Below are 57,174 nucleotides of genomic sequence, written 5' to 3' on the forward strand. Positions count from 1 at the left end.
CGCTTCCGCAGAATCGCCTTGCGATGCGAGAAAACGCTCCCCGCCTTTATGGGCTTCGTCCACCTCGCATGCGCCATGATCTGGCTGCGGTGAATGCAGACAGCGCCTAGGGCGGCCAGCCTGTGCGTGCGGGCGGTGCATCTTGGCGGTTCCACCAGCCGCCGCCGAGTGACTGGAACAGGCCGGCCGTGTCGGACAGGCGCGCCGCGCGGGCCTGGGCCAGGGTGAGGCGGGCCTGAAGTGTGGTCTGGGTGGCCATCAGCATCTCCACCCGCGAGGCATCGCCATAGCTCACGCGCGCCCGGGCGATGTCGAGGCCGCGCGTGGCCGCGCGTTCGGCATTGCTGTCGGCGACCAGTGCGGTGGCATCGGCGCTGACGGCGTTCAGGCTGTCCGTGACGTCCTGGACGGCGGCGACGACGGCGGCGCGATATTCGGCGGCGGCCTGCTCATATTGCGCGCGGGCCGCGCGTTCCTGATGCATCAGCTGGCCGCCCTGGAAGAGGGGCTGGGAGACCATGCCGGCGATCATCCACTGGCCGTAGCCGGGGACGAACATCTGGCCGATCGAAGCCGCCGCCAGGCCCGGCGTGGCGCTGAGTTGCAGGTTGGGCAGCCGGTTGGCGATCGCGACGCCGACCTGCGCGCAGGCGGCGTGCCAGCCGGCTTCGGCGACCTTGAGGTCCGGCCGCTGGTCGATCAGCCGGGCGGGGATGCTGACGGGCAGGTCCTGGGGCAGGGTGAAGCCGTCGAGCGTGAAATCCGGTGTCGGGTCGTCGGGCATGTCGCCGGCCAGGGCCGCGATCTGGTCGTGCTGCTGCGACAATTGCTGGCGCAGCGGGACCAGCATCGCCTCGTCCTGCGCAAGCTGGGCACGCTGCACCGCCAGGTCGGCTTCGGCCATCTGTCCCAGGGCCATCTGGCGGGTTGCGGAATCCAGGATCTGATGCTGGCTGGCGATCAGCTCCTGCACCGTATCGACCTGCGCGCGTAGCGCGGCATAGGCGATGGCCGCCTGGACCAGCTCGCCGGTCAGGGACAGGTAGGCGGCCTCGAGCTGGTAGCGTTCGGCGTCCCGCTGGGCGCCTGAGGCCTCGATCCCGCGCCGCAGACCGCCCCAGATGTCGGCCTGGTAGGAGATGTTCAACTGCGCCGTGTGGACGGTGTAGAGCCAGCTATTGCTGTTGGGCACCGGCGAATAGGTGCGCGATGTCTTGAAGCGTGCCGGGTTGAAGCTGGCCGAGATGCTGGGATAGAGCACGCCCGCCTGGGCGGCGCGATTTTCCTGCGCCACGCGCAGCGCGTGGCGCGCGGCGTCCAGGTTCGGGCTGTGGGCCAGGGCGTGCCGGACCAGCCGATCCAGCGCCGGGGAGTGGAACAGCGTCCACCATTCGGCCGGGATGTCGGCGCCAGGGTGGAAAGTCTGGGCCTGCCCGTCGGCGCCCGCCACGCTGTCGGTGCGGGTGGGGCGCCCGGCCTGCGCGAAATCCGTGGCCGGCGCCGACGGGTGGTGGAAGTTGGGCCCGACCGCGCATCCGCCCAGATCCGCCAGCATGGCGAGCAGGCCCGCACCGCACAGCAGATGCCGCCAGGGGCGGCAGGATGCGGCGGTCATGTCGGGTCTCCTTTCCGGCGTGGCGCGCGGCGGGCGTACCAGGCCTCCATCTCGCAATAATAGGTGGGCAGGATGAACAGCGTCAGCAGGGTGGCGATGCCCAGCCCACCGACGACGACCGTCGCCAGTCCGCGCTGGACATCGGTGCCGATGCCCGTCGCCAGGGCCGCGGGCAGCATGCCCATGCTGGCGACGGTCGCCGTCATCAGCACGGGGCGGAAGCGTTCGCCCGCGCCCTCCAGCACCGCGTCGCGCAGGGGCATGCCTTCGTCGCGCAGTCGATTGATGGCCGAGATCATGATGATGCCGTTCTGGATCGCGACGCCGAACAGGGCGATGAAGCCGACGGCGGTGGCGATGTTCAGCGTTTCGCCGCGCAGGTTCAGGGCCACCAGGCCGCCCAGCGTGGCCATGGGCACCACTGCCAGTACCAGCACCGCCTGGCGCAGGCATCCGAACTGGCCGAACAGCAATATCAGCATCACCGCGAACATGATGGCCAGCGCGATGCTCAGCCGGGCCTGGGCGCGTTCTTCCTGCTGGAAGGTGCCGGCCCATTCCAGCCGGTATCGGGCGGCGTCGAAATGTACCTGGCCGGCGATGCGGACCTGGGCGTCGGCGAGATACTGCGACAGCGGGCGCTGGCCGTTATCGACGCGGATGGTGATCTGCCGGTGGTTCATCTCGTGCGCGATATTGGCCTCGCCGGTCTGGAGCGAGACGCGGGCGACCAGTCCAAGCGGGATGCGTGCGCCATTCAGGCCCGTCAGCGGAATCTGGCGGATGGCGGACAGATTGTTGTTCAGCCGCCGTTTCATGTGCGCCGTCATGGCGTAGATGCGGTCACCCACATAGACCTGCCCGACCGGGGCGTCGCCGACCATGTTCTGGACCACGTTCATGATGTCGGTGCCGCTGACGCCATAGCGTGCCGCTGCCGCGCGGTCGACCGTCACGTCCAGCTGCGGGATTTCGGGCTCCTGGAAGATCGAGGCGTCGGCCGTGCCGGGCACCTGATGCAGGATGTCCACGATATGGGTGCCGATCCGGCGCAGTTCCTTCAGGTCGTCGCCATAGACGCGCAGCACCAGCGGGCTGTGCGCGCCGCCGACCAGATCGTTCATGTTGTCGGCGATCGGCTGGCTGATGCCGAAGCTGATGCCGGGGATCTGCGCCAGCCGGTCATGCAGGCGGCTGATGAATTTTACGCGGGTCTCGCCGTGCGGCCAGGTCGCATAGGGGGTGAGGCCCACAGGGGCCTCGATATGCGACGGGCTCCACGGGTCGGTGCCCGAATCGTTGCGGCCGATCTGCGTCGCCACATAGCTGGTCTCGGGGAAGGCACGGATCGCGTCGCGGATCTCGTCGGCCATCGCGCTGGCCTTTTCCAGAGACAGGCCCGAGGGAAGCTGGATCTGCAGCCACAGCGACCCTTCGTCGAGGTCCGGCAGGAACTCGCGCCCCGTGCGCGCACCCAGCCACACCACAAGGCAGAACGCGATCGCGCCGGCCAGGTAGGCCGCCCAGGGCCGGTCCACCATATGGCCCAGCCCCTTGCGGTAGGCATGGTGCAGCTTTTCCAGCGGCACGTTGTGATACAGGCGGTGCGGATTGCGCATCGCCAGATAGGCCAGTGCGGGCGTCAGGGTCGTTGCGCAGAGCAGCGCGCCGAGCAGGGCGAAGCTGACGGTAAAGGCCATCGGCCGGAACAGCCGGCCCTCGGCGCCTTCGAAGGCGAAGAGCGGGCCATAGGCGATGACGATGATCAGGGTGGCGAAGACGATCGCGCGGCCGACATGCCGGGTCACGGCGAGGATATCGCCCTCGTCCATCTTGTGGTCGGGATGTTCCTCGCGAATGCGCAGGATGGCCTCGGTCACCACGATGGCGCCGTCCACGATCACGCCGAAATCGATGGCGCCGAGCGAGAACAGGTTGGCCGGCATGTGCAGCAGGTGCATGAGCACGAAGACCGTGGCCAGGGCCAGCGGAATGGTGACGGCGGCGACGATGGCGCTGCGCGGGCTGCCCAGGAACAGGACCAGGATCAGGAACACCAGGCCCACGCCCTCGATCACCGTGTGCGTGACCTTGTCGGTCGTGGTCCGCACCAGGCTGTCGCGGTCGATGATGGGCACGATCCTGACGCCGGACGAGGCAAGCTGGGCCTGAAGCCGCGCGACCGTGTCGTGCAGATCGTGCAGCACCAGCGACGGGTTCTGCCCGCTGAGCATCGTGACGATGCCCTCGATCGTGTCCGGATTGCCGTTCAGGCCCAGGATGCCCTCGCGCACCTGGTGGCCGAGCTGCAAGTCGCCCAGATCGCGGATCAGGACCGGCACGCCGTTGCGCTGGGTCACCGCGATGGCGCCCATATCGGCGAGCGTATGGACCATGCCGACGCCGCGCACGATGTAGGACTGGTCGCCCCTTGTGACGCGGCCGCCGCCGGCATTGGCGTTGTTGGCCTGCAGGGCCGTGATCACGTCGTTGACGCCGACGCCGTAGCGGAACAGGGCCTGCGGATCGAGAACGATCTGGTACTCGATGGTGAAGCCGCCGAAATTATTGACCGCCGCGACGCCGGGGACCTGCATCAGCGCCGGAATGACGATCCATTTCTGGATATCGGACAGTTCCATCAGATTCCGGCCGTCGGATTCCAGCGTATAGCGATAGATTTCGCCCGACGGGCCGGTGATCGGTCCCAGCGAGGGGACGACGCCCGTGGGCAGTGTCGCCTGCGCAAGCTGTTCCGAAACATGCTGGCGCGCCGCATAGACATCGGTGCCGTCACTGAAGATCAGGGTGATCAGCGACAGGCCGAAGGTCGAGCTGGAGCGGCTGTCCACCAGCCCCGGTGTGCTGGCCAGCAGCCGTTCCAGCGGGATCGTGACTTCCTGCTCGATTTCCTCGGCCGCCAGGCCCGGGACCTGGGTCGTGACCTGGACGTTGACCGCGCCCAGGTCGGGATAGGCTTCGACCGGGATCAGGTGCCACGCGATCGCCCCCAGGGCGGTCAGGATCATCATGGCGGCAAAGACGATGCGTCGCTGCCGCAGGCAGGTGGCGATAAAGCGGTTAATCATCGTTCAGCAGCACCGCGCCCTGGGTCACGACGCGATCGCCGGCCGACAGGCCGGACATGACCTCGCACAGATCGCCGTCGTCATAGATGATCTCGATCTCGCGCCGCCTGTAGGCATGGGGTGCGACCTCGACGAATACCGTAACGGTATCGTTGTTCATCAGCAGTGCCGATTGCGGGACCATGATGCGTGGGGGCTGCGGGGTCAGGACCGTCACGGTTGCGAACATGCCGGGCTTCAGCATGCCGTCGTCATTGGCCAGCACCACCCGCGCCTGCAGCGTGCGGGTATCGGCACGCAGCGTGGGCTCGATCGCGGCGATGGTGCCATGCACCGTCCGGCCGGGCAGGGCGGGGACAGTGATGTCGGCCTGCTGCCCCACATGGATCGCATCCGCCAGGTTTTCCGGCACGGCGGCGACGGCCCAGACCTGCTGCGTGCCGGTGAGCGTCATCAGCGGCGCCGTCGGGTCGGTGACGAACGCGCCGGCACCGGTATTGACCGCCGATACCATGCCGTCGATCGGCGCGGTCAGCCTGATCACGCCGCCTTCTCCGGGCTGGGCGCGCAGGGCGGTCAGGCGTGCGGTGGCACGATCATCTTCCGCCTGGGCCTGGAGCCAGGCGTTGCGGGCGGATTCCACATCGCGCGTGGCGGCCCCGCCGGCACTGGCGACGCCCTGCGCGCGGACCAGGGCACGGCGGGCATAGTCCAGCGCGGCGCGGGCCTTCGCGGCGTCGGTCGTGGCCAGGGCCATGTCGCCCGATGCCAGTTCGGCCAGGACCTGGCCGCGGGTCACGTGATCGCCGGCGGACACGGGCAGGCTGACGATGGCGCCAGCGACCGGCGTCATCACGGAAATCGACTGCGACGGCTCGGCCCGGATCTCGCCCGGGACGGGAATCGTGCGGCTGGGCGATACGAGGATCACGGGCGTTACCGACAGGCGCGCGGCCAGAGGGGAATCCGGCGCGACCGTCAACTGGCCATGGTCGTTACGGACCATGGCGGCGCCGGCAGCCATGGCGGAGGAGACGGCCCCGAGAAGCAGGGTACACACCACGGCCCCCGCTGCGACCAGGCGCGCGGCCGGGCGGCGTGTGGGGGCTGAAGTACCGTAAACACGCGCCGGCGCCCCGGTGGAGCGGTTTGGCGGACAGTTTCTTATCAGGGGCGCGGTCTGGTGCATGGGCCTGGGCCTGAGATCTTGGAAGAGAAGGCGGGAGCTGATCCCTCGAAGGGAGAACGGGCCGGGACCGCTTCTGTACAAGAATATGGAATTACGGGGAAAAGAGGGCCGTTTCGGGAGGGGGCGATCCGGCTGTTGCGTCTCCTGACATCCTGGCCGGATACCGGATCGGGGGGCGTTCAGGGATGGAGGGCGTGCACCCTCGTGGCGTATGGCGCGATCCGGGCCCATCGGGCCACGACACCGTGGGCAGCCACTAGCGATGATCCGAATCATTGTCCATGGGGGCGCGGCGGGGGCTGCGACGTCGGTGCGTGAGGTCCGGGCAGGTGTGAAGCGCGGCCGGTGGCGGGCATCGGAGCGGCTTGCTGGCCGGTTTGGATCTGGGAAGGGGGAAGTGAAGAAAAGGAAATAGAAACATCGGTCTGTATCAAGTCAGGCACGGTTTTCGCTTTTGGTCTGGCCGGTTTGGCTGAGGCGCGCGGCCAGGAGGGACGGGCACGACAGGCAGGTATGACGACCGATTAAATATTACAAACTTTTTCAAAAACATAACGGCAAGATGATGGTTATTTAATATTGTTCCGTGAGAGAATGCGGAATTCGCATTTGTCATGAAAATTTCACATCCCTTTCCGTGCTCTTCCGAAGAGGCTTTCGCCCGATGCGGCCGGCTGCGGGAGGCCTGCGTGACGGAGGATGGATTTCATGTCATTGCGGAATGTGATTGCCGGGCAATGCGTCCCGGCGCGGCCTGCGATTTCCCGAAATTTTGAAAGGTTGTCCATTTGCGTCCGCTTTCCAAACGCATTCTCGCCCTTTCCCTGTCCACGGCCCTGGCCACCGTCAGCCTGACGGGGCTCGCGCAGCGCGCGCGGGCGGCCGACAGCCAGCCGCAGCCTCTGGCGCTGCCGGATTCCATTCCGACACCGCGTGACGTGCCGTTCGGCGGCATCATCCGGCTGTCGGTCGATGCCACCGACCTGGCGCGGCATATCATGACCGTGCATGAGACCGTGCCGGTGCCGGCCGCGCTGGCGGCGACCGGCGGGGACATGCCGCTGTTCTACCCGATGTGGCTGCCGGGCAATCATTCGCCGACCGGCTCGCTCGACCAGTTCGGTGGCCTGGTCGTCAAGGCCGGTGGGGCGACGATCGACTGGGTGCGCGACAGCGTGACGGTCAGCGCGTTCCATATTCATGTGCCCAAGGGGGCGCATGCGCTGGATGTGTCGTTCCAGCTTCTGTCACCCGTCTCGCCCGAGGAAGGGCGCATGGTGATGACGCCCGGGATGCTGAACGTGCAGTGGAACCAGGTGGCGCTGTACCCGGCCGGGTATTTCACGCGCCAGATTCCGGTGGAAGCCAGCCTGCGCCTGCCTCGTGGCTGGCAGTACGGGACGGCGCTGCGTGCGCAATCCGCGGCGGGCGATGTCGTGACCTTCAAGCCGGTGCCGTTCAATACGCTGGTCGACTCCCCGCTGTTCGCCGGGCGGTATTTCCGCCGCATCGATCTGGCGCCTGGGGCCGCCGTGCCGGTGACGCTGAACCTGGTGGCGGACAAGCCGGGGGAACTGGAAGCAACCGAAGCGCAGATCGGCGTGCATCGCGCCCTGGTGACGCAGGCGAACCTGCTGTACGGCTCGCACCATTACGACCATTACGATTTCCTGCTGGCGCTGACCGAGGAACTGGGGCGGATCGGGCTGGAGCACCACCAATCCAGCGAAAACAGCGGTCCGCGCGGCTATTTTACGGACTGGGACAAGACGTTCGCGGCGCGCGACCTGCTGGCGCATGAATATACCCATTCGTGGAACGGCAAATATCGCCGGCCGGCCGATTTGTGGGCGCCGAACTTCAACACGCCCCAGCGCGGGTCGGGCCTGTGGGTCTATGAAGGGCAGACCCAGTATTGGGGGTATGTCCTGGCGGCGCGTTCGGGCCTGATGACGGTGCCGCAGGTGACCGAGGCGCTGGCCGAGGTGGCGGCGATGTACGACACAAGGCGCGGACGCACCTGGCGGCCGCTGCTGGATACGACGAACGACCCGGTGATCGCACGGCGCGCGCCGCTGTCGTGGCGGAGCTGGCAGCGGAGCGAGGATTATTATTCGGAAGGCCAGCTTGTCTGGCTGGATGCCGATACGCTGATCCGCCAGCTTTCGGGCGGCAAGCATTCGCTGGATGATGTCGCACGCCATTTCTTCGGCACCAATGACGGCAGCTTCGTGACCAGCACCTATGCATTCGACGACGTGGTGAAGGCGCTGAACGACATCCAGCCTTATGACTGGGCCACGTTCCTGCACCAGCGGCTGGACAAGACGTCGGAGCATGCGCCGCTGGACGGGTTTACGCGCGGGGGCTACCGGCTGGTCTATACCGAGAAGCCGAACGAATATGTCACGTCGGTTGCCTCCATGCGCCATGTGACGGATTTCAGCTTCTCGCTGGGCATCATGATCGGCAAGGGCGGCACGCTGGCCAATGTCGAATGGGGCAGCCCCGCCTGGCAGGCCGGGATGACCCGGGACGCCAAGCTGATCGCGGTGAATGGTGAGGCGTATGACCCCGACGTGCTGCGTGAGGCGGTCGTCGAGGCGAAGGACGCGCATGCCGGGCCGATCGCGCTGCTGCTGCAGGAAGGCGATCGTTACGTGACGGTGTCGGTCTCCTATCATGGCGGGCTGCGCTATCCGCATCTGGAGCGCATCGAGGGCAAGCCCGACATGCTGGCCGATATCCTGGCGGCGCGTCACTGAAGAGCCGGGGGCGGAGCAGGTGGGCGAGGTGCTGATGCGCGTGCGTTCCTGTCTCCCGTCCCGGTCTGGGACGATCGGGCCCTGACATGCGCCCGACCCTGGCTTCGGTCGTTCTGGTTGCCGACCTGACGGGCACGGTGGTGTTTGCCGCCGAGGGGGCGATGGTCGCCTCCGCGCGGCATCTCGACCTGTTCGGCATCATGGTGCTGGCCTGCGTGGTGGCGCTGGGCGGCGGCATGATCCGCGACGTGCTGATCGGCGCCGTGCCGCCCAGCGCGATCCGGGACTGGCGCTATCCGGCGCTGGCCTTCCTGACCGGGCTGGTGGTGTTTGTCCTGCCGCCCGCCCTGCGGCTTGCGCCGGGGGGATCGGTGCTGGCGGGGCTGGATGCCGCCGGCCTGTCGCTGTTTGCCGTCGCGGGGGCAGAGAAGGCCCTGTCGCGCGGGGTCGGGCCGCTGGGGGCGGCCCTGATGGGCATGGTGACCGGCGTGGGCGGCGGCGTGATGCGCGACCTGCTGCTGGCACGCGTGCCGCTGATCCTGGTTTCTGACATCTATGCCACTGCGGCGCTGGCCGGTGCGGCGGTGGTCGTCGCCTGCCGGCGGCTGGCGGTGCCGGTGGCCTGGGGGGCGGTTGCGGGCGGGCTGGTCTGCTTCGGCCTGCGGCTGGCGGCCCTGCGTTATGGCTGGAACCTGCCCGGCGCCGCGCGCTGAAAAGCCGTCTGCCTCTGACAAATCCATGCCGGGTGCTATGGTGTTTCCTGCAAGAATGCCGGGGGGAGAGCATGCGACGTCGGACGATGCTGCTGGGGGCGGCGATGCTTCCCGTTCCGGCATGGGCGGGTGCCGGGCGGACGGTGGACGTGCTGTATGCGGGTTCGCTGCTGAACCTGATGGAGCGTGGGATCGGGCCGGCTTTCGATGCGACCGGCGATGATGTCTTTCGCGGCTATGCCGGCGGGTCGGGGGCTTTGGTCAACCAGATCCGCGGCGGGCTGCGGCGTGGCGATGTTTTCATCAGCGCCGATCCGGCCCTGAACGACCGGCTGGGGGCGGCGCAGGGCGACTGGGTACGCTGGTATATCGTGTTTGCGCGTTCGCCGCTGGTGATCGGCTACAACCCGCATAGTTCCTTCGTCGATGCGTTGCGGACGCGGCCCTGGTACGAGGTCCTGCAACAGCCCGGCATCCGCATCGGCCGGACCGATCCGGTGCTGGACCCGAAAGGGGCATTGACGGTGCGCATGCTCAGGCAAGCCGAGCAATTCTATCATCAGCCCGGCCTTGCGGAGCGGATCATGGGCGTCGACGCGGCCGGGCAGGTGCGGCCGGAGGAAAATCTGGTCGGGCGCCTGCAATCCGGACAGATCGATGTCGGTTTCTTCTACGCGATGGAAACCGCCGACCTGCATATTCCCACCATCGCCTTGCCGCCGGCGCTTTCGCTCGCGGCGCGTTATTCGGTCACGATCCTGCGGAATGCGCCGAACCCGGAGGGAGCGGCACGGTTCGTCGCCTTCCTGCTGGGGGAGGCGGGGGGCGCGATCATGCGGCAGCATGGGCTGGAGAAGGTGGCGCCGGTCTTGGCTGGGGATGACGCGGCGATGCCCGCGCTGCTGCGGCCGCTGATCCATTCCTGACAGACCGGCGATGCGGCGGATGCCGGGTGCCGTCAGGGTTCTGGCCTGTCTCCTCGGCCTGTGGCTGCTGGCGCCGTTTCTCGCGGGCCTGCTGCGGTTGGGCGATGCGGACTGGTCGGGGGTGGATCGCGCGGCCCTGGCCCGTGCCGCCGGTGTGTCCGTGGCCAGTGCCAGCCTGGCGACCCTGCTGATCGGGCTGTTCGGGATTCCGCTGGGCTATGTGCTGGCGCGGGGGCGGGGCTGGTGGACGGCGTGGCTGGGCGGGGTGGTGCAGTTGCCGCTTGCCCTGCCGCCCCTGGCCGGCGGGGTGCTGCTGCTGTTCCTGCTGGGCTATGGCGGGCCGCTGGGTGCGCTGGGGTTGAGCGAGCATTTTGCCGGCATCGTCGCGGCCGAGCTGTTCGTGGCCTCGCCCTTCCTGATCATCGCCGCGCGCTCGGCCTTCGCGGCGATCGATCCGGCACTGGAGGATGTGGCGGCGACGCTGGGGCATCGGCCGGGCGCCATCTTCCGTCGCGTGAGTCTGCCATTGGCATGGCGGCCGATCCTGGCCGGGCTGGTCCTGGCGTGGCTGCGTGCCTTCGGCGAGTTCGGCGCGACGGTCATGCTGGCCTATCATCCTTATTCGCTGCCGGTCTTCACCTATGTCGCGTTCGGCGAGGCCGGGTTGCCGTCCATGCTGCCGGTGCTGGCCCCGACCCTGGTGCTGGCCGCTCTGGTGATGGCGGCGGGGCACTGGCTGACGCGGCCCGTCGCCCGTCGTGCCGTGCCCCGGACAGGCCCGCTGCCGCCTCTGGCTGATCGGGGGGCGGCCGAGGCGCCGCCGCGTCACCTGATGCTGGCGCTCCGCCGTGATCTGCCGGGCTTTACCCTTGATGTGCGCCTGGAGAGCCGGGCGCGGCGCATCGCCATTCTCGGGCCGTCCGGATCGGGAAAATCGATGACCCTGCGTGCGATCGCGGGGCTGGAGGATATGGCGGGGACGCAGGTTCGGCTGGACGGTCGCGATCTGTCGCCGCTGCCGCCGGACCAGCGCGCTGTCGCCTATGTACCGCAGGGCTATGCGCTGCCGGCGCATATGACGGTGGCGCGGCAGGTCGCGTTTGCGGTGGATTGCATGCCCGACCGGGCGGCGGCGTGGATGGCCGCACTGGGACTGGAGGGTCTGGCAGGGCGCTGTCCCGACGAACTTTCGCCTGGCCAGCGTCAGCGTGTGGCGCTGGCCCGTGCGTTCGCGCGGCGCAATGTGGATCTGGTGCTGCTGGACGAGCCGTTTTCCGCACTGGATGCGCCGTTGCGCGCGCGGCTGCGGCGGGAGGTGCTGGCCGTGCTGCGGGGCATGAATGTGCTGACGGTGCTGGTGACGCATGACCCGGCCGAGGCGCTGGCGATGGCCGAGGACATCGTGCTGCTGGATGGCGGGCGCGTTATCCGCGCCGGGCCGGCTGCTGCCGTGTTTGCCCGGCCGGGCAGCGAACTGGCTGCCCGTCTGCTGGGGGCGGAGGCGATCGGCGACGGTGTGGTGCTGCCGGACGGACGGATCGATGTGGGGCGGGGCGTGGCATTGCAGGTTCGGCATCCGGACGGCGAGGGGGCGGACCTGCCGCCGCCGGGGGCGCGCGTGCGCTGGTCGGCGCGGCCGTACCAGATCCGGCCGGCGGAGGAGGGTGCCTATCCGGCGCGCATCCTGTGGCGCGGCCCGATACAGGACGGCCAGCGTCCGATGCGGCTGCTTCTGGGCGATGCCGAACTGGAGATCCTGGCCGATCCGTCCTGCATGGCGGAGGGAGCGTGCCGGGTGGATATCGACCCGTGTTGCCTCCAGCTCTGGCCGGCGTAAGGACCTGCCCTCAGATGATGCCGGCGGCGTCGCCGGTCGTGGGGTCGTGGATGCCGTCGCGTACGATATGGAGCGCCCGCTCCAGGCCCGGGCGGTCGTCCGGGGCGCCCAGGCAGATCCGAAGCCCGGATTCGGCCTCGCGCGATACGGCGCAGGCTTCGGGCGGCGTGAGTTCCACGCCTGCGCGCAGGGCGTGGTTGAGGGTGCGCTGGGCCGCCAGGGGGGAGAGCGGCACCCAGACATGGGGCGAGCGTACAGCGCCCGGCATGTCCATGGCCTGTCCCAGGATCTGGCGGGCCATGGCCAGCCGCGCGGCGGTTTCGGCCTGCACCGCGTCGGCGGCGGCGTCGGCGGTGCCGTCGGCCACCCAGCGGGCGAAGATCATGCCGCCGAGCGCGGGCGGGCAATAGCCCAGCGCGCGGATGCCGCGCATGATCCGGTCGCGCGCCACATTGGGCGGCAGCGTGACGAAGCCCAGGCGGAAGCCCGGGCAGATCCCCTTGGAGATGCTGGCGAGATAGAGCGTGCGTTCGGGGGCGATGGCGGCGATTGGTGGTGGACGGTCGGCCGGATCGGCATAGGTGTAATAGGCATCGTCCTCGAAGATCGTCAGGTCGTGCTGGCGGGCGATCCGCGCGATATCCTGCCGGCGGGACAGGCTCATGGTCCGGGTCGTCGGGTTTTGCAGGGTCGGCACCGTGAACAGCACGCGCGCCCGGGTCTCGGCGGCGGCGCGCTCCAGCGCGGCGGGGATCAGCCCCTGTTCGTCCATCGCCACGCCGCGCAGTGTCAGGCCCAGATGTTCGGCGGCCGTGCGTGCGCCGTAGAAGGTCGCGGCCTCGCACAGCACCGTGTCGCCCGGCCGGCAGAGCGAGGAAAGCACAAGCGCGATCGCGTGCTGCCCGCCATTGCACTGGATCAGGTCGGCCGGATCGCATGCCAGCCCGTGGCGGCGCGCCAGCCACGCCGCCCCGGCTTCGCGCACCGAACGCAGGCCGGTGCCCTGGATGTACTGCACGGCCGGTTCCAACTGTCCGGTGGCCGCTAGCTCCGCCACCGCGCGTTCCAGCGTCCGGGACAATCCGACACGCGGCGGGACGTTGCAGCGCAGGTCGATGGTGGCCGCCTGTGCGACGGGGGCGGACGGCGCGGGATCGAAGCTGGTGGCGATCGCGATGTCGGGACTCGCGCCCCGGATGAAGGAACCGCGGCCGACATGGGCCAGCAGCAGGCCGCGCCGCTCGGCCTCGGCATAGGCCTTGGTCACCGTGCCGACGCTGAGTCCGAGCGCATAGGCAAGGTCGCGCTGGGGCGGCAGGCGGCTGCCGGCGGGTAGAAGCCCCGATGCGATGTCCCGCTCCATCGCGTCGACCAGCCGGTGGTAGAGCGGGCCGGGCGGGGGCGGAATGTCGGGGCGCCATTGAGGGGTCATGCGGCCTGCCATGGGAATGGGGTCTGATTGATATATGACAATATAACGATTGACCGTCGAATGTACTAGAATAAAACTACAGAAACGAAGAGAAAAGCTAGATTGTAATAGTACAATTTCTGGAATTGTCCTGCATATCGGGGGAAGGATGCCTCGGCGCGGACGGACTCTTCGTGCTGAAAAGAGGATGATTGATGATGGTCATCATGGGAAAGGCGACGGGGTCGGCCCGGAAGCGGGCCCGGCCGTTCCGGCTGTCCGGGTCGAGCGGGATCTGGAATCATGTCGAGGGAATCGGGATCGGGCTGGTCATCGCCCTCGGCCTGGTCCTGCTGCTGGCGGTGCATGGGCCGGCAAACGGTCAGGACGTGCCGGCGGACAAGACGGATGCGGTGCGGGTGGCATACGATGCCGCCGACCTGCGCGACGCGGCGCATGCGCGTAGGCTGCTGGCGCGGCTGGATCATGCCGCGCTGGTGGCGTGCGGCGACGATCGGGCCAGCCTGGACGCACTGCGTGCCGCTATCGCGCGGTCGGATTGCCGGCAACAGGCTCTGGCGCAGGCTGTGGCGCGGATCGGAGCACCGGTGCTGAGCGCCGCGTTGCACGAGACGCCACCGGCCTGATGGAGCCGGCGCATGAGCATGAACGAGCGGGATGATGTGGAGAAACGTAAGATGACGACATACCCCTTTCATCAGGTCGATGTCTTCGCGGCCGCGCCGCTGAAGGGCAATCCGCTGGCCGTTGTCGCGGGAGCGGATGGGCTGGATGACGCCCAGATGGCGGCCTTTGCGAACTGGATGAATCTCAGTGAGACGACGTTCCTGCTGAAGCCTACGGTTCCCGGCGCCGACTACCGAGTGCGGATTTTTACGCCGGAGGAGGAACTGCCGTTTGCCGGTCATCCCACCCTGGGATCGTGCCATGTCTGGCTGGCCATGGGTGGCGTGCCGCAGGGGCGGGACGTGGTGCAGGAATGCGGCGCGGGACTGGTGACGGTGCGGCGCGATGGCGATGGATTGGCTTTCGCCGCCCCGCCGCTGCGTCGCGCGGGGTCGGTCGATGCGTCGGACCTGGAAGTCGTCACCCGGATTCTGGGACTATCCACGGATCGGGTGGTGGCTGCGAACTGGGTTGATAACGGTCCCGGCTGGTTGGCGCTGATGCTGCGCGACCGGGCGGAGCTGCTGGCGCTTCGGCCTGATACGCAAGCCCTGGGCGATTGGCGCATTGGGCTGGTCGCGCCGTGGGACACGGTGCGCGATGGGGATGCGGCGCAGTTCGAGGTCCGCGCGTTCACCGGCGGTGGGGCCGTCTTCGAGGACCCTGTGACCGGCAGCCTGAATGCGGGACTGGCGAAGTGGCTGATCGGTGCCGGTCTGGCCCCGCACGCTTATATCGCCAGCCAGGGGACCGTGCTGGGACGGATGGGGCGGGTCCGGGTGACGCAAGACGGGGACGGCATCTGGATCGGTGGCGAGGCCGTGACCCGGATCAGCGGGCAGGTCGCGCTGTAAGGGCGGTCGTCTCTCGAATCGCCACTCGAAAAACCGGAGAGAAGCGGGGGAAACAGTCTCGCTCGGAGCTGGTACGACACCAGCCTGACCGAGGCTTTTCCCACGCGGCTTCGATGAGCGATGTTCGGCCGTGAGGGTGCTATGCCTTCACCAGGCCAGGCTTGCCCCTTTCGGTCACGAAACTGGCATAGGTCGACAGCCTGCCTCCATGCTGCGTGACAGTGTCGAGGATTTTCAGGTCGCCACGCCAGGCGTCTCGCCCGACGTCGCACACTACATAGCCGCGCCGGTCGATCGTCGCTTTGAGATGGGGGTTTTCCGCGCGGACAGACCGGCTGAATCCATCCTGGTCGCCCCAGCCGTCGAAGCCCGAGGTGATCGACGTAGCCAGGAACTCGACGGAGACCGGTTTGGGATGATCCGGATCGTGAACGATATCGCCCGCGAAATGGCGATGCGCGTCGCCGGTCACGTTGACCACGTTGCCGGGGCAATGCGCTTCGATAAACTGTAGAAGTTTCCGCCGGCTGTGCAGATAACCCGACCACTGGTCCATGCTGTAGATCAGTTCGGAACTGGGTGATTTCCGGTGAGCCAGGTTCATCAGCATCACCTGGTGTGCCAGCAGGTTCCACCGCGTCTCGGATTTGGCCAGGCCGGCGAAAAGCCATTCCTCCTGAGGGGCGCCCATCATGGTGCGGTCGGCCGACCAGACATCCGGTCCCTGGGGCGCATCGCGATCGTTATAAACTTGGTCGCTGCGGAACTGGCGCGTATCCAGGAAGAAGGCATTCATCAGGTCGCCAAACCGGGCCGAGCGATAGATCCGCATTTCACTGCCGACGGGCATGGAGGTGCGGCGAAGGGGCATATGTTCGTAATAGGCCTGCATCGCCACAGCCCGTCGCGTCAGGAACACGTCGGACGGTGTACCATCCTGGTCCACGTCGCCCGCCCAGTTGTTGTCGACCTCATGATCGTCGAACACCACGAACCACGGGAACGCCGCGTGCGCCGCCTGCAGATCCGCGTCCGTCTTGTATTGTGCGTAACGCCGCCGATATTCGTCCAGCGAATAGATTTCCGGCCCCGCATGCCGGCGCGGCAGCGGCGCCATGCGCCCGTCGACCTTGTGCAGGCCGTCGCCGCTATCGCCGCTTTCATAGATATAATCGCCATAATGATAGACGAAATCGATCGGTTCCTCCGCAATGGCACGCCAGGCGGTGTAGAAACCGTTTTCGTAATGCTGGCACCCTGCCGCCGCGAAACGGACCCGTGCCACGGCCGCGCCCGGCAGAGGCAACGTCCTGCTGCGTCCGACCACCGTTTCGAATCCTGCGATCCGAAATCGGTACCAATAGGGGCGATCGGGTTGCAGCCCGGCGAGTTCGACATGCACCGAATGCGCCAGTTCGGGATGCGCCAGTGCCTGCCCGGACAGGACAGGTGCGCGCATGTTCTCGTCCTCGCTCACGTCCCAGTCGACCAGAACCGGGCGCGAGGGCATGCCCCCCATTTCATCAAGGGGAGATGGTGCCAGCCGGGTCCAGATCACGAAGCCATCGCTGGACGGATCACCCGACGCGATCCCGAGTGTGAACGGGGTGCTATCGAATTGCGGCTTGCGCAGAATGTTCCGTGGCGCGATCATACCGCCCCATGCATGGAACGGCAGGATCAACCCGCCCGCGCCGACAAGACGGCCGAAATCACGACGCGTGAATGTCATTGTATTTATTTCCTCTGGAATGGATTGGTCAGTTGATGATGACGTGAAAGTAGAAAGACCTGCCGTAATTGTCTTTTTCGGAAATATACTGCAACGAACTGCCAGTCCGCCAGACAGGCTGCTGGTCCGCGAGGTTCATGATCTCGTATTTCAGGGTGATGTGATCATACACCTGATGCCAGAAGCCAAGATTGAGCGAGAAGAGCGAACCAAAGCCATTATTCTGCCACGGCTGGTTGCCAAGACCGGTCAGATATTTCCCCGAATAGGTCGCCGTGGCGCGCAGCGCGCCACGAATGGCGGGGATATGCCAGGTCAGCGCACCGTTCACCAGATAGTCTGGCTGGTAGATCAGATGATTGGTATGCAGCATGGTGGTGCCGTTGGAATAGGTCATGTTGCCCTGCATCCAGGTTGCATTGGCGGATGCGTCAAAGACCTGTCCCCACAATGACATATTCCGGTTCATGACGTTGAACTCGACGCCCTTTATGTTCGATCCGCTGGCGTTCATGGGCTGGCTTACCAGTGCGAGATCGCCCTGGTACATCTGGTAAGTGGTCAGATTGTAGATATCGTTCTTGATCCATTTCGAGAAAAATGCCGCACTGACCATGCCGTTATTGTGATTGAAATATTTTTCGACCGAGACATCGAAATTCTGCGCCCGCCGGGGCTTCAGGTTGGGGTTGCCCTTGGTGATGCTGCATTGGGTTCCGCCGCTTGCGGAGGGATCGCTGCCGGCACCGGTGCATGACATGGTTTCCGCCGCTGCGATGTTCCCCGGTGTCGGGCGTCCGATCGACTGGCTGTAGGAAGCATGCACGATAACACTGTACGGAAAATGATGGACGACATCGAAGGACGGGAGCGGATTGATATAGCCGCCACGGTTGCGCGTCGTCCCCGTCACGGCCGTGCTGTTGAAGTTCGTAACAGGCGTCCAGGCCGTATAGTCGACATTGTCGACACGCACACCGGCAATGAAATGCGTGTTGGCCAGGTTGTAATGCAGGGACAGGTAGCCATCCGTGACGTTCTCACGATAGCGATAATCCCAGATCCGCTGGTCATAGGCCGTCAGCGCCTGGTTGGCCGCGTTCTGCTTCAGGCTGGACCAGGGAAAGTTGAAGGGGACGTTCAGTACCGGTGACGAAATATGGTTGTGCCACGCGACATAGCCCGTATTCAGGAGATAGGACGTCATGTCGCCGCCGGTATCGTAATTCTGCTGGTTCGAATCATCCCAGATCGTCAACTGGCGCCACTCAAATCCGGTGACCAGGCCGAAGCCGCGCGCGTGCGGCCCCACATTGTAGGTATAGTCCGCGCGTGCTGTGGGGATGCCTTCCCAGGCGTGCTGTTGCAGATGCGTGATGCTGCTGGCGGCATATTGCGCGGTGCTGGAAAAGGCATTCGATCCGGCGGTCGCCTCATAGAGGCCGCTGGTCGGGTTGCCGGTATAGCTCGCCCAGATATTTTTGGGATAGGTGCGGGCCTGGATATAGGGCTCGTCGTTATCGTACGTTTCCGTCGTCTCGCCCGCGCGAATCCTGAAATTCGACCGGCCGCGGGTCCAGTCGAGATCGCCCAGGATGCCGTTATGCTGGCGCCGCCACTGGTCCTGCCGGCGCTTCAGATACAGGCTGTTGATCTGGATTTCGTCCAGGCCGTTCGTGTCCTGCCCGATGCCGGTATTGCTCTTCCGGTAATACTGGGCGTCATCCATCGTGGAGTTTTCCCACCGCACATAGGACCACCCCATGACCGAGGCATGAAGCCCGGTGCCGATCGGCTGCCATTCCAGCCGCCCCGATCCGCCGACGGTCGTCAGTTCGTTCTGGAAGTTGCCGGTATGAAATGCAGACGGTCCGACCGATCCTCCCTCCACCGGCGCACTGACATCATGCCCCTTCGGGTCGAAATATTGCAGCGACTGCCAGTCCTTGGTCGAATTGCGCGCGCGGACCTGATAGCGGCTGGACAGAACAAACCCGAATTCCTTGTCCTTGCCGAAGGTATCGGAAATGATGCCTTTCGCGCCTTCACCCCAATGGCGGTCGTAGCCCGCTTGCCCGCTATGCCCGGCGGCACCGCCATAGGTGGAATAGATTCCGTATCCGTCGAAATATTTATAAAGACCCTGGTGGGAAAACGCGCTCATCGGCTGCATGTCGATCACCGCGCCCAGCGCGTCGCCATCCTGTTCGGCCGTGAAGCTCTTGTACACATCGGTCCGGTTGATCATTTCGGCCGGCATATCCTGCAGATTGACCTGGCGCGAACCGCCGCCGCTCTGCCCCACCGATGCCATGGTGATGCCATCGACGGTCGTCTGGTTCAGGTCCGGTGCGATACCGCGCACGCTGACATATCGTGGCTCGTCCGCATCGACGATGCCTGCGACACCGGGGATCAGAACCAGGGACGACGCGATCGACGACGTGCCGCCGAGATTTTCGAACGGATCGTAAGAGATGCTGTCGACGATGACATCCGATGTCCGCTTGTTCGACTGCACGCTGCGATGGCCGGTGACGAACAGGGTTTCGATATCGTTGGCTTCCGCGGTCTTTTTTGGCGGGGTGGCCTTTCTGGCGACGCTCGGCGCCGAAACCACGACCGCGGCCTTGCCGTTGAATTTCTTGACGAGAAGCGGGCTGCCGCGCAGAAGCGCCTGCAACGCCGCCTGATCGGTCATCGTTCCCGACACCGGCGCCAGATGAATGCCTTTGGTATCGGCACCCGTCGCCAGGACGCTGATGCCGCTTTGCCGCTGATAGGTATCGAAGGCTTCCGATGCCGAGCCGGCGGGAATGTTGAAGGAATGCGTTGCGGCCATTGCGACGCCGGATGACAATCCGGTCCCCAGGAACGCAACGACCTTTAACGCATTAGAGCGACCACACATCGAATAACCCCGATAACTTCCAGAACACATTCGGAAGATGCGTGGTGCGCGCAAAGTGCCTCCCCTTGAGGAGAAATATATATGTGAAAGTTTTATTTCATTTTTTTCTCATTTCCATGATGTTCCGGATCTCATCCGTGCTTCCTCCGGTCGCTCCCTGAGAAGGACAGCCGCCCTGATCCTGTCGGGTCGAGGAAGGATATCTATATGGAAAACAATACACTATCCCTCTTTGCCGTCGGCCATGACCGTCTGGGGACCGGGCCAGGACGGGCGCGTACAGGCAACGATGCGGGTTCGTGGTCTGTATCGGCTCTCTTTACGAACGGAAATCATTCTGTCAGGAGGGCGCCTCGGGACGAGGGGACGCCAGCAGACAGTGACCCAGAAAACGTCAGAGAATATGCAGGGCTTTCCTGCCTCATCGGAACCGGCGGGGGTGCTGCGGGAGGAGCGGTTTCGTTGGCTCGCCGCGGAAATCCTGCCGCATGAGGCAGCGGTGAGGCAGTGGCTGTATCGTCACAGACTGGTCAATGCGACGCCCGACGATATTATCCAGGAATGCTATGCCCGCCTGTGTGCCTGGTCGCCGGACCAGGTGGTGAACGGGCGCGCGCTTTTCTTCCATTGTGCCCGTAATCTGATGGTCGAACATGCGCGCAAGGCCCGGGTCGAATATCTCGATCGCGACCTCGATCCGGGAGAAATCGACATTGCCGACACGTCTCCGCCCCCGGATCGCATTCTGGCAGCGCGCGAAGAGTTGAACCGTTTGAAGGGAAAAATGCTCGGCCTTCCGACTTTATGCCGTGACGTATTTGTCATGCGCAAAATATACAATCTGTCCCATGAACAGATCGCGCTGAGACTGGGCATTTCGCGACGTTCGGTCCGGAGGGAGGTGGCTCGTGGTCTCGACCTGCTGGACATAAAAAATGACGGTCAGGACACGATCTGAGTTTTCTCTTATGATTTGGAAAATGTGAAATCTTTGGGGTTCAGGTGGAGCAACGAACAGCGGAGAGGCGCCCCGAAGGAAAAGATGTGAACGAGACCTTCAGCAGCATGTCGGACCATCGGGCGACGCAGGCCAACGCGTGGGTGTCCATTCTCGACGCCGTGAGTGTATCGGACGCCGATCGACGGCGTTTCGACGCGTGGCTCCAGGAGGATGTACGCAATCTGGGCGCTTATCTCAGGGCGCAGGCGATCTTTCGGTCCCTCGATTATATGCCCGGCGCAATCGCTGCGGCGGCGGGCAGGTCCGCCCCGGCGGAGATCGGGACGGGCCGAAGGCAGGTTCTCGCGGGGGCCGCCGCGCTTGCTGCCTGCTTCAGCGGGCTGGTTGCGACGCGTTCCACGTCGGAGCGCATCATCCTGCGCAAGACGGCACGGGAGGCTCCCGGCCGCTTTTTTCTTCCGGGCGGTCTGATCACGATGGATTCGCTATCGATGGCATATTTCCCGAGTCAGGGTCATATGTCCGACATTCAGATGGTATCCGGCCGCATGGGCGTCCAGACATCGTCGCGTCCAGTCCGCATCATGACCGGCGGCCTGGTTCTGCACGCGGCGGACGCCGATTTCGACCTGTCGGCGGACGGGCGCAATATTTCGATCGTGGCCTATCGGGGGACCGTTGCCGTTTCACGGCATGGCGCCAGCCGGACGGTCGCGGGGCCATGCGTCTTTTCGATGGTCTCGGACCCGGCTATCGAGGGCGTCGGGGGCAGGGCACGCGAGCTTGCGAAACGGGACATGGCGGTGAATCGCGCCTGGCGCGATGCCAGGATCGTATTGGACGATGCGCCGTTGCGTGATGCCGTGGCTCAGTTCGCACGCTATTCCGAAACCCGGATGCTGGTCGCAAGTCCGACGATGTCCGCCCAGCGGCTGACCGGTACATTCGATTTATTGCGGCCGCATTATTTTGCGAAAACCGTGCAGATGCTGTTGCGCTGCCAACTGACCGAGCCCGATGCCCGTACCATCATCCTGTCGTGATGGGTTATCCCTGCCTGGGCCCGGACCGGCCGCCTTGCGGGGTTTTCTATTTGGGATTGTGCAGCAGCAGCACGCAGCCGAACAGGATGAACAGGGCGCCGCTGGTCCGCTGCATGCGCCGGCGCCAGGTCGCGCGGGACAGCACGGCCGCCAGCCGGGCGCCGCTGCCGGCATAGACGAGGTACCACAGCACCTCCACCACCGCCGAGGTCGCGATCAGCAGCGCATATTGCGGGGCCTGCGGGGCGGCGGGGTTGACGAATTGCGGCAGGAAGGACGCCGCGAAGACAATGGCCTTGGGATTGCTGGCCCCCACCAGGAACGATGTGCGCAGCGAGGCATGCCATGCCAGCGGCGGCATGACGGCACCTTGCGCCCCAGCCGCGGGCGCGTGCGACAGCCAGCCGCGCACGCCAAGCTGGATCAGGTAGAAGGCGCCTGCGAATTTCAGGATCGTGAACAGAAGTGGCGACGCGGCCAGGACGGCGCTGAGCCCCAGTGCCGAGGCCGCCATCAGCGCGACCAGCGACAGCAGGCAGCCCGCCATGTCGGGAATGATCCGCCGCACCCCGTAGCGGATGCTGGCGGTCATGATATGCGTCATGTTCGGCCCCGGAATGGCCGACAGCAGGAACACGGCGTTCAGGTAGAGAAGCCACGATTGCAGCGTCATGTCGGGGCCGGGTCCTATGCCGCGTCGGCGGTGGCGAGCGTGCGCAGGTCGGCTGCCAGCGCATCGATGCGGGCGATTTCGGAATCCCACGCGAACATGAAGCGGGCGCTGCCGCCGATGAAGGTGTAGAACCGCCAGCCGCGCGCGTGCAGCCCGTCGATCATGGCCGGCGGCAGCTTCAGGAACACGCCGTTGGCTTCGACCGGGAACATGATCTCGACCTCCGGCAGCCCCTCGACCTGCTCCGCGAAATGGCGGGCGCAGGCATTGGCGTGGGCGGCATGGGTGCGCCACGCGCCGGTTTCGAACATCACGGCCCAGGGGGCGGACAGGAAGCGCATCTTGGAGGCCAGTTGTCCGGCCTGCTTGCAGCGATAGTCGAATCCTTCGGCCAGCGCTCGGTCGAAGAAGATCACGGCCTCGCCGATCGCCATGCCGTTCTTGGTGCCGCCGAAGCTCATCACGTCGACGCCGGCCTGCCAGGTCATCTCGGCGGGCGAGCAGCCCAGTGTTTCGATCGCGTTGGCGAAGCGCGCGCCGTCCATGTGCAGCCGCAGCCCCAGTTCGCGGCAGGTGCCGGAAATCGCGCGGATTTCGTCCAGGCTGTAGACCTGTCCGGTCTCGGTCGGCTGGGTGATGGTGACGGCCTTGGGACGCGGGAAATGGATGTCGGTGCGGCCCAGCACGAAGGCGCTGATGGTCTCGGGGGTCAGCTTGCCGTTGGTAGTGCGGCCGACCAGGATCTTGGCGCCGTTCGAGAAGAATTCCGGCGCCCCGCATTCGTCGGTTTCGACGTGGGCGATATCGGCGGCGATGATGCTTTCGTATGACTGGCACAGCGAAGCCAGCGCCAGCGAATTGGCCGCCGTGCCGTTGAAGACGAAGAACAGTTCGCAATCGGTCTCGAATGTCCGGCGGAAGGCGTCGGCGGCGCGCAGCGTCCATGGATCGTCGCCATAGGCGGGGGCGGAGCCGCGATTGGCTTCTTCCATCGCCCGCAGGGCTTCGGGACAGATTCCCGCGTAATTGTCGCTGGCGAATTGCTGTGTGTGGGGCATCGCGATTGCGGCCTTTCCTCGCTTGCTACAGGCACCACGAGGATCGATGACATGAGGTAGCGGTCCGTTTTTTGCCGGATCGGCCACATCTTCCCGGAACGGGAACGCCACCTTGCTCGGATGCAGGTTGGTGCCGGGATGTCCCGGCTCTGGATGCGGCGCGCACCATATCGCAGCGTCCAGACGGCGGCAAGCGAGACCCCCGCGCATGGCGGGGGTGCGTTTTGACAGGATAAGCTGGCCAGCCTCAGGCGCGGTAGCGGCTCAGGGCCAGATCCTCATGCGCGATATCGGGCTTGCGGCCCGAAAGGATGTCGGCCAGCACGCGGCCCGACCCGCACGCCATGGTCCATCCCAGCGTGCCGTGGCCGGTGTTGAGATACAGATTGTCGATTTCGGTGGGGCCGATGATCGGCGTGCCGTCGGGCGTCATGGGGCGCAAGCCGGTCCAGAAGGTGGCGGCGGGCACGTCGCCGGCACCGGCGAACAGGTCGGTCAGGGAATGTTCCAGCGTGGCCCGGCGCGGGGCGCGGAGCGTGGTGCTGAAGCCCGCCAGTTCGGCCGTGCCGCCGACGCGGATGCGGTCGCCCAGCCGGGTGATGCCGATCTTGTAGGTCTCGTCCATCACGGTGGAGACAGGCGCGCGCGCCGCATTGACGATCGGGGCGGTGATCGAATAGCCCTTGACCGGGTAGATCGGCAGGTCGAGCCCCAGGGCGCGCACCATGGCGGGCGAGAAGCTGCCCAGTGCCAGCACATAGGCATCCGCATTCATCCGGCCACGGCTGGTGTCGATGCCGGTGATGCGGCCGCCCTCGCGCTGCAGGCTGCGGATGGTGGTGTCGTACAGGAAGGTCACGCCCTGTTCGGCCGCCATCGCCGCCAGGCGCTGGGTGAAGATGTGGGCGTCGCCGGTTTCGTCACCAGGCAGGCGCAGGCCGCCGACGAGCTTGTCCTTTGCTGCCGCCAGTCCGGGTTCGGCCTGCACGCAGCCTGCGGCGTCCAGCACCTCGTACGGCACCTTGTACTGATCCAGCACGCGCAGATCGTCGCCGATATGGTCCAGTTGCTTCTGCTTGCGGAAGACCTGCAACGTGCCCTGCTGGCGGTCGTTATAGGTGATGCCGGTGCTGGCGCGCAGGTCGCCCATGACGTCGCGGCTATATTCCGCCAGCCGGACCATGCGGCCCTTGTTGCGGTCGTAGGCGGCGGTCGTGCAGTTGGCCAGCATCTGCATCAGCCAGCGCCACTGGTGCGGGTCGGCCATCGGGCGGAAGACGAACGGGCGATAGGCCATCAGCAGCCAGCGCACCGCCTTCAGCGGCACGCCCGGCCCGGCCCAGGGCGAGGAATAGCCGGGCGAGACTTGGCCGGCATTGGCGAAGCTGGTTTCCAGCCCCGCCGCCGGCTGCCGGTCGATGACCGTGACCGCGTGTCCGGCCTGCGCGAGGTACCAGGCCGAGGTCACGCCGACCACGCCGCCGCCGAGAATGATGATCTTCATGATATGTTGTCAGGTCCGCTCAGGAGAGGGCCGCGTCGTCCGCGACATGGAGGCTATTCGAAAAGTGTCGATGCCGAGCAAGAGCGGACCGGCACGGGCCGCGGCCGGCGTGTGTTTTTGAGCATCGCAGCGGAGCGGCCTTGATGGCCGCCCGCCGCGAAGCGCAGAAAACGCACGTTGGATTGCCGGCTGCGGCACTTTTCAAATAGCCTCATAGGCGCGGTGGTAGCGGTGGCCCAGGGAGGTCAGGATTTCGTAGCCGATGGTGCCGGCGGCGCGGGCCACGTCATCGACGCCGTGTTGTGGCCCCAGCAGGTCCAGCATGGCGCCGGGGGCGGTCAGGGACTCTGGCGCGTCGGTGATGTCGACGGCCATGGAATCCATCGAGATGCGGCCGACGATCGGCAGGGCCTGCGTGCCCAGCCAGGCGCGGCCGTCGCGCGCGGCGTGGCGCATGAAGCCGTCGGCATAGCCGGCGGCGATGGTCGCGATCCGGCGCGCGCTGGTCGGGCGGTAGGTGAGGCCGTAGCCCACGCCATCCCTGGGGCCGACGGTGCGGGTCTGGAGGATTCGCGCCTGCAGGCGCACCACCGGGCGCATCGGGTTGGGCGCGCTGTCATTGGGGGCCACGCCATAGAGCGCGGCGCCGGGGCGCACGAGGTCGAAATGGAAGTCGCGCCCCAGGAAGATGCCCGAGGAGGCGGACAGGCTGAGCGGTGCGGCCGGCAGGCGCGCGCGCATCGCCAGCAGGTGGTCGCGCTGCCGGGCGCTGGCCGGGTCGGACGGATCGTCGGCGCAGGCGAGGTGGCTCATGACCAGGCGGCGATCGATGCCGCGCCAGCCGTCGGGGGCGGCATCGATGCCGGCGAGATCCTGTTCCGACAGGCCGAAGCGCGACATGCCGGTATCGAGCTGCACCGCCGCCGGCAGGGTGCGGCCGAGCCCGTGCGCCAGGGTGCGCCAGTCCCGGATCTGCTCGACACTGTTCAGCACCGGGATCAGGTCATGCCGCACGCAATCGGCTTCGGCCCCGGCCAGCGGGCCGTGCAGGATGAAGATCCGGCTGGTGGGCGCGATATGCGGGCGAAGGGCGATGCCCTCGTCCACATGGGCGACGAAGAAGGTCCGCGCGCCGGCCTGTTCCAGCGCGGGGGCGACCTGCGCCGCGCCCAGCCCGTAGGCATCGGCCTTGACCACCGCCGCGCATTCCGCGCCCGCCGCCAGGTCGCGCACGGTGCGGTAATTGGCGCGAATGGCGTCGAGGTCGATCGTCAGGGTCGCGCCCGCCCGGGCACGGGGCCAGCCGGCATCGGACAGGCGGGGGGCGGAGGTGCAGTGGGGCATGGGCGGCGCGGCCTCGACCGATCTGGGCATGGGGTGTGCTGGAGCAGCTTAGGACGGTTGGGCTGATATTTCCTGCCGATTAGTCGCATGATCTGTCTCGCGAGTGCGGAATGTGCAATTCTGTGCGCCAGAATGGCATGATCTGCCGGGATGGTTGCCGAAGCATGATAGATTCCGATTCGAAACAGAAAATGGACCGGGCGACCGAGGCGATTCTGCGCCATCTGAGCCAGGACGGGCGCATGACCAATGCCGATCTGGCGCAGCGGGTCGGGCTTTCCCCCTCGGCCTGCCTGCGGCGGGTGCGGCAACTGGAACAGGCCGGGGTGATCCGCGGCTATCGCGCGATCATCGACGAACGGGGGCGCGAGGGGACGACGATCGTGATCGTGCGGATCACGCTGGAACGCCAGACCGAGGAATGCCTGCGGCGGTTCGAGGCCCGGGTACGGACCTGCCCCGATGTGCGCCAATGTTACCTGATGACCGGCGATGCCGATTACCTGCTGCATGTCGCGGTACGCGATGCGGCGGATTACGAGCGCATCCATAACGAGGAACTCTCGCGCCTGCCGGGCGTGGCACAGATCCAGAGCAATTTCGCCATCCGCCCCGTGGTGTGGCGATAGGGGGGCAGGCGCATGACGGATCAGGCCGAGAGCATCATTCCGGACAGTCACCGTGCGATGCCTATCGAACTGGAGCGGGACGATACCGTGCGCCGGGCGGTGGTGCGGATCGCCCGCGTCCTGCGCGACCATCTGGAGGCCAACCTGCCGGTGGCGATGGATGGGCGGAATGTCGAGGGCGTGCATCAGGTGCGTGTGGCCCTGCGCCGCTTCCGCGCGCTGACGGGCCTGTTGCGGCGGGATTATCCCAGCACGACGCTGGACGAGGCGGCGGCGCGGGCGCGCATGCTGGCGCGCACGGTCGGAGAGGCGCGGGACTGGGACGTCTTCATGCTGGAAACGCTGCCGGGTCTCAGCCCGCTGGGGCGGGCGGGGATCAATGTGGCCGGGTTGCTGCTGCCGCTGGCCACCCCGCTGCGCGGCGCGGCCTATGAACGGGTTCGGCAGGTGCTGGGTGGCGAGGATGCCGAATGGATACTGCACCTGATGGACCGCCTGGCCGAAGGGGCGTTGTGGGACGAGGCCCGGTCGCCGGCGGGGCTGAAGGCGCTGGAGGAGCCGGCGGCCGATTTCGCCGCCCGCCATCTGGCACGGCTGTACCGCAAGGCGCGGCGCCAGGGGCGGGATTTCGCGCGGCTGACGCCGCCGGAACGCCACGGGGTGCGCCTGGCCCTGAAAAAGCTGCGCTATGCGTCGGAATTCTTCGTCACGCTGCATGCGCCGGGGCAGACGGCCAAGCCCTATCTGCGGCGTCTGGAGAAGGTGCAGGCCGCCCTGGGCATGGACAGCGACGTGCTGACCACGGGGAGGCTGCTGGAGCGGTTCGATGGGAAGGCGGGCGGTGAGATCCGCCATGTCGTGGGCGCCGTCTCGGGATTTCTCTGCTGCCGCCAGGTTGCGACCCGTGACGCGGCGCACGGGCAATGGCGTAAATTCCGCTGGGCCCCCGTCTTCTGGGCGTAAGGGCCGGTCTGGACATGCGCGCGGGCTCCGGGACGGGGGGCTTCATCGGACTGTCATGAAGTCTTCATCGGGCCGTCGTTGTATCCGGCCCGGTATCGTGGTCATGAACCTGCGTTTCTACCGACATGCCGCCACGAGAAGGAGAGCCATGTCATGATCAAATCCGAGGTCGTCGAGATCGACGGCGTGTTCGTCGGGGTCGTCATCCACTCCCGCCACGATGGAACACGCGTATTCCGTGCCATTCATGAATGGCTGCGTCCGCTGAACGGACAGATCATGGCATCTCTTCAGGATGCGCGGACGCTCGCGGCCGGCCTGTTTCGCCGGCAGCGGGTTGTGGCGGCCCTCGCCGCCGCCTGACAGCCTGACTAGTCGCTGTGCGTCAGGACTGCCGGCAACGGTGTTTAAAAGCGGTTTTCTAGACGCCCTGGACGATGACGACGCGGTATGACGCGCCTTTCCAGCGGTGCTGTACGACCGTCTGGTAGGCCGAGCTGTCGTACCAGGCGCGTGCGGCCTCGACGGTCGGGAATTCGAGGATCACCACGCCTTCGGGGGCGGTCCCTTCCAGTACCTCCTGGGCGCCGTAGGCGGCCAGCACCTTGAGAGGGTGGCCATCGAAGGTGGGGGCGACCGTCTGCGAATAGGTGTCGAGTTCCGCCTGGTCGCTGGTGGATTCCCGTGTGAAGACGATATAGGCGGTCATGGCCTGTTCTCCTGTGGATGGGCGATGGTGCCACGTCGGCCGGGTTCCGGCCAGTGCCGTCACGCCATTGTGGTGGAAAGGGAACGCCGCGCGAGAACGGGCGCAGCCCGGACGAATGATCGCCGCATGGTAAAAAGACGCGATCAGGCATGCAGGCTTCACGCCGGCTTCAGGCGGGGGAATGGCGTGGAGCGCATGAGACCCGCGCAATCCGCGCCATACGCGGCGTGCCGTTTTCGCGCCATTCTGTCCGCAATCAGCTATTGCGGAAGGGTTTGCGGATATGGGCAGGGCTTCGGAGCCGTTGGGTCGGCGGGACGGCGGAGGAAAAAGGCCCCTGGCGGCCCATATGCCGCACGTTCTGTCGCGCCTGCGCAGCCATCATGCGCTGGAAGAGCGGGGGCATGACAATATCGTGCGCGTGGGCCATGCCGACAGGGCGTGGTCCGATTTCTACCACCATGCGCTGACGATCCGCTGGAGCCGTTTCTTCTGGTATGCCCTGGCCGGTTATGTCGTGGTCAACGCCACCTTCGCGCTGCTGTACATGATGGTACCCCGGCAGATCGCCGGCACGCGGCCCGGTGTGTTCTGGGATTATTTCTTCTTCAGCATCCAGACCTTCTCCACCGTCGGCTACGGCGTGATGGCCCCGGTGGGCCCGGCGGCGCATGTGATCGCGTCGTGCGAGCTGCTGGGGGGCATGATCCTGAATGCGGTGGCCACCGGCCTGGTCTTCGCCCGTTTCGCCCGGCCGCGGGCCAGGGTCATGTTCAGCAACAGTGCGCTGATCCGCAGGGACAGCGAGATGTCGCACCTGAGCGTGCGTGTGGCGAACCAGCGCCTGAGCCCGATCCTGTCGGTCGATGCGGAACTGTTTCTCTCGCGCCTGATCGTCCAGCCGAACGGGCGGCTGGCCCGGCAGTTCGATCCGCTGGTGCTGGTCCAATCCCATATTCCGGTGCTGCGCTTTGCGTTCTCGCTGATGCATGTCATCGACGCGCACAGTCCGCTGAATGGCCTGACGGCCGAGGAATTGCGCAAGGAAGAGGCGGAAATCGTCGCGACCGTGACCGGAACGGATGAGGTCTCGGGGCAGAGTGTGTTCGCCCGCACGGCCTATGGGTTCGACCGGGTGCTGTACAATCACCGTTTCGTCGATATTATCGACACGTCGGCCGATGGGCGGATCACGGTCGATTACACGCGCTTCCATGCGACCGAGGGGGAGTGATGCGCAACGGGTAGTATCGTCCCGCCTGGAAGTAGTGTGCGACCTGAATGGCATGTCTCCCGTAGCCTGCATGACAACCCGGAATCTTCGCGGGGGTCGACTGCGATTTTTCTTCTTGTTCTGGGAAAGAAATATCTATAGTCGCCCCACGTGGAGAAAGTATTACCAAATAGTTATACAATCCTGATTTCGGCCGATGGCTCGCGCAGAAGTGCGCCGCGCCAGGAGATGGAGAATTCTGTGCGCAGAACCGGTAAGTTTGGTCTTGTTGGTAAGGTTGTCGGAATAACCTGTATTTTTTTAATGTTGTGTGTCATCTCCGTCGCGGCCAGCCTGATGGGTGTCGTTCAGGTGGACATGAAGCAGGACACCGTTGCCAGCCTGCATGTCGACATGCGCGCGGCTGTTACCATTCTGGAGCGCGATCTTCCGGGCATACAGGTCTCCTGGGGGGCCGATGGCGGAGTGCAGCGCGTGACCGCACGGTCGCTGCCGGCACAATTTCCCGATGATACCATGATCGACGATGTCGGACGTGTGACGGGCGAAGCGGTGTCGTTGTTTGCGCTGGATGACGCTGGCCAGAATTTCGTGCGGCGCGCGACCACTGTACGGGATACAGACGGACGGCGCGTGGTCGGCACGACGCTGGACCACAGCCTTGAGGGCGCGCAGGCCGGGCTGCGCGGCGAACCGTTCGAGGGTGAAGCCACGGTATTCGGCGTGCAGTACTATGGCTCGTACCTGCCGGTCTTTTCCGAGAGGGGCAAGGTGATCGGCCTTTTCTATGTCGGGATCAGGGAGGAAGACGCGGCTGTCGTCCGCCGTCAGATCATCCGGGCGATCGCGGTGGTCGCGGCCGGGATCGTGGGGCTGAGCGCCGTCATGATGGGCCTTGTGACCGCCCGCCTCCTGCGGCCGCTGCCGGTGATTACGCGTGCGATGCAGGCCCTCGCCAAGGGGGAGACCGGCACCCGTATTCCGTTCGTCGACCGTTCGGACGAAGTAGGTGCCATGGCCAAGGCGGTCGAGGTCTTTCGGGAGGCTGCCCTGGACAATGCCCGGCTGGAGACCGAAGCTGCCGAAAACCGGCGCAAGGCCGAGGCGGAGCGGATCGACATCCAGGCGAAGGCCGAAGCCGATGCCAGGGAGCGCCTGCGGATGGCCACCAGCGGGCTGGCCGATGGCCTGACCCGTGTGGCCGATGGAGATCTTTCCTTCCAGATCGATACGGCGTTTTCGGAGGAGTTCGAATCTCTCCGGCATGATTTCAACCGTTCGGTGGAACAGCTTGCCGGAACCTTCTCATCCGTGGTCAGCGCGATGGCGGCGATCGACAACGGCACGCGGGAGCTGGCGAGCGGTGCCGACAATCTGGCCAGCCGGACGGAACATCAGGCTGCATCGCTTGAAGAAACCGCCGCTGCCGTCGACGGTGTGACCAAGAGTGTGATCACGGCCGCCGAGCGCTCGGAAGAGGCGCGGCAGATCGGTACGCGGGCACGCGAAACGGCTGTGCTTTCGGTCAGGATCACGGGCGAGACCGAAATGGCCATGGGCCGGATCGAAAGCGGGGCGGAGCAGATTGCCTCGATCGTGGACATGATCGACAATCTTGCCTTCCAGACCAACGTGCTGGCGCTGAATGCCAGCGTGGAGGCCGCGCGCGCCGGCGACAGCGGGCGCGGCTTTGCCGTGGTGGCGGCCGAAATCCGCTCGCTGGCGCAGCGGGCCAGCGAGGCGGCGAAGGATATCCGTGATCTGGTTCGCCGATCGGCGGAGGATGTGCGCACCGGGGCCGAACGCGTGCAGGACAGTGGCGCAGCGTTGAAGACGATCGCCGGTTTCATCAACGAAATCGGGGGGCATCTGGATGCCATTGCCATGGGGGCGAAAGAGGAAGCCGCCAGCCTGGCCGAAATCAACGCGGCCATCGGTTCGCTGGACCGGACGACGCAGCAGAATGCCGCCGTGTCGGAGGAATTCAATGCCGCGTCGCGCAGCGTGGCCGAGGAGGCAAACCGCCTCGGCAGGGTGGTGCACCAGTTCCGCCTGCCGGAAAAAAAGCATCGGGCCGGCAACGTGCGGCGGCTCCTGTCGGCCTGACCGGCGCAGGGATCAGGCTTCGACGTTCTGGAGCACGTCGAAGCCTTCGAAGACCGGCGGGCCGATCGTCAGTTTCTTGCCCTCGCCGGCCGAGGCGTGGGCCTGGCGGAATTGTTCGGACTGCGTCCAGGCGATGAAGGCGTCGCAGGAATCCCAGACGGTGTGGGAGGCATAGAGTATATGGTCCTCGCGCCGGGGCCCCTTGAGGAACTGGAACGAGACGAACCCGGGGACTGTCTTGAGAAGGACTTCCCGGTCCAGCCAGCGGCGCTGGAAGGCGTCCTCGCATTCGGGGGCGACGCGGAACCGGTTCATGGCGATATACATGATACGCTCCTTCCTTCGGTCATGGCCTGTCGGGCGCTCCTGCGGCTCCCGACGGGGTGCAAGTGATAATCACATCTATTATCATGCTGATATATATGTGTTTTTATGTTTGCAATCGGGGCGCGGCAGGGTGTAGGTCGATGATTGAAGCGTTCCAACCACCAAGCGGAGGCGGCTCATGGCCATCAAGGACCCCAAGGTTATCGAGCATCTGAACACGCAGCTCACCAATGAGCTGACGGCGATCAACCAGTATTTCCTGCATGCCCGCACGCTGCGCCATTGGGGTGTCACCCTGCTGGGGAAGAAGGAATACGAGGAATCAATCGAAGAGATGCGCCATGCCGATTGGCTGATCGAGCGCATTCTCTATCTCGGCGGCCTGCCCAACGTGCAGCGGCTGAACACCATCCTGGTCGGCCAGAACGTCCAGGAGATCCTGGAATGCGACCTCAAGCTCGAGGAAAAGGCGCTCGACGACCTGCGTGAGGGCATCGCCTATTGCGAGAGCGTGCGCGATTACGTGTCGCGCGACCTTCTTCTGAAGATCCTCGAGAACGAGGAAGAGCATGAGGATTTCCTCGACCGTCAGTTCGATCTGATCAAGCTGGTCGGGATCGAGCGCTACATTCAGCTGAACTCGGCCCCGGCCCCCGAGCAGGACTGAGACCCTGTCAGTCAATGCGCGCTGGTGGCGATCCGGCGCGCGTTTCCTGCGCGTCGCGGCGGGCGGCCATTAAGGCCACTCCGCTCCGATGCTCGGAAAACTACGACGGGCGCGGCACTTGGGGCCGCTCTCGCTCACCAGCCCACATTTCCAGATAGGGTCTGCGTGGCTGTGTGAAAAAGGGCCGATTTCACTCGCTCGCCCGCATTTCCATTCCGGCTCCGAATGTTCAGGACGCGGCGTGTTCCGGCTTTGTCCGGGGCCACAGGACGCGGGTTGTTCCGATATCCAGCCCGTGCCAGCGGGACATGGTCAGCAGGCAGGCGCCGCCCAGAACCAGCCTTTCCCCCGTCGGCAGGCGTGACCGCGTATAGGGCAGGTGGTAGCCGGTGCTGGCCAGATACGCGCCCAGCATCTTCACCGCCGCCACGAACCGGGCATGGACCGAGGGACGGGAGATGACGCGGTGCAGCGCCGTGCCGATTTCCGGCATCCGGCCCTGCTGGGCGGCGGCCGTGGCGCGCAGGAAACTCTGTTCGGTCGCTGTGAGCCGGGCGGTGCCGGACGTGCCGACGGCCAGCCCCGGCAGGCACAGATGCGCCATGCGGCTGAACGCGTCATGGAAGGCGAGCGCCATGGTCGCGTGGGCGGCACGCGGTCGCGCCGGGGCGGGCAGGGTGGCGTGTCTGATCGTGCCTTGCCTGGTCGTCCATTGTGCGGACAGGCGCCGGAGGAGTCGGACCGTCAGTCTCTCGCTGGGGGACAGATCGTAAAGGCGGGGCATTGCGTCAGTCATGGGACACTCCCGATCGGCTGTTGCGCATCGTGCGTGGACAGGACCTTAAATAAGAACGCCTCGCAGTTGCAATAATAATCCGACTGCTTCATCATGCCGTCATGACGCGTGGAGGCATGAAGGGTTTCCAGAAAACCTGTGATTTTTTGAAGAAGAATCAATTCCATCAAGGATGGAGGGCTGTTGTGCGTCCGGCGGCGGCCATCGCCGGACGCCTCTATCACGCTTGCGTGAAAAGACGACGCCCCGATTCCGTCATCCGGAACCGGGGCGCGCCGTCCATCCGTAGCCTCTCAGGCTGGCGTCAGTTCATCGCCTGCAGCAGGGCGTCGGCTTCCTGCTGGTGAGCGCGCAGCAGGGCCACGTTGGCCGGGTTGGGGGTGGGGGCATGGGCACCCGCCGGCGGCGGCTGGCGGATCAGGGACTCGGTGATGCCGAACGCGCTGATCCCCAGCACGAAATCACGGGCCGAGAAGCCGTGCGCTGACAGGACCTGGGGCAGGCCCGGAACGGCTGCGGTCTGGTCGATAGTCTGTGCCAGCGACAGGTTCTGGGCGTTGGGCGGGTTGATGCCGGCGGCCTGGATGGCGCGGAGGGTCGCCGTCATGCGCGGCAGGAAATCGGCGGGCAGCGGATATTGCGCCGCCGTCTGCACGTCGCGCTGGAAGGCCGCGATCTCGGCGGGCGAGGGCTGGCGTGCCTGCTGGGTGGGCTGAGGCTGCGGCTGCTGGGCGAGTGCTGCGGCAGGCAGGGCGGCGGCCAGGGCGGCCGCCAGGATCGTCAGTCGTGTTGTCATACTCTGTTGATCCATTCACCGTGTTTCATCAGGGGTTCGCGGGCGCCATCCTGGGTGATGGCGGTCACGTCGATTTCGGCCGAGCCGATCATCCAGTCGATATGGATGAAGCTGGTGTTCGCACCTCGGGCCTCAAGCTGCTCCGCCGTCTGGCCTTCGGTCTCCACCATGCATTTCGTGTAGGCCTGCCCCAGCGCGATGTGGCTGGAGGCGTTCTCGTCGAACAGCGTGTTGCGGAACAGCACCCCACTCTGAGAGATCGGCGAGGAATGCGGCACCAGCGCGACCTCGCCGAGGCGGCGGGCGCCGTCGTCGGTGGCCAGGATGCGTTCCAGCACCGCCTGGCCCTGGGTGGCATGGGCCTCGGTGATGCGGCCGCCTTCGAAACGCACCGCGATGCCGTCGATCAGCGTCCCCTGGTGGAACAGGGGCTTGGTGGCGCGGACGAAGCCTTCGACCCGCCGCGCATGCGGGGTGGTGAAGACTTCCTCGGTCGGGATGTTGGGATTGCACACGATGCCGTTGCGCGCGGGCTCCGACCCGCCGGCCCAGGCATGGCCGTCGGCCAGGCCCACCGTCAGGTCGGTGCCGGGGCCGGTGAAGTGCAGCGCCGCGAAGCGCCGGTCGTTCAGCCAGTCGGCGCGCCGGTGCAGGGTTTCGTTATGGGCGCTCCAGGCCGCCACCGGGTCGTCGACCGTGACGCGCGAGGCCTGGAAGATCGCGCTCCACAAAAGTTCCAGAGCCCGTTCCGGGGTCTCGTCGGGGAAGACCTGCGCCGCCCAGGCGGGGGTGGCGCAGGCGACGATGTTCCAGTTCACGGCGAAACTGGTGATCAGTTCCATCGCCGGGCGGCCGGCCAGCGACGCGGCCTTGTTGGCGCGGGCGACATGGTCGGGATTTTCCTGGCTCAGCAGCACGGGATTGCCGCCGGTAATGGCCATGCGCGCCGCACCCTGGCGATAGGCGTTGGCCATGCCGTCATGCAGCCAGTTCGGCGCGACGTCGAACGCCGCGTCGGGCGCATGATGGAAGCGCGCCAGCGTGACCGCGTCGTCCGTATAGAACGGGGTCACGAGCGACGCGCCGGCCCGATAGGCATGTTCGGCGATCTTGCGCACCAGCGGCACGGCGTCGAGCGGCGCCGTGATCAGCACTTGTTGGCCCGGCGCGACGTTCAGCCCGATCCGGACCGCGACTTCGCCCAGACGGTCCAGAAGCCTGTCATGGGACAACCCGTCAGGGGACGATGAGGATGTCATTGAAACCGGATATCCTGCTTACGTTGATCGACTGACTCTAGCCTGATCGCTCCGGACCGGATAGGCAACCGCCCCGGACGGGTCGGAGCGGGACACAAATGGACGAGGATTGCGGCCGAAGCATGGATGGCTGGGTGCTTCTGTGTGACATCGATGCGGCGCGCGCGGGGCCGCATCGCGTGGTGGTGGACGGGACGGGGCTGGTGGCCTGGCTGGCGGCGGATGGCACGCCGCGCGTGTTCGCCGATCGCTGCCCCCATCGCGATGCAAGGCTGTCGGCGGGATATGTCGAGGATGGGCGGCTGATCTGCCCGTTCCATCTCTGGGCCTTCGACGAATCGGGACTTTATGTCGGCCCCGATGGCGTGGCTGACCCGGAATGCACGGTGGCGCGCTTTCCCGTCCGGGAGCAGGACGGGGCCATCTGGGTCAGGGACGTTCCCGTTCCAGCCACGTCCGGATGACTGTCAGGACATAGGCACGGCCGGTCGAATCCAGTGCCTGCCCCTTGGCGAATCCATGCCATTTCTCCAGGCAGCCTCGGCAGCAGGTGGCGGTGGCGTGTTGGGCCACGAAGACCGGGTGGCCGCGCCAGGGCGTCTGTCGGCCGTCGCGCGCGGGTTTGGCCGGGGCCAGGCGGCGGGCGATGAAATCCGCCGCATGTTCCATGATCGTGGCCAGGCCCCTGTCTTCCAGATAGGCGCGGTCCTTCGCATCCAGATGGAAGCGCGCGCGGAAGGCCGAGCGGGCCAGCGCCTGCCACAGCGCGTCGGGGATCGGCGGGGGCGGGGCGTCGTCGGCCCCCGTGTCCCCCGGCCCGGTCATCAGGCCGGCCGCACCAGCAGATGATGCTTGCGCCCCGATGACAGCTTGATCGCGCCGTCCACCAGGTCCGCCGGCGTGACCATGAGGGATTCGTCCTGGACCGCGACATCGTTGATCCGCGCACCGCCGCCACGTATCAGGCGCCGTGCCTCGCCATTGCTGGCGGCCATGCCGCTTTCGGCGAACAGGCGGAAGGCGGGGATACCGGCGGCCAGCAGGTCGGCCGGGATCGTCGTCGCGGGCAGGGCGGCGGGGGATTCGCCGCCCTCGAAGGTGCGGCGCGCGGTCTCGGCGGCTTCCTCGGCGGCGGCCCGGCCATGGCACAGGGCGGTGACCTCGGTGGCCAGGATCTTCTTGGCCTCGTTGATCTCGGCGCCGCCCAGCGCGGCCAGGCGGTCGCACTCTTCCAGCGGCAGGTCGGTGAACAGGCGCAGGAAGCGGCCGACATCGGCATCTTCCACATTGCGCCAGAACTGCCAGTATTCGAACACCGGCAGCCGCGCCGCCGACAGCCAGACCGCGCCGCGCGCCGACTTGCCCATCTTGGCGCCCGAGGCGGTGGTGAGCAGCGGTGTCGTCAGGCCGAAGACCTGCTTCTGGTCGGTACGGCGGACCAGGTCGATGCCCGAGACGATGTTCCCCCACTGGTCGGAGCCGCCCATCTGCAGCGTCACGCCCATCGTGCGGTTCAGTTCGCGGAAATCGTAGGATTGCAGGATGGAGTAGTTGAACTCCAGGAAGGTCAGCCCCTGTTCGCGCTCCAGGCGCGAGCGCACCGAATCGAAGGCCAGCATGCGGTTGACCGAGAAATGCACCCCAACATCGCGCAGCAGGTCGATATAGGACAGCCGGTCCAGCCAGTCCGCATTGTTCGCCAGCCGGGCGCCGGTGTCGCCTTCGAAATTCAGGAACTGGCGCAGGCAGCCTTCGATCCCGCGCAGGTTGGCGGCGATCGTCTCGCCGGTCATCAACTGGCGGGCTTCCTCGCGGAACGACGGATCGCCGATGCGGGCCGTGCCGCCGCCCATCAGCGCGACCGGCCGGTGCCCGTGCTTCTGCATCAGGCGCAGCATCATGATCTGGATCAGGCTGCCGACATGCAGGCTGTCGGCGGTGGGGTCGAAGCCGATATAGCCGGCTACCGGGCCGGCCGTCAGGGCGGCGTCCAGGGCATCGATGTCGGTGCACTGGAAGATGAAGCCGCGGGCCTCGGCTTCCTGAAGGAATTCGCTTTTCGGCATGGTCGGGTCACTCTGGTCTCGTGGCGGCCCGGCCGGATGAAACGGTGCCGGACAGGGAGCGGCGATGCTCTAGCATGCCCGCCCGGCGACATGAACCCGTAGTGAACCTGCCAGTGCGCCGGGCGCTATGCCCGGCGCACTGGTAATCAAGGATCAGTCGGCGGCCAGCGCCAGCGCGCCGCGCGTCATGATGGTGCCCACATGGTCTTCCAGCGCTTCGGCCACCTGGTCGGCATGGTTGGCGAAGACATGGTCGGCACCGGCGAAGATGCGATAATCCACCGAAACACCCTTCTGGGTGTTCAGCTTGTCGACCAGCTTGCGGATGGCGGGTTCGGGAACCAGCTCGTCGGAATCGCCGGCAATCATCAGCCCGCCGCAGGGACAGGGGGCGAGGAAGCCGAAATCGTAATGGTTGGCCGGAGGGGCCACGCTGATCCAGCCGGTGATTTCCGGCCGGCGCATCAGAAGCTGCATGCCGACGAAGGCGCCGAACGAATAGCCGGCGATCCACAGCCCGCCGGCGTTCGGGTTGACCATCTGCATCCAGTCCAGCGCCGCAGCGGCGTCGGAGATTTCGCCGATGCCGCCATCGTAGCGGCCCTGCGACCGGCCGACCCCACGCGAATTATAGCGCATGACCGAGAAACCCATCTTCTCGAACGAGCGATACATCGCATAGGTGATGCGATTGTTCATGGTGCCGCCATGCAGCGGGTGCGGATGAAGGACCAGGGCGAGCGGCGCATTGGGCTCGCTTGAATGGTGATAGCGTCCCTCAAGGCGGCCGTCGGGGCCGGCGAACATGACCTCAGGCATTCGTATCCCGCAATATGCTTCCCGCGCCCCCAGGCATGGCGTCGGGATCGTTACTGTGGCGGCCGGTGGACGACGATGCCCCGTCGCCTGCCGGCGGATATGAAAGGGCGGCTGAACTCCGCCCTGGACAGATGGGCGCGCGGCCCTTGCGATTCACGCTTGCTTCCTGGTCATACCGACAGCGCCGATCCGATCGGTCGGGAGCGCGCCGACATTGCATCATCGTTAAAGTGACGCAACGCGAGGGCAGCGCGAAATGCCGGTTTGTCAGGCGTGGATTGCATTTCCGACAGTCATGGACCCCTTGGAGGGGCAGCTTCCGGCAGGCCGGTTGACTTCCTCCCTGGTGTGGCCATAGTCCAGTATCCCTTCATTGCATCAGGGCGGCAGCCACCGTCCATGGCATCCGTGCGGACGCTGCTGGTTCGCCCGGCATTGACAATACTCATCGCGCTTCCGGCGGTTCATGGGCCGACCGCCTTGCTGTGGGGATGTATATAGCGATCCGGAATCACCAATTGCCACATAATTCGTGTTTACACTGGCAGGCGGGCGCCGCACCGTCCGGTCGCGGAAACAGGCGGGCAGCGGGGGCGGGGAGAGAGCGGCATGGACCGTGACTGGATCTATTTCGATGCCAACGCCACGGAACCGGCGCGGCCGGCGGCGCTGGAGGCCCTGGCGCGCGCGGCTGCGGTGACCGGCAATCCGTCATCGGTGCATCGGGCGGGGCGGCAGGCGCGCGCGGTGCTCGAATCGGCGCGGGAGCGGCTGTCGGCCCTGTTCGGCGCCGGGGCCGATAATTGCGTCATGACCTCCGGCGGGACGGAGGCCAATCTGCTGGCCGTCGCCGGATTGGGCGCCGGGCGGCGCGTGCTGGCCTCGGCGGTGGAGCATGATGCGGTGCGGGCGGCCGCCGTGGCGGAGAGCATTGCGGTCGATGGCAACGGCGTGGTCCGGCTGGATGTGCTGGAGCGGATGCTGGCCGAGGGGGATGGCCGGCCGGCGCTGGTCTGCCTGATGCTGGCGAATAACGAGGTCGGAACGATCCAGCCGGTGGCCGAGGCCGCGCGGATCTGCCGCCTTCATGGCGCGCTGCTGCATGTCGATGCCGTGCAGGCGGCGGGGCGGATCGCGGTCGATCTGCGCGCCCTGGGGGCCGACAGCATGGCGGTGTCGGGGCACAAATTCGGCGGGGTGAAGGGGGCGGGGGCGCTGCTGCTGGCTGGCGAGACGACGCGAACGCTGCCGCCGGTCATGGCGGGCGGCGGGCAGGAAATGGGGCGGCGCGGCGGTACGCCCGCCCTGCCGGCGATTGCCGCGATGGCCGAGGCGGCGCGTGAAGCTGTTGGGGCATTGCCGGCCGAAGGGGCTGCATCGGCGATGGCGGGCTGGCGTGACGCGATTGACGAAGCGGCGGTGGCGGTGGGGGCTGTGGTCTGCGGCGGTGCGGCCCTGCGCCTGCCCAACACCACCTGTCTGGCCCTGCCGGGGCGGGCTGCCCAGACCCAGCTCATTGCGCTGGACCTCGCGGGGTTCGGCGTCTCCGCCGGATCGGCCTGTTCGTCGGGCAAGGTCGCGCGGTCGCATGTGCTGGAGGCGATGGGGCTGGGACCGTTGGCGGGCGAGGCGATCCGGGTCTCGCTGCCCTGGATGGCGCGGGAGGAGGAGGTGATGCGGTTCATCGATGCCTATCGCACGATGGCGGCGCGGCTGCCCGCGCGCCGCGCAACGCTGGAGGAGGCCGGGGCATGACACGGGATATCTCTGACGCGGATAGGCGCCCGCTCTATCTGGATTATCAGGCCACGACGCCTTGCGACCCGGCGGTGGTGGCGGCGATGATGCCGTGGTTTGCCGATTCATTCGGCAATCCGCACAGTGTGGACCACGCGATGGGCCGGCAGGCGCGCGATGCGGTCGAGGCGGCGCGGGCGGAGGTCGCGGCGCTGCTGGGGGCGGATGTGCGCGAGGTGGTGTTCACCTCCGGCGCCACCGAGGCCAACAATATCGCCATCAAGGGCGCGGTGCGCCATCTGGCGGCGCGGGGCGATACCAGGCGGCGCGTCATCACTGTGGCGACCGAGCATAAATGCGTGCTGGAATCGGTGCGCGACCTGGCGGCGGAGGGGTTCGAGCCGGTGATCCTGCCGGTCGGGGCCGATGGGCGGCTGGACCCGGCGGTGCTGCGCGCGGCGCTGGCAGTGCCGACCTTATTGGTCAGCATCATGGCGGCGAACAACGAGACCGGCGTGCTGCACGATATGGCTGCCCTGGTGCCGGAGGTGCGCGCGGCGGGCGCGCTGCTGCACAGCGATCTGGCGCAGGCGGCGGGCAAGGTGGCGGTGGATGTGCGGGCGATGGATCTCGACCTGGCATCGGTCTCCGCGCACAAATTATATGGGCCGAAGGGTGTGGGGGCGCTGTATGTGCGCCGGCGGCCGCGCGTGCGGCTGGCGCCGCTGTTCTCGGGCGGCGGGCAGGAGCGGGGGCTGCGCTCGGGCACACTGGCGACGCCGCTGCTGGTCGGGTTCGGTGTCGCCTGCCGCATCGCGCGGGAGGTGCGGGTGGAAGAGGCGCGGCGGATGGCGGGGCTGCGCGACGGTTTTCTAAACCGCATGATGGCGGCCATTCCGGGCCTCGCGGTCAACGGTTCCATGACGCACCGGCTGCCGGCCAACCTCAACCTGCGTTTCCCCGACGTGCGGGCGCTGGATGTGATCGCCCATGCGCCAGACCTGTGCGTCTCGACTGGATCGGCCTGTTCTTCGGCCGAACTGGTGCCGTCCTATGTGCTGAGCGCGATGGGGCTGGATGCCGACGCGGCCGCGCGGAGCTTGCGTCTGGCGGTGGGACGCTATACCTCAGCCGCCGATATGGATCGCGCGGCGGCGATCCTGTGCCGGGCGGTGGCGGATGCGCGCGCGGCGGGGAACGCCGCCCTTCACCCCACTGATGATGACACGGCCAGGATAGCAGAATGCCGCATATGATTTTCATCGAGCATGACGGAACCCGTCGCGAGGTCGACGCCCCGGTCGGCCTGTCGGTGCTGGAGATCGCCCACAAGCATGGAGTCGATCTGGAAGGCGCGTGCGAGGGATCGCTGGCCTGCGCCACCTGCCACGTCGTGGTCGACCCCGAATGGGCGACGAAGCTGGCCGAGCCCACCGAGGACGAGGAAGACATGCTGGACCTGGCCTTTGGCCTGGAAAAGACCTCGCGCCTGGGCTGCCAGATCGTGATGACCGAGGCCCTTGATGGGCTGGTTGTGCGCTTGCCCCGTACGGCCTGAACGAACGGAAGGAGCCCAGCCCATGCGAATCATGGTCGCCATGTCCGGCGGCGTGGACAGCAGCGTGGTTGCCGCGCGCCTGGTGGCCGAGGGCCATGAGGTGGTGGGCGCGACGTTGCAGCTCTATGATTCGCGGGCCAGCGCGCGCAAGGGCGCGTGCTGTGCGGGGCGCGACATCCATGATGCGCGCCGCGTGGCGGACCGGCTGGGCATTCCGCACTATGTGATCGACGCCGAAAGCCGGTTCCGCGAGAGCGTGATCGAGACCTTCGCCGACGCCTATGCCGGGGGCGAGACCCCGGTGCCCTGCGTGGCCTGCAACCAGGGCGTGAAGTTTACCGACCTGCTGGGCATGGCGCGCGATCTGGGCGTGGATGCGATGGCAACCGGCCATTATGTCCGCCGGATCGAAGGAGCGGAGGGGCCGGAACTGCATCGGCCGGTCGATGCCTCCCGCGACCAGTCATGGTTCCTGTTCGCGACCACGCGTGAACAACTGGATTTTCTGCGCTTTCCACTGGGCGATATGCCGGACAAGGCGGCTGTGAGGGCCGAGGCCGAGCGGTTCGGGCTGGAGGTGGCGTCCAAGCCCGACAGCCAGGATCTGTGTTTCGTCTCCGACGGGTCCTATGCCGAGGTGGTCGAGAAGCTGCGGCCTGAGATGGCGGGCAGTGGCGAGATTGTGGACGAAGCCGGCCGGGTGGTCGGCCGGCATGACGGTGTGACCCGCTTTACCGTCGGGCAGAGCCGTCGGCTGGGCAATGCCGCGATGCGCGACGGCGAGCGGCAGATGGTAGTCGGGATCGAGCCGGCGGCGCGTCGTGTGGTGATCGGGCCCCGTGTGGGCGGCGCGGTGCATGATCTGTCGTTGCGCAACATGAACTGGCTGATCGTGCCGCCCGAGGGCGAATTGCGCTGCATGGTGCAGATCCGCGCGCGGGAAGCGGTGCGGGCGGCGACCGTGCGGCGGACGGCGGATGGTGCCAGCGTGACGCTGGACGAGCCGGCGATGCCGGCGCCGGGGCAGGCCTGTGTGCTGTATGATGGCAGCCGGGTGCTGGGTGGCGGGTTTATCCGGCGGCGGGACCCTGCAGTGGCTCAAGTATCTTCTTTTTCTGAAGAAAAAGAAGCAAAAAGACTTTGATTCGTTAGGGGACATCGCATGCCCCAAGCACAAGGCTGCTGAACGGATCAGAAGTTTTTTGGTTCTTTTTTTCAAAAAAGAACGATCTTTCACGCGAAAGGGGACGCACCGTGGCTGACGGCAAACTGTATATCGGCACCAGGCGATATTCGTCCTGGTCGCTGCGGGGCTGGCTGGTCGTGCATCTGGCGGGGCTGGATGTCGAGGACGTGGTGATTCCTCTTGCCGGGGGTGGCGGCACGACGGCGATCAAGGCCGTGTCGCCCAACGGGATGGTGCCTTATCTGGAGCATCGCGGCGCACGGGTGTGGGAAAGCCTGGCGATCGGCGAATATTGTGCCGAAATCACGCCCGCCCTGTGGCCGGCGGACCGGCTGGCGCGGGCGCATGCGCGCAGCATCGCCGCTGAAATGCATGCCGGCTTCCGGCCGTTGCGCATCGCCCTGCCGATGAATCTGGGCCGCCATGGGCGCGCGCTTGCGGGTGGGCTGGCCGAGGATGTGAAGGCCGACGTGGCGCGGATCGATGCGCTGCTGTCGGAAACCCGTTCGGCCTATGGCCAGGGTGGTCCGTATCTGTTCGGTGCCGATCTGACGGTGGCGGATGCGATGTTCGCGCCCGTGATCGCCCGTTTCCTGTCCTATGACGTAAAATTGTCGCCTGTGGTGGCCGATTACGCGGTGCTCCTGCGGGCGCATCCGCTGATGGCGCGCTGGTATGAGGACGCGGCCAGCGAACCGGAAGCATGGCATCTGGAGCGGTACGAAACCCTCGCCTGATCGCCTGGTGATGCCCATGGTGCCGGTTCTGACCGTGCTGCCGCCGCGCGAGCGGTTCGCACCGGGGCAGGCGGGTGCGATCAGCCTGCTGGTCCATCGGCTGGCGGCGCCCGGCGATATCGTGGCCGGCCAGCCGGTCGATGCGCCCTTCGCCGACGTGGCGTTTCGGGCGGTGCAACCCCCACGATGGGCGCTTTGGCCCCGCAGCGCGGCAGGCCGTTATGCGGTCGCGTTGGCGAAGCGCGTGCGGGAGGTCCGGCCCGCGCTGGTCGAAATTCATAACCGGCCCGATATCGCCCTGGCGCTGGCGCGGCGCTTTCCCGGCCTGCCGATGACATTGACGCTGCATAACGACCCACGCGCGATGCGGGGCGCGGCATCGCCGGCCCAGCGGGCGGCGCTGATGCGGCGCATGAAGGTGATCGCGGTGTCGGATTGGGTGCGGCAGTGTTTTGCCGAGGGGCTGTCCGGCGCTGTGGTGGCGGTGACGCCGAATTGTATCGACATGGCGTCCCTGCCGCCGCCCGTACCGGCGGCGGCGCGTGACCGGACGATCCTGTTTGCCGGTCGGGTGGTGGCGGACAAGGGGGCCGATGCGTTCGTGGCCGCCTGCGGCGCGCTGCTGCCGCATCTGCCGGGCTGGCGGGCATGCATGATCGGGGCCGATCGTTTCGGCGGGGATTCGCCCGAGACGCCGTTTCTCCGGGCGTTGCGGCCCGCCGCGCGGGCGGCTGGCGTGGAGATGGTGGGCTATCGGCCGCATGAGCAGGTGCTGGCCGCGATGGCGCGGGCCGCGATCGTCGTGGTGCCCAGCCGTTGGGCCGAGCCGTTCGGCCTGACGGCGCTGGAGGCAATGGCCTGTGGCGCCGCGCTGGTCGCCTCGCCCGTCGGTGGGCTGCGGGAGGTCGTGGGCGATGCCGCGATCCTGGCGCGTCCGGACCCGGTGACGGAACTGGCGGCGGCGATCGGCGAACTCGCGGCCGCGCCGGAACGGCGCGCCGCGCTGTCGGAAGCGGGGCGGGTACGGGCGGCGATGTTCGATTGCGCGGCTATGCGTGCCAGATTGGGCGATCTGCGCCGGGCCGCCATCGCGGCCCGCTGACAAGGCAGGGGGCTTCCCTCACGCGGGGGATGGGATGGCGGCGCCAGGGCGCCTATATGCTGGGACGACTATCGACGATGGACAGGAGACGACATGTCTGAGACCCAAGCGGCGACCGGCGACGGGCTGGTGCCGGTGACGGTGCTGACCGGCTTTCTCGGTGCCGGCAAGACGACGCTGCTCAATCATATCCTGACGGCCGAACACGGGCGGAAATACGCCGTCGTGATCAACGAGTTCGGTGAACTGGGCGTGGATAACGACCTCGTGGTGGATGCCGACGAGGAAGTGTTCGAGATGAACAATGGCTGCATCTGCTGCACCGTGCGCGGCGACCTGATCCGCATCCTGGGCAGCCTGATGAAGCGGCGCACGAAGTTCGACGGCATCATCGTCGAGACCACCGGGCTGGCCGATCCGGCACCGGTGGCGCAGACCTTCTTCGTCGATGAGGATGTGCGCGGCAAGACGCGGCTGGACGCGGTGGTGACCGTGGTCGATGCGCTGAACGTGGTGCAGACGCTGGAGGAGAGCCCCGAGGCGGTGAACCAGATCGCCTTCGCCGACGTGATCATCCTGAACAAGACCGATCTGGCGGATGAAGCGGCGCTGGAGGCCATCGAGGCCCGCATTCGCACCATCAACCCGGTGGCGCGCCTGCATCGTGCCCAGCGCGGCAATGTGGCGCTGGCCGAGGTGCTGGACCAGGGCGGGTTCGACCTGGCGCGGGCGCTGGAACATGCGCCGCATTTCCTGGAGGATACTAGCCATTCGCATGAGGAGAATGTGAGTTCGGTCTCCTATGTGGTGGAAGAGCCGCTGGATGCTGCCAAGTTCCAGGCCTGGATCGGCGCGGTGCTGCAGGAGCAGGGGGCGGACATCCTGCGGGCCAAGGGCATCATGAATTATGAGGGCGAGGACCGGCGCTTTGCCTTCCAGGCCGTGCACATGATGGCCGATGGCGGTTTCATCGGGCCGTGGAAAGAGGGCGAGAAGAAGGAATCCCGCCTGGTGATGATCGGCCGCAACCTCAACCGCCCGCGCCTGCGTCGCGGCTTTGAAAGCTGCCGCGCACGATGACGGGGATGAGGACCGAGAGCGGGGCCCCGGCCGGCCTGCTCGAGCGACGGGGTGCCACGCGCACGATTGATGGCCATGTCATCGCCTGCGTGGCGTCGCGCGACAGCAATCAGTTCGCCTTCGCGACGGCCGAGGGCGATGTGGTGCTGGCGGCCCGCGACGATTTCGGTGATGCGGCGGCGTGGCAGGTGCAGACGGTGCATGATGGCGCGATCCTGTGCCTGGCGCCCGATGCCGCACCGACCGGCTTCCTGACCGGCGGCGACGATTCCATGCTGCGCCGGATCGGCGCGGACGGCGCGGTGACCGACCTGGTGCGCGGCCGCCGGTGGATCGAGCATGTCACCACCTGGATCGATGCGAAGAACACCCCGAAATCGGGTGTGATCGCCTTTGCCTCCGGCAAGCAGGTGGAACTGCGCGACGCCATCGGCACGGCGACGCTGAAGGTGCTGGAGCATCCCTCCACCGTCAGCGGCGTGGTGTTCGACGCCAAGGGCAAGCGGGTCGCGGCGTCGCATTATAACGGGGCGTCGATGTGGTTCGTGCAGGCCAAGGTCGACACGCCCCGGCGGCTGGACTGGAAGGGCAGCCATACCGGCATCGCCATCCATCCCGGCGGCGACGCGCTGGTGACCAGCATGCAGGAGAACGAACTGCATGGCTGGCGGCTGGCCGACGGGCACAATATGCGCATGAGCGGCTATCCGGCCAAGGTGCAGTCCATGGCGTTCTCGCGCACCGGCAAATGGCTGGTGACCGGCGGGGCGGACAGCGTGGTGATGTGGCCGTTCTTCGGCGGCGGGCCGATGGGCAAGGCGCCCGTGGAACTGGCCGGGATGCCCGGCGTGATCTGCCGGCGCGTGGCGTGCCATCCGGTGCATGAGATCGTGGCGGCCGGCTTCGCCGACGGCACCATCCTGCTGGAGGACGCGTCGGCGCAGAAGGTCCTGCCGGTGCGCGGTGCCGGGGGCGGTGCGATCTCCGCGCTGGCTTTCAGCCCCAACGGCACCGGCCTGGCATTCGGGACCGAGGACGGGGCGATCGGGATCGTGGACCTGGCGGCGCGATAGACGCCGCGCAACCGGGGCCCGGAATCGGGGCCCGGAAGGGCCCCGGTCTGATTACGCGCGCTCGGACGCGGCCGGGGCGGGCAGGGCGCCGCTGCCGGAACCGGAGGCGGGGGTCTCGGCCGGTGGCTGTGCATGATCGACCACCGAGAGGAATTTTTCGGCCAGCGCGCTGTAGAGCGAGCGGGGGCAGATCATGCGCGAGACGCCGTAGGCCAGGAACGAGGTGGCCAGCAGGGCCAGCGTGACCTGCTGGTTGTCCGACATTTCCATCACGATCACGCTGGCCGTCAGCGGTGCCTGCACCACGGCCGAGAAATAGGCGACGGTGCCCAGCAGGACCACGGCGCCGGGGGTGGTGTGCGGCAGGAACTGCGCCACCCATCCGCCGATGCCCGCCCCGATGGCCAGCGATGGCGCGAACAGCCCGCCCGGAATGCCCGAGCAGTAGGACACGATGGTGGCGATATATTTGAGGATGAAGAACGAGGCCGGATAGCTGGTCTGGCCGGCGATGATCTCGCGCGCCTGGATGTAGCCCGTGCCGTAGGTGATGCCGCCCGAGGCCAGGCCTAGGATGGCCAGCACCACGCCGCAGAGTGCGGCGAAGGCGATCGGCCGGCGCGCGACGAACTGGCCCAGCGCGCCGGGCAGGCCCTGGGAGGTGCGGATCAGGATCGCCGAGAACACGCCGCCGCTGATGCCGCCCAGGATGCCGCAGGTCAGCACCGCGATCCAGCTGATGCCGATCGGCACCACGACGTCGGTATGGCCGAAATAGGTATAGTTGCCGACCAGCGCGATGGCGGTGACGCCCGACAGGATCACGCCCGTCAGCATCGTGCCGCTGGTGCGCTGTTCGAACGAATGGCTGAGTTCCTCGATCGCGAACACGATCCCGCCCAGCGGCGTGTTGAAGGCCGCCGACACGCCCGAGGCGCCCCCCGCCAGGATCAGCCCGCGACGGACGCTGACGGTGGACAGGTTCAGCCACCGCCCGAAAGCATGCATGATGGCCGCGCCGACCTGCACCGTCGGGCCCTCGCGCCCGATCGAGGCGCCGGCCAGAAGGCCCAGCGTGGTCAGCATGATCTTGCCGAAGGCGATGCGCAGCGACAGCAGCCGGTCGACGATGGTGAAATTTTCCAGGTGCAGGGCGGCGATCGTCTGGGGAATGCCCGAGCCCTGGGCGCCCCGGAACCATGTCCGTGTCAGCCATGACGACAGCGCCAGGCCGGCCGGTGTCAGTGCCAGCATCACCCACGGGTCCCACGCCACCAGCCGGTCGCACAGGGCGGAGGCCTTGTCGGCGGAGGTGGCGAAGCTGACGGCCACCAGGCCGACCACCACCGATGCCGTCCAGTACACGATCTTGCGGCGCCATTGCGCCGTCGTGACCCGGGCGGAACGGCGCAGATGTCGCATATGGCGGATGCGCAGTTCAGTCAGGTCGGTCTTCATCGGCTTGTGTCCGGGACAATGGCGCCCCGGCCGGATGGGCCGGGGATGCATGCGGTATGTACCCGCCCTTTACTCCGTAAGCGCCCAGGGTTTCCACAGGAACTGCGCATATGTCCCCGACCGGGGGCGGATGCTGTGTTGTGCCCGACACAAGGGAACTTTCACGGTGGGATCGCGATTCCGCAATGCTTGGCCTTGCGGTCCGGTTCGACATGGATGTGGATCAGCGCCTCGCCGATGCGGGCGCGCAGCGCGGCCTCGATCCGGTCGCAGATCTCGTGCGCGGCATCGACGCTCATGGCACCGGGGACGACGAGGTGGAATTCCACGAAGGCCATGGCGCCGACGATGCGGGCGCGCAGATCGTGCGCCTCGATCGCGCCATGGCCGCTGGCGGCGATGACCTGGCGGATCGCCTCCAGCGTGTCCGGATCGGGGGCCTCGTCCATCAGGGCCGCGATCGACTCGCGCATCATGCCCCAGCCCACCCGCAGCACGTTGAGCGCGATCAGCCCTGCCAGCAGCGGGTCGATCCACGGCCAGCCGGTCAGCGGGATCAGGATGAAGCCGCCTACCAGCCCGATGGTGGTCCAGACATCGGACATCACATGCTGCCCGGCCGCGACCAGGGTGGGTGAGCGTCTCGTCCGGCCCGCGCGCAGCAGCACCAGCGCCCACGCCAGGTTCAGCACGCCGGCCGAGCCGTTGAGCGCGATGCCGGACAGGGGCGCGTTCGGCAGGCTGGGGTGTTGCCAGTCGATCCAGGCCTCGCGGCCGATGGCCAGCGCGGTCATCAGCACCAGCACACCCTCGGCCACGGCCGAGAGATATTCGGCCTTGTAATGGCCGTAGGTATGGTTTTCGTCGGGGGGCAGGCTGGCGATATGCAGCGCCCACAGGCCGGTCAGGGCGGCGACGACGTTGATGATCGTCTCGATGGCGTCGGAGTAGAGCGCGATCGAGCCGGTGACGCGCCAGGCGGCGTATTTCAGGCCCAGCGCGGCGATGCTGACGCCCAGGCTGGTCCAGGCCAGTGCGGTCTTGCTGATGTCGGGCATCCTGATGTCGGGCATCCTGATCTCGGCCATCGGATCAGGGCACGCTGGCGTCGGCCAGCACGCAGCGCGTGGCGTAGGACAGGGTTTCGATCTGGAAGGTCGGGTGGCCGATGCCGAAGCGGATGCGCAGCGCCTCGGTCGCGTCGCCCAGCAGCATGTCGTCCGCCGGGGTGGCGCGGACCAGGTGGACGGTCAGCGCGGTTTCGGTGGTGCTGATCGGCCAGATATGCAGGTCGTGCAGGTCCTCAACGCCCGGCAGGGCGCGCAGATAGGCCTCCACCCCCGCGCGGTCGATCGTGCGGGGCACGCGGTCCAGCGCCATGTCCAGCGAATCGCGCAGCAGCGACCATGTGCCGGCGACGATCGCGCAGGACAGGGCCAGGCCCACGATCGGGTCCAGACGGGCCCAGCCGGTATAGAAGATGACCGCGCCCGCGATCACCACGCCGGCGGACATGACCGTATCGGCCAGCATGTGCAGGAAGGCGCCGCGAATGTTCAGGTCGTCGCCACCGCGCGCGAACAGCAGCGTCGTCGCGCCGTTGATCACGATGCCCCCGGCGGCCACGGCCATGATCGTGCCGCCCGGTACAGCGGTGGGTTCGATCAGGCGCAGGATCGATTCCCAGACGATGCCGCCGGTGACCAGAAGCAGCGCCACGGCATTGCCCAGGGCGGCGAGGATGGAGGACCGGCGCAGCCCGTAGGTGAATTCGGCACTGGGCGCGCGCTTCGACAATGTATGCGCCAGCCAGGCCGCGCCCAGTGCCAGCACGTCGGACAGATTGTGCCCGGCATCGGCCAGTAGGGCCAGCGCGTGGGATGTGACGCCCCAGGCGGCCTCGGCGATTACATAGACCAGATTGAGCCCGATTCCCCACGCGAAGGCGGCGCCGAACGATGCCGGCGCATGGACGTGCCCGTGCCCGTGATGTCCATGATGGTCATGGTCATGGTCATGGTCATGGTCATGGTCATGGTCATGGTCGCAGCCATGTGCCCTGTTCTGGCCTGCATGCCCATGCGCGGATGAGGGATCGTGCGAATGGGCCATGAATGCGGGGTCTCCTCGGGCGGCGGCTCTCTGTATCAGAAGCATCGCACCGGGGGCCAGTCCCGCGTTCTTTCGTCATGGCGGGCGGTCGTGATAAGGCACGGCGCGTGAACAGTCCCGTACTCCCGCACACGGATGCCTCGCCCCGCATGATCCGATTGACCGAAATCAGGCTCCCCCTCGACCACCAGCCCAATGCGCTGGTCGCCGAAATCGTGCGCCGGCTGGGCATCGCGGGTGACGACCTGCTGGCGCATACGGTCTTCCGGCGTGGTTATGACGCGCGGCGGCGCGGCGCGATCACGCTGGTCTATACGGTCGATTGCACGGTGCGGGACGAATCTTCCGTGCTGGCGCGGCTGGCCGGCAGGCCGCATGTCGGCCAGGCGCCCGACACCGATTATCATTTCGTGATGCGCGACGGCGCGGCGTTCGCGGACCGGCCGGGCTATCGGCGCCCGGTGGTGATCGGGGCGGGGCCGTGCGGCCTGCTGGCGGGGCTGCTGCTGGCGCAGATGGGGCTGCGGCCGCTGATCCTGGAACGGGGCAAGGTGGTGCGCGAGCGCACCGTCGACACCTTCGCCCTGTGGCGCAAATCGGTGCTGACGCCCGAGAGCAACGTGCAGTTCGGCGAGGGCGGGGCGGGCACCTTCTCGGACGGCAAGCTGTACAGCCAGGTCAGCGATCCGCGCCATTACGGGCGCAAGGTGCTGCATGAATTCGTAAAGGCGGGTGCGCCGGAAGAGATCCTGTACCTGTCCAAGCCGCATATCGGCACCTTCCGCCTTGTGTCGATGGTCGAGCATATCCGCGCCGAGATCGAGGCGCTGGGCGGCGCCTACCGGTTCGACACCCGGGTCGAGGATATTCTGCTGGCGACCGATGCCGACGGCGCGCGGCGGGTGGCGGGGCTGCGCCTGGCGGATGGCGAGGAAATCGCGGCCGATCATGTCGTGCTCGCGGTCGGCCATAGCGCGCGCGACACGTTCACGATGCTGGGCGCGCATGGCGTGGCGATGGAGGCCAAGCCCTTTTCCATCGGCGTGCGGATCGAGCATCCGCAATCGGTCATCGACGCGGCGCGCTTCGGCCCGCAGGCGGGCAATCCGCTGCTGGGGGCGGCGGATTATCGTCTGGTGCATCATGCCTCCAACGGGCGGGCGGTTTATTCCTTCTGCATGTGCCCTGGCGGCACGGTGGTGGCCGCGACCTCGGAAGAAGGGCGCGTGGTCACCAACGGCATGAGCCAGTATTCGCGGGCCGAGCGGAATGCCAATGCCGGGATCGTGGTGGGCGTGACGCCCGAGGCCGATTATCCCGGCGGCCCGCTGGCGGGCATCGCCTTCCAGCGCCATTGGGAGCGGCAGGCTTTTCTGGCGGGCGGCGGCGATTATCGCGCGCCCGCGCAGCGTGTGGGCGATTTCCTCGCCGGCCGGCCTTCCACCCATCTGGGCACGGTCGAGCCCAGCTACCGGCCCGGCGTGACGCCCACCGACCTGTCGGCCTGCCTGCCGGATTTCGTGGTGCTGGCGATGCGCGAGGCGCTGGCGGCGTTTGGCCGGGAGCTTGACGGGTTCGACATGGCGGACGCCGTGCTGACGGGGGTGGAGACGCGCACATCCTCCCCGCTGCGAATCCCGCGTGGTCCGGATGGGCAGTGCACCAATGTCGCCGGCCTGTATCCGGCGGGCGAGGGGGCGGGCTATGCCGGCGGCATCCTGTCGGCGGCGATCGACGGAATCCGCGTGGCGGAAGCCGTGGCCCTGACCATGGCGGGGCGCCCTGTGGACGGGCTGATCCGCCAGACCATGACCCGGAGCGCGCAGGCCCAGTAGGCGCCAAGACCGAAAGTTGCGTTGCTCGCCGCAACGAAAATGTGGTGGCCGGGTGCGTGCAGCCTCTCGACCCTTTCGGCGGGGGAACGAACCGGCGGCTTCCGGGCAGGATTACCGGGAAAACGAATGAAGCCCGAAAGGGAACGCCGGGCACTTTCGACCCTATAGCGGCATTTGCGCCACGCTTGCGCACACGCCGAAAGCGGTCAGAGTGTCTTATCGTGCAGGTTGAGGGAAACTATGAATACTGTCCATATTCGTAGGGCGCAGGCGTATGATGTAGTGGCGATTGCGACGCTTACTCATGCAGCGTATTCCAAGTGGGTGCCGATCATTGGGCGTGAACCTCTCCCTATGAAGGTCGATTACGCCGAAGCCTTCAAGGTCCATCGTTTTGATCTCCTTTATGAAAACGATGCATTGGTCGCTCTTATCGAGACGGTCGAGAAGAATGGCGGCCTGCTGATCGAGAATGTCGCCGTCCGACCAGCCTTCCAGAAACGCGGATATGGGCGAATGCTCCTGGCTCATGCGGAAGAACTGGCGACCTCTCAAGGTCTACCAGTGATCAGGCTATACACGAACTCAAAGTTCGAAGAGAATATCGCCTTATATAAGGCTTTAGGATACAATGTTTGTCATGAAGAGCCGGCAAATGGCGGTATAGCCGTCCATATGGAAAAGGTGATGAAAGCCGCTTAGTCTTACCAAATTCTCAAGCGGAGGAACGTATGACATTTTCAGCGCTCATGATTTTCTGCGCAGCATTGGTCATTAACGCCGGATCTCCGGGACCAAGTGTCGCGGCTCTCGTCTCGCGCGTTCTAACGAATGGATTCCGCGATGTTTTCCCTTTCTTGGCCGCGATGTGGTTAGGCGAAGCCATTTGGCTCACACTCGCCGTTACGGGCCTTTCCGCTCTCGCACAATCTTTCGCTACTGTTTTCATCGCCCTGAAATATGTCGGTGTGGCTTACCTGCTGTATCTCGCGTGGAACATGTGGAATGCGCCCGTTGAAATCAAAGAAGACGAAGCACCAAGGCGGCGCCAACCCCTCAAAATGTTCAGCGCTGGAATGATGGTAACGTTAGGAAATCCAAAAATTATGGTGTTCTACGTTGCCCTTCTTCCGACCATTATTGATATCGGCCATGTGACGGCCGGTGCATGGGCTGCCCTGATAGCCACCCTGATTACCGTTCTGGCTGCGATCGACCTGACTTGGTCTTTTATAGCCGTTCGCGCGCGCCGCCTTTTGACAAATTCCAAAGCAATGCGGACCGCAAATCGCACCAGTGCTGGAATGATGACCGGCGCCGCCGTCGCGATTGCTACGAAATGAGAAGGGTTTCTCGCTTTAGCAGATCTGGCGATACATATCGGCTTTCAGCTACCTGAGACCAGCGCCCCCTGCTTGAACCATGCACGTCTTATTCTGCCCTCTTCCAGTTCATATATGCCAATGACATCAAGCGTGCCGCTCCCTTCCGGGACGTTGCGGGTGACGACCTCCCGATCCACCACCAAGCCGCCAACGGCCACCCTGCTGATCAGTTTGGCAAAGAGGTCCGGCTCCTTGAAGCGTTCAACATGTCGTGCCCGGATATCGGCTGCGCCTGACGCGAGCAAGGTGGCCGGCCATGCGAAAATCTCGGCATTCTCCGCCCAGCAGGACATAAAGGTCTCAATGTCGCGCGCATTATAGGCATCGAGCTGACGGCGCACGATCTCAGCTTCCTTCCGGGATTGTGTGTCTATCTCCAACTTCGCCACCATGATTTTTGCACCCGCGCATGATGGTCGCCCTCGGTGAGGTCCGCAATCAGGAAGACGCTCGTAAACTCGGAACGGCGGCAAAGAGGGCGAAAGCTGCCGTATTCGACGACGATACAATTGCCTTGAAACGCATAACGACTCGGCAGGGATGCCTTCAAACCCTCTCTCACGCTTCTATACAGATCCTGTCCCGGCCGGTGTTCTTGGCCCGGTACAGCGCGGTATCCGCCCGTTGCAGCAGCAGCGCGGCGCTGGGCTCGCCCGGGTGGGAGCTGACAAGCCCGGCGCTGAAGGTCACGCGCAGGGCGAGCGCGCCGCCCCAGTCCTGTTTCTCATGGAAGGCGGTGCGCAGGCGCTCGCAGGCGGCTTCGGCGTCCCGCAGCGTGGTCATCGGCATCAGGAGCGCGAATTCCTCGCCCCCGATGCGGGCCACGATGTCGGGCGCGCGCGTGCAGGCCCGCAGCACATCGGCGATTCCCTGCAGCACCTCGTCACCCGCGGCGTGGGAATGGCGGTCGTTGATCTGCTTGAAATGGTCGGCGTCGATCAGGGCCAGGCAGAAGCCGGGCACGCCGGCCATGATGCCCTCCAGGGCCAGGCCAAGCTGTTCGTTGAAGGCCCGGCGGTTCGGCAGGCCGGTCAGCGGGTCCTCCCGGGCCTGTCGCGTCGCCAGATCGGCCTGCTGGCGCAGGCGTTCGAGCAGGCGGGTCTTTTCACGGTCGGTGGTCTGCAGCCGTTCGGCCGTCCGCGTCAGTTCTCCCGTCCGTTCCGCGATGATGCGCGACAGGAAACGCGCCTGGCGCCGATAGTAATAGGCGATGCCGAGATAGAGCGCGGTCAGCAGAACACCCAAGGTTGCAATGGCGCCAATCCACACGTCCCGACGCTGCCACCACATCGGGTCGACCACGATGGGCACTTCCATGTCGCGGGTGGACCAGGCGCCGCCGGGATGGGCGGCGGAGACGCGCAGCGTGTATGGCCCAGGCGGCAGGCCCACCAGCCGGATGCTGCGCGTGCTGCCCTGAAGGCTCCAGGACGGGTCCATGCCTTCGATCATGGTGCGGTAGATGATCCGGTCCGGCAGCAGATAGCTCAGTGCCGCATAGCGCACCGTCAGGCCGTGGCCGGCCGGAATATGAACGGGCGCGCCGCCCGACGGCGCGGGAAGCGGATTGCCGTCGAGATCGAGCGAACTGAGCGCCACCGGCGGCGGGGGCGGGCGCGTGACGAACATATGGACCTGGGCCGGATCGGCATGCGCGACGCCGACGGCGGTGGCGATCCAGATCGTGCCGTCCTGGCGCAGGATCGCCGAAGGGGCGGCGCTGCCGCTCGCCTGGCTGCTGAGCAGGCCGTCGGCCTCGTCGAAATGCAGGAATGACACGCGTGTCGCCCTGCCGTCGGCCACGGCCTCGATATCGGGCAGGGCCACGCGCATGACGCCGCGATTGCTGGTCAGCCAGACATGGTCCTGCCGGTCGGGCAGCATGGCGAAGATCGAATCGACGGGCAGGCCCTGTTCGCGCGCGACCTGCACGATCGTCCCCGCCCGGTCCCTGTACAGGCCCCGGTCGCTGACGAACCACATGTCCTGGCCGACCGGCGTGAAGCCGAAGATCGTGTGCGCCCCTTGCTGGCCATGGAAGCGGATCGACCGGATGGAGGCGCCATGCACATGGCGCACGCCATCCAGCGTGCCGATCCACAGATCGCCGTCCTGGGCCCTCAGCGCCGTGATCAGGCCGTGCGGCGCACCCAGCATGTCGAGCGGGCGGAGCGTGCCGTCGCCAAGGCTGAAGACGCCATGCTGGGTCCCGATCCAGACCGTGCCGTCCCCGGCGATGCCGATCGCCCGGATATTGCCGGCCGGCAATCCTTCCGCGGTGCCGAAATGGCGGAACGATCCATCCGGCAGGCGCTCGTACAGCCCCTGGGAATAGGTGCCGATCCACATATGGCCGTCCTTGCCCTCGGCAAGGCTGAGAACGGCCGGATGGTGGTCGTGTTCGGTGGACAGGGGCACGGCGCCGATCGTGCCGTCCGGCCCCTCGTGCGACAGGCCGGTATCCGTGCCGATCCATAGCCGGCCGTCGTGATCTTCCAGCACTGCGCGGGTGAAATCGTCGGGCAGGCCATCCTGCCGGGTGAGGGTGCTGAACAGGCCCTCGCGCAGGCGATACAGGCCGCCGTTCGAGCCGATCCAGAGACTGCCCTCGGTATCTTCCATCAGGCTGAGGATACGCCCGGAAGACGGTTCCGTGTGGTCGTGCAGGCGTTCGATGCCCGAGGAGGAGAGCCTGAACAGCCCGTGATCCTCGGTGCCCACCCAGAGCGCGCCATGCCGGTCCTGCACCAGGGCCGTGATGTGCCCGATGTCGTGCAGGTCGTATTGCAGGGTGGCCCCTGCTTCGCTGATCCGGAAGATCCGGCTGCCCGCGACGATCCAGAACCGGCCGTCCGGCCCGCGATAGGGCCATGCCAGCCCGGGCGGCAGATGCCAGTCGGCCGGTGCGGCGTGGACCTTTCCCTCCGCGTCCTGGACGACCACGCCGTCATAAGTGCCCAGCCAGAGCGCGCCGGTGCTGTCGAACGCCATCCGGCGATAGAGGTTCAGCAGCGGCGATTTCGGGGGCGGCCGGACATAGCGGAAGGTGCCGTCCGCCGTCATGCTGCCCAGGCCGTTGCCCTCATAGAGCATCCACAGCCGGCCGGTCGCGTCGATCTGCAGGGACTGGACGATGATCGAGGGGGCGTTCGCGGGATGCGGCCACAGGCGCCACTCTCCATCGGCCGACCGCCGGCCGATATTGCCGCGGGAATCGCTGAACCACAG

General features: G+C 66.4%; 49 protein-coding genes, 1 pseudogene and 1 riboswitch (1 of these 51 only partly in view). Of the genes and pseudogenes, 27 read left to right on the forward strand and 23 right to left on the reverse strand.

Features of this window, described 5'->3' with window-relative positions:
• A pseudogene (locus HLH35_RS12870) lies at positions 1–93 on the forward strand (IS5-like element IS711 family transposase); the annotation flags it as partial.
• 13 nt (positions 94–106) lie between these two features.
• On the opposite strand, the gene HLH35_RS12875 reads toward HLH35_RS12870, so the two are convergent.
• The 3 genes from HLH35_RS12875 to HLH35_RS12885 are packed head-to-tail and all read right to left on the reverse strand — an operon-like array spanning position 107 to position 5,893.
• Positions 107–1,615, reverse strand: a complete 1,509-nt coding sequence (locus tag HLH35_RS12875) for an efflux transporter outer membrane subunit (protein WP_182979521.1) — start codon at positions 1,613–1,615, stop codon at positions 107–109.
• Positions 1,612–4,704, reverse strand: a complete 3,093-nt coding sequence (locus HLH35_RS12880; RefSeq protein WP_182979522.1) for an efflux RND transporter permease subunit — start codon at positions 4,702–4,704, stop codon at positions 1,612–1,614. The genes HLH35_RS12875 and HLH35_RS12880 overlap by 4 nt, the downstream gene beginning before the upstream one ends.
• A complete protein-coding gene (locus tag HLH35_RS12885; RefSeq protein ID WP_246385068.1) occupies positions 4,697–5,893 on the reverse strand; it encodes an efflux RND transporter periplasmic adaptor subunit in 1,197 nt (398 codons plus the stop codon). The genes HLH35_RS12880 and HLH35_RS12885 overlap by 8 nt, the downstream gene beginning before the upstream one ends.
• Positions 5,894–6,681: 788 nt before the next feature.
• Here HLH35_RS12885 and HLH35_RS12890 point away from each other — a divergent pair.
• The 4 genes from HLH35_RS12890 to HLH35_RS12905 all read left to right on the forward strand — a co-directional run bounded on the left by HLH35_RS12890 (position 6,682) and on the right by HLH35_RS12905 (position 12,134).
• Positions 6,682–8,658, forward strand: coding sequence for a M61 family metallopeptidase (locus HLH35_RS12890; RefSeq protein WP_182979523.1), 1,977 nt, complete (start codon positions 6,682–6,684; stop codon positions 8,656–8,658).
• 86 nt (positions 8,659–8,744) lie between these two features.
• Positions 8,745–9,371, forward strand: a complete 627-nt coding sequence (locus HLH35_RS12895; RefSeq protein ID WP_182979524.1) for a trimeric intracellular cation channel family protein — start codon at positions 8,745–8,747, stop codon at positions 9,369–9,371.
• A 71-nt stretch (positions 9,372–9,442) separates the two neighbouring features.
• Positions 9,443–10,297: an extracellular solute-binding protein gene (locus HLH35_RS12900; RefSeq protein ID WP_182979525.1), complete on the forward strand. Its 855-nt coding sequence runs from the start codon at positions 9,443–9,445 to the stop codon at positions 10,295–10,297.
• A 10-nt stretch (positions 10,298–10,307) separates the two neighbouring features.
• Positions 10,308–12,134 (forward strand): ABC transporter ATP-binding protein/permease, encoded by a 1,827-nt coding sequence (locus HLH35_RS12905; RefSeq protein ID WP_182979526.1) that lies wholly within the window; start codon positions 10,308–10,310, stop codon positions 12,132–12,134.
• A gap of 10 nt (positions 12,135–12,144) precedes the next feature.
• On the opposite strand, the gene HLH35_RS12910 is transcribed toward HLH35_RS12905, so the two are convergent.
• A complete protein-coding gene (locus HLH35_RS12910) occupies positions 12,145–13,566 on the reverse strand; it encodes an aminotransferase-like domain-containing protein (RefSeq protein ID WP_220790669.1) in 1,422 nt (473 codons plus the stop codon).
• Between the two features lie 194 nt (positions 13,567–13,760).
• On the opposite strand from HLH35_RS12910, the gene HLH35_RS12915 reads away from it, so the two are divergent.
• Both HLH35_RS12915 and HLH35_RS12920 read left to right on the forward strand, forming a co-directional pair.
• Positions 13,761–14,192 (forward strand): UrcA family protein, encoded by a 432-nt coding sequence (locus HLH35_RS12915; RefSeq protein ID WP_182979528.1) that lies wholly within the window; start codon positions 13,761–13,763, stop codon positions 14,190–14,192.
• Positions 14,193–14,243: 51 nt separating this feature from the next.
• Positions 14,244–15,086, forward strand: a complete 843-nt coding sequence (locus tag HLH35_RS12920) for a PhzF family phenazine biosynthesis protein (RefSeq protein WP_182979529.1) — start codon at positions 14,244–14,246, stop codon at positions 15,084–15,086.
• Positions 15,087–15,225: 139 nt separating this feature from the next.
• Here HLH35_RS12920 and HLH35_RS12925 read toward each other — a convergent pair whose 3' ends face one another.
• Both HLH35_RS12925 and HLH35_RS12930 read right to left on the reverse strand, forming a co-directional pair.
• Positions 15,226–16,818 (reverse strand): alkaline phosphatase D family protein, encoded by a 1,593-nt coding sequence (locus HLH35_RS12925; RefSeq protein WP_182979530.1) that lies wholly within the window; start codon positions 16,816–16,818, stop codon positions 15,226–15,228.
• Positions 16,819–16,846: 28 nt separating this feature from the next.
• On the reverse strand, positions 16,847–19,660 hold the full coding sequence (locus tag HLH35_RS12930) for a TonB-dependent receptor (protein WP_246385069.1): 2,814 nt from the start codon (positions 19,658–19,660) through the stop codon (positions 16,847–16,849).
• Positions 19,661–20,132: 472 nt separating this feature from the next.
• Between HLH35_RS12930 and HLH35_RS12935 the strand changes: the two genes are divergently transcribed.
• Together HLH35_RS12935 and HLH35_RS12940 are read left to right on the forward strand one after the other, a co-directional pair.
• Positions 20,133–20,687, forward strand: coding sequence for an RNA polymerase sigma factor (locus HLH35_RS12935; RefSeq protein WP_182979532.1), 555 nt, complete (start codon positions 20,133–20,135; stop codon positions 20,685–20,687).
• An 86-nt stretch (positions 20,688–20,773) separates the two neighbouring features.
• Entirely contained in the window at positions 20,774–21,733 is a 960-nt protein-coding gene (locus HLH35_RS12940; RefSeq protein WP_182979533.1) for a DUF4880 domain-containing protein, read from the forward strand.
• Positions 21,734–21,779: 46 nt separating this feature from the next.
• Here HLH35_RS12940 and HLH35_RS12945 read toward each other — a convergent pair whose 3' ends face one another.
• From HLH35_RS12945 to alr, 4 genes are all read right to left on the reverse strand, one after another.
• Positions 21,780–22,406, reverse strand: a complete 627-nt coding sequence (locus HLH35_RS12945) for a LysE family translocator (RefSeq protein ID WP_182979534.1) — start codon at positions 22,404–22,406, stop codon at positions 21,780–21,782.
• A gap of 14 nt (positions 22,407–22,420) precedes the next feature.
• Positions 22,421–23,464 (reverse strand): threonine aldolase family protein, encoded by a 1,044-nt coding sequence (locus HLH35_RS12950; protein ID WP_182979535.1) that lies wholly within the window; start codon positions 23,462–23,464, stop codon positions 22,421–22,423.
• A 57-nt stretch (positions 23,465–23,521) separates the two neighbouring features.
• Positions 23,522–23,626, reverse strand: a riboswitch (SAM-I-IV-variant riboswitch).
• An 85-nt stretch (positions 23,627–23,711) separates the two neighbouring features.
• Complete coding sequence (locus HLH35_RS12955) at positions 23,712–24,968, reverse strand: D-amino acid dehydrogenase (RefSeq protein WP_182979536.1); 1,257 nt, start codon at positions 24,966–24,968, stop codon at positions 23,712–23,714.
• Positions 24,969–25,169: 201 nt separating this feature from the next.
• Positions 25,170–26,312, reverse strand: a complete 1,143-nt coding sequence (gene alr / locus HLH35_RS12960) for an alanine racemase (protein ID WP_246385081.1) — start codon at positions 26,310–26,312, stop codon at positions 25,170–25,172.
• A 164-nt stretch (positions 26,313–26,476) separates the two neighbouring features.
• Between alr and HLH35_RS12965 the strand changes: the two genes are divergently transcribed.
• From HLH35_RS12965 to HLH35_RS12975, 3 genes are all read left to right on the forward strand, one after another.
• Positions 26,477–26,941 carry an Lrp/AsnC family transcriptional regulator gene (locus HLH35_RS12965; protein WP_246374116.1) on the forward strand — a complete coding sequence of 155 codons (465 nt, stop codon included), beginning with the start codon at positions 26,477–26,479 and terminating at the stop codon, positions 26,939–26,941.
• A 12-nt stretch (positions 26,942–26,953) separates the two neighbouring features.
• A complete protein-coding gene (locus HLH35_RS12970) occupies positions 26,954–27,904 on the forward strand; it encodes a CHAD domain-containing protein (RefSeq protein ID WP_220790670.1) in 951 nt (316 codons plus the stop codon).
• A gap of 153 nt (positions 27,905–28,057) precedes the next feature.
• Positions 28,058–28,267, forward strand: a complete 210-nt coding sequence (locus HLH35_RS12975) for a hypothetical protein (protein ID WP_182966553.1) — start codon at positions 28,058–28,060, stop codon at positions 28,265–28,267.
• A gap of 58 nt (positions 28,268–28,325) precedes the next feature.
• Here HLH35_RS12975 and HLH35_RS20405 read toward each other — a convergent pair whose 3' ends face one another.
• Positions 28,326–28,775 carry a DUF1330 domain-containing protein gene (locus HLH35_RS20405; RefSeq protein ID WP_408870125.1) on the reverse strand — a complete coding sequence of 150 codons (450 nt, stop codon included), beginning with the start codon at positions 28,773–28,775 and terminating at the stop codon, positions 28,326–28,328.
• A gap of 187 nt (positions 28,776–28,962) precedes the next feature.
• Between HLH35_RS20405 and HLH35_RS12985 the strand changes: the two genes are divergently transcribed.
• Together HLH35_RS12985 and HLH35_RS12990 are read left to right on the forward strand one after the other, a co-directional pair.
• Positions 28,963–29,847: an ion channel gene (locus tag HLH35_RS12985; protein WP_246385070.1), complete on the forward strand. Its 885-nt coding sequence runs from the start codon at positions 28,963–28,965 to the stop codon at positions 29,845–29,847.
• A 336-nt stretch (positions 29,848–30,183) separates the two neighbouring features.
• Positions 30,184–31,953 carry a methyl-accepting chemotaxis protein gene (locus HLH35_RS12990; protein ID WP_182979539.1) on the forward strand — a complete coding sequence of 590 codons (1,770 nt, stop codon included), beginning with the start codon at positions 30,184–30,186 and terminating at the stop codon, positions 31,951–31,953.
• A gap of 12 nt (positions 31,954–31,965) precedes the next feature.
• Here HLH35_RS12990 and HLH35_RS12995 read toward each other — a convergent pair whose 3' ends face one another.
• A complete protein-coding gene (locus HLH35_RS12995; RefSeq protein WP_182979540.1) occupies positions 31,966–32,280 on the reverse strand; it encodes an antibiotic biosynthesis monooxygenase family protein in 315 nt (104 codons plus the stop codon).
• 178 nt (positions 32,281–32,458) lie between these two features.
• Between HLH35_RS12995 and bfr the strand changes: the two genes are divergently transcribed.
• On the forward strand, positions 32,459–32,947 hold the full coding sequence (bfr, locus tag HLH35_RS13000; RefSeq protein ID WP_182979541.1) for a bacterioferritin: 489 nt from the start codon (positions 32,459–32,461) through the stop codon (positions 32,945–32,947).
• A gap of 229 nt (positions 32,948–33,176) precedes the next feature.
• Here the strand turns inward: bfr and HLH35_RS13005 are convergent, their stop codons facing one another.
• The 3 genes from HLH35_RS13005 to HLH35_RS13015 form a co-directional block, all read right to left on the reverse strand.
• Complete coding sequence (locus HLH35_RS13005) at positions 33,177–33,743, reverse strand: hypothetical protein (RefSeq protein WP_182979542.1); 567 nt, start codon at positions 33,741–33,743, stop codon at positions 33,177–33,179.
• Between the two features lie 304 nt (positions 33,744–34,047).
• A complete protein-coding gene (locus HLH35_RS13010; RefSeq protein WP_182979543.1) occupies positions 34,048–34,539 on the reverse strand; it encodes a hypothetical protein in 492 nt (163 codons plus the stop codon).
• On the reverse strand, positions 34,536–35,798 hold the full coding sequence (locus HLH35_RS13015; RefSeq protein WP_182979544.1) for an aminopeptidase: 1,263 nt from the start codon (positions 35,796–35,798) through the stop codon (positions 34,536–34,538). The genes HLH35_RS13010 and HLH35_RS13015 overlap by 4 nt, the downstream gene beginning before the upstream one ends.
• 134 nt (positions 35,799–35,932) lie before the next feature.
• Between HLH35_RS13015 and HLH35_RS13020 the strand changes: the two genes are divergently transcribed.
• Positions 35,933–36,262, forward strand: coding sequence for a Rieske 2Fe-2S domain-containing protein (locus tag HLH35_RS13020; RefSeq protein ID WP_338029346.1), 330 nt, complete (start codon positions 35,933–35,935; stop codon positions 36,260–36,262).
• Here the strand turns inward: HLH35_RS13020 and HLH35_RS13025 are convergent.
• The 3 genes from HLH35_RS13025 to HLH35_RS13035 form a co-directional block, all read right to left on the reverse strand.
• Positions 36,228–36,623 carry a DUF4186 domain-containing protein gene (locus HLH35_RS13025; RefSeq protein ID WP_182979545.1) on the reverse strand — a complete coding sequence of 132 codons (396 nt, stop codon included), beginning with the start codon at positions 36,621–36,623 and terminating at the stop codon, positions 36,228–36,230. The two genes, HLH35_RS13020 and HLH35_RS13025, sit on opposite strands and share 35 nt — an antisense overlap.
• Positions 36,623–37,864 (reverse strand): tyrosine--tRNA ligase, encoded by a 1,242-nt coding sequence (tyrS, locus tag HLH35_RS13030; RefSeq protein ID WP_182979546.1) that lies wholly within the window; start codon positions 37,862–37,864, stop codon positions 36,623–36,625. Before tyrS ends, HLH35_RS13025 begins: the two co-directional genes overlap by 1 nt.
• 153 nt (positions 37,865–38,017) lie before the next feature.
• Positions 38,018–38,683, reverse strand: a complete 666-nt coding sequence (locus tag HLH35_RS13035) for an alpha/beta hydrolase (RefSeq protein ID WP_182966573.1) — start codon at positions 38,681–38,683, stop codon at positions 38,018–38,020.
• Between the two features lie 609 nt (positions 38,684–39,292).
• Here HLH35_RS13035 and HLH35_RS13040 point away from each other — a divergent pair.
• From HLH35_RS13040 to HLH35_RS13075, 8 genes are all read left to right on the forward strand, one after another.
• Positions 39,293–40,438, forward strand: a complete 1,146-nt coding sequence (locus HLH35_RS13040; RefSeq protein WP_182979547.1) for a cysteine desulfurase family protein — start codon at positions 39,293–39,295, stop codon at positions 40,436–40,438.
• A complete protein-coding gene (locus tag HLH35_RS13045) occupies positions 40,435–41,676 on the forward strand; it encodes a cysteine desulfurase family protein (RefSeq protein ID WP_182979548.1) in 1,242 nt (413 codons plus the stop codon). The genes HLH35_RS13040 and HLH35_RS13045 overlap by 4 nt, the downstream gene beginning before the upstream one ends.
• The gene (locus HLH35_RS13050) at positions 41,664–41,978 is read left to right on the forward strand and encodes a ferredoxin family 2Fe-2S iron-sulfur cluster binding protein (protein WP_182979549.1); all 315 of its coding nucleotides are present in this window, start codon (positions 41,664–41,666) and stop codon (positions 41,976–41,978) included. Before HLH35_RS13045 ends, HLH35_RS13050 begins: the two co-directional genes overlap by 13 nt.
• A 22-nt stretch (positions 41,979–42,000) precedes the next feature.
• A complete protein-coding gene (gene mnmA, locus HLH35_RS13055; protein WP_182979550.1) occupies positions 42,001–43,122 on the forward strand; it encodes a tRNA 2-thiouridine(34) synthase MnmA in 1,122 nt (373 codons plus the stop codon).
• A gap of 110 nt (positions 43,123–43,232) precedes the next feature.
• On the forward strand, positions 43,233–43,901 hold the full coding sequence (locus HLH35_RS13060) for a glutathione S-transferase C-terminal domain-containing protein (protein ID WP_182979551.1): 669 nt from the start codon (positions 43,233–43,235) through the stop codon (positions 43,899–43,901).
• 16 nt (positions 43,902–43,917) lie between these two features.
• Positions 43,918–45,003 carry a glycosyltransferase family 4 protein gene (locus HLH35_RS13065; protein WP_182979552.1) on the forward strand — a complete coding sequence of 362 codons (1,086 nt, stop codon included), beginning with the start codon at positions 43,918–43,920 and terminating at the stop codon, positions 45,001–45,003.
• A gap of 93 nt (positions 45,004–45,096) precedes the next feature.
• Complete coding sequence (locus HLH35_RS13070) at positions 45,097–46,083, forward strand: CobW family GTP-binding protein (RefSeq protein ID WP_182979553.1); 987 nt, start codon at positions 45,097–45,099, stop codon at positions 46,081–46,083.
• Between the two features lie 5 nt (positions 46,084–46,088).
• Positions 46,089–47,156 (forward strand): WD40 repeat domain-containing protein, encoded by a 1,068-nt coding sequence (locus tag HLH35_RS13075; protein WP_182979554.1) that lies wholly within the window; start codon positions 46,089–46,091, stop codon positions 47,154–47,156.
• Positions 47,157–47,207: 51 nt separating this feature from the next.
• On the opposite strand, the gene HLH35_RS13080 is transcribed toward HLH35_RS13075, so the two are convergent.
• The 3 genes from HLH35_RS13080 to HLH35_RS13090 form a co-directional block, all read right to left on the reverse strand.
• Positions 47,208–48,614, reverse strand: a complete 1,407-nt coding sequence (locus HLH35_RS13080) for a chloride channel protein (protein ID WP_408870126.1) — start codon at positions 48,612–48,614, stop codon at positions 47,208–47,210.
• Positions 48,615–48,775: 161 nt separating this feature from the next.
• Positions 48,776–49,687, reverse strand: a complete 912-nt coding sequence (locus HLH35_RS13085; RefSeq protein WP_182979555.1) for a cation diffusion facilitator family transporter — start codon at positions 49,685–49,687, stop codon at positions 48,776–48,778.
• A 19-nt stretch (positions 49,688–49,706) separates the two neighbouring features.
• On the reverse strand, positions 49,707–50,726 hold the full coding sequence (locus HLH35_RS13090; protein WP_182979556.1) for a cation diffusion facilitator family transporter: 1,020 nt from the start codon (positions 50,724–50,726) through the stop codon (positions 49,707–49,709).
• A 149-nt stretch (positions 50,727–50,875) separates the two neighbouring features.
• Here HLH35_RS13090 and HLH35_RS13095 point away from each other — a divergent pair, with 149 nt between their 5' ends.
• The 3 genes from HLH35_RS13095 to HLH35_RS13105 all read left to right on the forward strand — a co-directional run bounded on the left by HLH35_RS13095 (position 50,876) and on the right by HLH35_RS13105 (position 53,904).
• Complete coding sequence (locus tag HLH35_RS13095; RefSeq protein WP_182979557.1) at positions 50,876–52,561, forward strand: NAD(P)/FAD-dependent oxidoreductase; 1,686 nt, start codon at positions 50,876–50,878, stop codon at positions 52,559–52,561.
• A 240-nt stretch (positions 52,562–52,801) separates the two neighbouring features.
• Positions 52,802–53,263 (forward strand): GNAT family N-acetyltransferase, encoded by a 462-nt coding sequence (locus HLH35_RS13100; RefSeq protein WP_182979558.1) that lies wholly within the window; start codon positions 52,802–52,804, stop codon positions 53,261–53,263.
• A 29-nt stretch (positions 53,264–53,292) separates the two neighbouring features.
• Positions 53,293–53,904 (forward strand): LysE family translocator, encoded by a 612-nt coding sequence (locus HLH35_RS13105; protein WP_182979559.1) that lies wholly within the window; start codon positions 53,293–53,295, stop codon positions 53,902–53,904.
• 44 nt (positions 53,905–53,948) lie between these two features.
• On the opposite strand, the gene HLH35_RS13110 is transcribed toward HLH35_RS13105, so the two are convergent.
• Entirely contained in the window at positions 53,949–54,287 is a 339-nt protein-coding gene (locus HLH35_RS13110) for a nuclear transport factor 2 family protein (protein ID WP_338029347.1), read from the reverse strand.
• A gap of 217 nt (positions 54,288–54,504) precedes the next feature.
• Positions 54,505–57,174: the 3' portion of a ligand-binding sensor domain-containing diguanylate cyclase gene (locus HLH35_RS13115; RefSeq protein WP_182979561.1), read on the reverse strand. 324 nt of this gene lie beyond the right edge of the window; the window shows 2,670 of its 2,994 coding nt (coding positions 325–2,994); its start codon lies beyond the right edge, outside the window — the gene reads right to left on this strand; its stop codon occupies positions 54,505–54,507.

The sequence above is a fragment of the Gluconacetobacter asukensis genome, assembly GCF_014174375.1.
Lineage (GTDB): Bacteria > Pseudomonadota > Alphaproteobacteria > Acetobacterales > Acetobacteraceae > Gluconacetobacter > Gluconacetobacter asukensis.

Bases quoted from the DNA above. Each gene is read 5' to 3' on its own strand.
- HLH35_RS12970 (WP_220790670.1), top strand. From the start codon at position 26,954: ATGACGGATCAGGCCGAGAGCATCATTCCGGACAGTCACCGTGCGATG.
- HLH35_RS13085 (WP_182979555.1), bottom strand. From the start codon at position 49,687: ATGCCCGACATCAGGATGCCCGACATCAGCAAGACCGCACTGGCCTGG.
- HLH35_RS12945 (WP_182979534.1), bottom strand. From the start codon at position 22,406: ATGACGCTGCAATCGTGGCTTCTCTACCTGAACGCCGTGTTCCTGCTG.
- HLH35_RS12920 (WP_182979529.1), top strand. From the start codon at position 14,244: ATGACGACATACCCCTTTCATCAGGTCGATGTCTTCGCGGCCGCGCCG.
- bfr (WP_182979541.1), top strand. From the start codon at position 32,459: ATGGCCATCAAGGACCCCAAGGTTATCGAGCATCTGAACACGCAGCTC.
- HLH35_RS12975 (WP_182966553.1), top strand. From the start codon at position 28,058: ATGATCAAATCCGAGGTCGTCGAGATCGACGGCGTGTTCGTCGGGGTC.
- HLH35_RS13095 (WP_182979557.1), top strand. From the start codon at position 50,876: ATGATCCGATTGACCGAAATCAGGCTCCCCCTCGACCACCAGCCCAAT.
- HLH35_RS12880 (WP_182979522.1), bottom strand. From the start codon at position 4,704: ATGATTAACCGCTTTATCGCCACCTGCCTGCGGCAGCGACGCATCGTC.
- HLH35_RS13070 (WP_182979553.1), top strand. From the start codon at position 45,097: ATGTCTGAGACCCAAGCGGCGACCGGCGACGGGCTGGTGCCGGTGACG.
- HLH35_RS13035 (WP_182966573.1), bottom strand. From the start codon at position 38,683: ATGCCTGAGGTCATGTTCGCCGGCCCCGACGGCCGCCTTGAGGGACGC.
- HLH35_RS12955 (WP_182979536.1), bottom strand. From the start codon at position 24,968: ATGAAGATCATCATTCTCGGCGGCGGCGTGGTCGGCGTGACCTCGGCC.
- HLH35_RS12935 (WP_182979532.1), top strand. From the start codon at position 20,133: ATGCAGGGCTTTCCTGCCTCATCGGAACCGGCGGGGGTGCTGCGGGAG.
- HLH35_RS13090 (WP_182979556.1), bottom strand. From the start codon at position 50,726: ATGGCCCATTCGCACGATCCCTCATCCGCGCATGGGCATGCAGGCCAG.
- HLH35_RS13105 (WP_182979559.1), top strand. From the start codon at position 53,293: ATGACATTTTCAGCGCTCATGATTTTCTGCGCAGCATTGGTCATTAAC.
- HLH35_RS13045 (WP_182979548.1), top strand. From the start codon at position 40,435: ATGACACGGGATATCTCTGACGCGGATAGGCGCCCGCTCTATCTGGAT.
- alr (WP_246385081.1), bottom strand. From the start codon at position 26,312: ATGCCCCACTGCACCTCCGCCCCCCGCCTGTCCGATGCCGGCTGGCCC.
- HLH35_RS13050 (WP_182979549.1), top strand. From the start codon at position 41,664: ATGCCGCATATGATTTTCATCGAGCATGACGGAACCCGTCGCGAGGTC.
- HLH35_RS13100 (WP_182979558.1), top strand. From the start codon at position 52,802: ATGAATACTGTCCATATTCGTAGGGCGCAGGCGTATGATGTAGTGGCG.
- HLH35_RS12905 (WP_182979526.1), top strand. From the start codon at position 10,308: ATGCGGCGGATGCCGGGTGCCGTCAGGGTTCTGGCCTGTCTCCTCGGC.
- HLH35_RS13075 (WP_182979554.1), top strand. From the start codon at position 46,089: ATGAGGACCGAGAGCGGGGCCCCGGCCGGCCTGCTCGAGCGACGGGGT.
- HLH35_RS12990 (WP_182979539.1), top strand. From the start codon at position 30,184: ATGGGTGTCGTTCAGGTGGACATGAAGCAGGACACCGTTGCCAGCCTG.
- HLH35_RS12875 (WP_182979521.1), bottom strand. From the start codon at position 1,615: ATGACCGCCGCATCCTGCCGCCCCTGGCGGCATCTGCTGTGCGGTGCG.
- HLH35_RS12900 (WP_182979525.1), top strand. From the start codon at position 9,443: ATGCGACGTCGGACGATGCTGCTGGGGGCGGCGATGCTTCCCGTTCCG.
- HLH35_RS13065 (WP_182979552.1), top strand. From the start codon at position 43,918: ATGGTGCCGGTTCTGACCGTGCTGCCGCCGCGCGAGCGGTTCGCACCG.
- mnmA (WP_182979550.1), top strand. From the start codon at position 42,001: ATGCGAATCATGGTCGCCATGTCCGGCGGCGTGGACAGCAGCGTGGTT.
- HLH35_RS12925 (WP_182979530.1), bottom strand. From the start codon at position 16,818: ATGACATTCACGCGTCGTGATTTCGGCCGTCTTGTCGGCGCGGGCGGG.
- HLH35_RS13040 (WP_182979547.1), top strand. From the start codon at position 39,293: ATGGACCGTGACTGGATCTATTTCGATGCCAACGCCACGGAACCGGCG.
- HLH35_RS12885 (WP_246385068.1), bottom strand. From the start codon at position 5,893: ATGCACCAGACCGCGCCCCTGATAAGAAACTGTCCGCCAAACCGCTCC.
- tyrS (WP_182979546.1), bottom strand. From the start codon at position 37,864: ATGCCGAAAAGCGAATTCCTTCAGGAAGCCGAGGCCCGCGGCTTCATC.
- HLH35_RS12965 (WP_246374116.1), top strand. From the start codon at position 26,477: ATGATAGATTCCGATTCGAAACAGAAAATGGACCGGGCGACCGAGGCG.
- HLH35_RS12985 (WP_246385070.1), top strand. From the start codon at position 28,963: ATGCCGCACGTTCTGTCGCGCCTGCGCAGCCATCATGCGCTGGAAGAG.
- HLH35_RS13005 (WP_182979542.1), bottom strand. From the start codon at position 33,743: ATGACTGACGCAATGCCCCGCCTTTACGATCTGTCCCCCAGCGAGAGA.
- HLH35_RS13025 (WP_182979545.1), bottom strand. From the start codon at position 36,623: ATGACCGGGCCGGGGGACACGGGGGCCGACGACGCCCCGCCCCCGCCG.
- HLH35_RS12995 (WP_182979540.1), bottom strand. From the start codon at position 32,280: ATGTATATCGCCATGAACCGGTTCCGCGTCGCCCCCGAATGCGAGGAC.
- HLH35_RS13080 (WP_408870126.1), bottom strand. From the start codon at position 48,614: ATGAAGACCGACCTGACTGAACTGCGCATCCGCCATATGCGACATCTG.
- HLH35_RS12895 (WP_182979524.1), top strand. From the start codon at position 8,745: ATGCGCCCGACCCTGGCTTCGGTCGTTCTGGTTGCCGACCTGACGGGC.
- HLH35_RS12930 (WP_246385069.1), bottom strand. From the start codon at position 19,660: ATGGCCGCAACGCATTCCTTCAACATTCCCGCCGGCTCGGCATCGGAA.
- HLH35_RS13015 (WP_182979544.1), bottom strand. From the start codon at position 35,798: ATGACATCCTCATCGTCCCCTGACGGGTTGTCCCATGACAGGCTTCTG.
- HLH35_RS12910 (WP_220790669.1), bottom strand. From the start codon at position 13,566: ATGACCCCTCAATGGCGCCCCGACATTCCGCCCCCGCCCGGCCCGCTC.
- HLH35_RS13010 (WP_182979543.1), bottom strand. From the start codon at position 34,539: ATGACAACACGACTGACGATCCTGGCGGCCGCCCTGGCCGCCGCCCTG.
- HLH35_RS12915 (WP_182979528.1), top strand. From the start codon at position 13,761: ATGATGGTCATCATGGGAAAGGCGACGGGGTCGGCCCGGAAGCGGGCC.
- HLH35_RS12950 (WP_182979535.1), bottom strand. From the start codon at position 23,464: ATGCCCCACACACAGCAATTCGCCAGCGACAATTACGCGGGAATCTGT.